The organism is Lysinibacillus sp. NPDC056959, from assembly GCF_042674095.1.
In the GTDB taxonomy this organism is placed as follows: domain Bacteria; phylum Bacillota; class Bacilli; order Bacillales_A; family Planococcaceae; genus Lysinibacillus; species Lysinibacillus zambalensis.
Map to the genome: position 1 here is coordinate 1 of NZ_JBHURE010000022.1, position 57,671 is coordinate 57,671.

A 57,671-nucleotide genomic window follows, 5' to 3' on the forward strand; every position below is an offset into this window, starting at 1 on the left:
CCACGAGCAGTTACGTTCTACCCTGGCTACTGCTATAATAAAACCATTTGAAAAATGTTCAACCAGAAATATCTGGCTGACCTTATAATACGAAGAGTAGTACAGAACATCGAATTTTTAATTGAATATGAGGAGAGATAGAAAATGCTTCATAATGGATTAAAACATGTTGGAATATTAATCATGTTAATTTTCGGTGGAGTCTTTTTGCTAAAATGGTTTTTCATGATGAATTATTATTGGATCAATAAATTGCCTTTGCAATAGGTCTACATTACTTCTTTATTCGTTAATGCAAGGTGAGGTAATTATAATCACATAAAAAGCTCTCCTACACAAAAGATGTAAGAGAGCTATTGGATGGCGTTTTCAAATAATAGTCAAGTTGTTTGAGTATGGCCATTGCTTATAGTTGGTTATTAGTCATTGGTCATACAGTAACAGGTAACTTGTCATAGGTTTCGTTTGAGTTAGCTCCAAAAAGCTAGTTTTGAAAACAGCACATCCAATTCGATATGAAGTCTCAACGACTTCATAAACTTATTGTATACATTTCCAAATGATATGAAAAGCTCTGATTCATCAGTATGTATGTACTGTAGGATATTACCGATAAATTACATACGTTTTGGCATTCAAATGACGAGCAAAAATTCATATTTGTTACAAATTTTCGAAGGACTCTCAGTGACATGTTGTAGATAAATGTCAAAGTTATTTCATGTTTGAATTCATTTATTCTGTACACACTTTTCCTATTTTTTATAGTTTTAACCTTGATATAAAAGGCTTTATTGATTTTTAATAGATGTTTCCTTCGGTGCAATCGAGCGTATAGAATACTTGCTTTAGCTATTTCAATGTACAATATAAAGTTTTTATTTTAACAAAATGTCGAAAAATGGCGAATGATAATTATGGTAATATAATCCTAGTTTTGTCAGAATTGTAATAGGAAGAAATGAAATATTAATTTAGGGACTTTTTGTAATGTAATTCTATTTCATTGAATCTAGAAAAGTATATTTTTTATTGATATGCATTCGGAGGGAATAAAGGTAATGAAGAAAGCTTTATTATTACTTCTAGCAATTATGCTAGTTGGATGTTCTGGAGAGGGAACAGAGAAGAAAAAAGAGGCAAATGTAAAAAAAGATGAGGTAACAAAAGAAGAGGTCGTAAAGGAAGAGAAAGTCGTTCCAGTAAAATTTGAAGAGGTTGATCCTGAATCTAAGGCTGCGATAGAAAAGTTTGTTAAAAAATACAATGTCAGAGTTGATATATATAAACAGGATCCAGAAGAAGGAATTGAAATAGCGAAAATTCCAGAACCAATAACTAGTGAACTGAATAAAGAGGAAAAAATTCTCTCACAAACCTTATTGGATACTGATTTTAAAAAACATAAGGGTCATTATAAGATAGACGCTAAATATAATGAGGATAAAAAAATAATTGGATATAATATTTCTATAGAAGGAATCCCCGCAACCGAATTAAGTGAAAATGGAGAAGAATGGGCAGAAGGAATCACATCCACTATGACAATTGCTGATGCATTAGGGTTGAATATAGATAAATACGACGAAGAAAGTGATATAGCTTTTGACGAGGAGAATTATACATATACTGATCCTAACACTAAGACTAATGTAACTTTTCTTTATGCTGATTGGGATTTAGGGAAATTTGAAATTAAATATGATTTAAGTATGTAGAACAAAAAGCGTTCCAAAGCTGCACTCCAATTGTTAAACACAATTGGAGGTGCAGTTCAAAAAGGATGCTTTTTTTGTTTCTGTATTTCTATTTTAGAAAAAATAGCCTTGGCGCTCGAGATTAGAAATAACGAGAATCATCAAAATTAATTTCAACACTATAATTCTTTGCATTGATAAGATTCGATAATTTATGGGCATCTTTCTCTAGTTTTATAGCAAGTTCGCGGTAATCATCTGGCTCGTACATAGCAATTTCATAAAGCATTGTAGTTTCACCATAACCCATGCGTACACTTTCTTTTTCATGCATACTAAACGATCTAATGTACGAACATCAAGACGTACTTGAGCTAATTCAGCTTCAATTACTTTCATTGCGCGATTACTTGTTTTGGGTGCTTGTCCCTTTTCAACAGTTACAAAAGCACTGCGATGTAATTCACTAACAAGCTCCTGAACTTTTTTTGCTAAAATACTTTTTAGCTTAACGGCTTCTGCAAGATTAATCATGAAAACACGTCCTTTTACAGTGTAGTAGATGGTGCTGCGTTTGTTAATAGGGCCATTTTATAATCGCCGCCATGAATTTGATTAAACATCTTACCAGCAGATGCTAGAAGCTCTTCCGCACGTTCTTCTGACAATGATGGACGGAGGTAGAAGATATGTAAAGCCTCGGTTGTTTCCTCTGAAACAGACGTACGTTTAGAATCGACAAATGGTGACCCAAATGCTCCTTCAGCATCATAGCTATAAAGGATATTTTTTAATGAATTAAAACGACCATTTAGGCCTTCATAGCTCGTTTCCTCGTTGCCAAGTGCGATTTCTATATTTTCTTTTAGTGTAGCTACATCATATAAGCCTACTGGAATCTCATACTGGAGGGAGAAGAAATTATTTAAATCAACACCTGAGTGAAGTGGTGTTAAATAATTTTCCTTACTAATTCGGCGCATTAAGCTTTCTGCTGAGTGACGATAGCGGTTTGGATCTGCACCAAGCTTTTTCCACAATTGTCGCCATTCTGCGATACCCTCTCGTTGCGTTACAGGAATATCTTGCAGTTCTAAAAAAAGGTTTTCCTGATACAATTGCATGCGGCCTTTAATCATTTGAGGCGATTCTGCAACGACAATTTTGGTATAATGAATAATGCCGATTTTAAGCTCGGGATGTTGTGTCAATAGAGATCGATTAATTGAAATTTCCATAAAACATCACCTACTTTATCTATTTTTATTATTGTACCATGTAAGGAGTTGGGAATAAAATGAACATACATGACCTACAACGTGAATTTGTAGCGTATGCAATGTCCATTGGTGTAGACAAGATTGGCTTTACAACAGCAGCTCCTTTTACTGAAATGAAAAATAGACTGCGCCGTCAGCAAGAACTTGGCTATCAGTCTGGGTTTGAAGAAATCGATATAGAAAAACGTACCGAACCCCTACAATTGTTAGAAGGAGCAGAGAGCATTGTGGCGATAGCTGTAGCATATCCGTCGCGTATGCAAGATGCACCTGTAGGCAAAAAGGGATCAAGACGCGGAATTTTTTGTCGTGCTTCTTGGGGCGTCGATTATCATACAGCATTACGTGAGCGCTTGAAATTATTATCAGCCTGGCTTGAGGAACGCATAGAAGGTGCACGTATTGAATCAATGGTTGATACGGGTGCACTTGTGGATAGGGCAGTGGCAGAGCGTGCAGGGATAGGCTGGAGCGGGAAAAACTGCTCGGTTATTACTCCTGAGTTCGGCTCTTATGTATATTTAGGAGAGCTTATTACGAATATCCCTTTTGCTCCTGATAAGCCTATGGAGGATGAATGCGGTGATTGCCGTTTATGTTTAGATGTTTGTCCAACAGGCGCGTTAATCGAGGGAGGACAGTTAGACTCTCAGCGTTGTATAGCCTTTTTAACGCAAACTAAGGGAATGCTACCTGATGAGTTTCGTACCCATATTGGAAACCGTTTGTATGGCTGTGATACATGCCAGACCGTATGCCCAAAGAATAAGGGGAAGATTAACTGGATACATGAGGAATTTAAACCTGACCCAGAGCTTGCAAAGCCATTACTTGTACCACTTTTAACGATTTCGAATCGTGACTTTAAAGAAAAATTTGGACATGTTTCTGGTTCATGGCGGGGGAAAAAGCCAATTCAACGCAATGCTATTTTGGCACTTGCGCACTTTAAAGAGGAAGCTGCAGTACCGGATTTAGTAGCACTTCTTGAAAAGGACGAACGACCAGTAATTCGAGGGACAGCAGCATGGGCTTTAGGTAAAATAGGCGGGGAGCAGTCTCAATCTGCATTACTTAAGGCAAAAGGAATAGAACAAGACGAGGAAGTACTCGTTGAAATTAATAAAGGTTTACAATTTTTTAATTAAGGAAGTGTACCGTTATGCCATTGCATATCGTTTTATATCAACCAGAAATTCCAGCAAATACAGGAAATATTGCACGCACATGTGCTGGCACAAATACCTCACTACATTTAATTCGTCCTCTTGGTTTTTCAACAGACGATAAGATGCTAAAACGTGCCGGCTTAGATTATTGGCATAGTGTAAATGTCGTGTACCACGATTCGCTAGAGGATTTTTTAGAGGCATCCAAAAATGGCGACGTTTATTTAATTGAGACATATAGTGAAGAGCCATTTACGACACATGATTTTAGTGATAAAGATCGTGATATTTACTTTATGTTTGGAAAAGAAACGACTGGCCTGCCAAAGGATTTTGCGTCTGAGCGTAAAGATATGTGCTTACGAATTCCACAAAGTGAGCATGTTCGTTCACTCAATTTATCGAATACAGCAGCAATTGTTATTTATGAGGCATTGCGTCAACAAGGATATCCTGGGTTACATTAAAAAGAAACTGATCAAAACATTAAAAAGCGCGAGAAATCAATTTAGAAATGTTGATTTCTCGCGCTTTTTTGATGTGAAAATTATTGATTTTATTTCTGCGAGTGACGGAAAGAACCCGTCAAGCGACGGAAAGCCCACCGCAAGCGACGGATACAATCCTCAAACCGCCGGATAGACCGTCACATCACTCTTAAAATTTCATTAAAACAACGATACCTGATGGGTCTTCTGTTTGGAAACCTCCATCTATATCATTAACAGGTGCACCAATTGCAAGAAGATTTTCTTTCATTGTTGCTGCTTGCTTTTCATTATCTAGACGCAGTGAAAATGTTTTTAAGCCAACCTGATGTTCACCAAGCTTTGGTGCGTTTTCAGAGTGCCAAGTGTTTAAACCGATATGATGGTGATAGCGGCCAGTTGAGATGAATAAAGCTTGTGCTCCATAGCGAGTGACAATCTCAAATCCTAATCCTTTTGTATAAAATTCCTCTGCGGCAGCTAAATTAGAAACTGATAGATGAATATGCCCCATTACCGTATCAGCTGGTAGGCCAGCCCATCTACCATCGCCTTCCTCTAATATAGAATGGATTTTAAGAGGTTCCGTAACCATATGCACTTGGTCGAAATGCCACGTCCATTCATTTTCAGGGCGATCCGCATAAACCTCAATACCATTATTATCAGGATCATTTAAATAAAGTGCTTCACTTACATCATGGTCAGATGCTCCGAAGTAGACGCCATTGTTATGGAAATGAGTAATAATATTTGCTAAATCACGACGAGTAGGCAATAAAATTGCAAAGTGATAAAGTCCAGTTGTTAAGCTCGTTTTTTCTTCTACTGTTTCAGGTTGGACGATTGTCAGTAAAGCTGTTTTACCATCAGCTGTTAGAGTTGCTCTATCAGATTCCTGATGTAAAACTTTAAAGCCAATGACCTCCTGATAATAAGTTAATGAACGTTGTAAATCGCTCACTTTAATTTCAACATTCGTGACATATGTGTTAGGTTTTTCATGAAAATGCATAGTTAATTACCTCCAAATATAAGTTATAATTAATTATCAAGTTACTTTATGTAAGTAAGTTTATTTTATAAAGTACAAAATGTCAAGTAATTATATTGTTCCAAAAATTAAGAGAAGTAACCGAAGCGACAGCAACAATGTTTTATTTGCGCGAAAGCGAAGCGTCAGCGACAATGTTTTAACTGTGCGAAAGCGAAGCGACAGCAACAAAGCGCCCATTTGGAACGGAAATCAACTCCTCGCTTTGCCAAAGACCCAACTTTATTTAATTATGACACTTATTCTTTACCATATATTTTTTCAACAACAAAAAAATCACTAAGCATCTATTTATGCTTAGTGATTTTCTTGGGGTATTACTTTTCTGATCTGTAGTTGCCTTCGTAACCAGCAGTGAAAATAGCAGTTAAGAACGCAACAGTTACACCAATAATTAAAATTAAACTCATGGAAGAACCCTCCTCATGTTTATAAAGAAATCTCTTTTTAGTATAGCCTATCCACTATAAAAATGAAACGACATAGAGGAATAAAATATGTCAGAAATGGTTCAGAAATAACTATTTCGGGAAAACTATAAGAGAGGTGATAATAATGGAAAAAAAGGTTCCAAATATCGAAAACGGTACAATGGCTAGAAATTTTAAGGATTTACAGGATTTAGGAAAGCAGATGGAGCATTTACGTGATGGTCAAGAGCTTATAGAAGACGATCGAATTCCAGACCCTATCCAAGTGGATGATTATGAAGAGAAGGCAGAAGAACAATAAGTAATTCCCCCGGAAACTTTCCTTATGTTTCTTAAAACCAATTTTTTGTATAATGGAACTAGGAAAAGAAAGGGGTTGTTATTCTTGAATTTACAATCAACAAAAACATTAGCAAACGGTGCGGAAATGCCTCGCTTTGGCTTAGGCGTTTACAAAATGACAGAGCGTGATGAGACTTTACAGGCTATTGATAAAGCTCTTAAATTTGGCTACCGAGCTATCGATACGGCTTCTCTTTATGGTAATGAGGCTGAGGTGGGCGAAGCTATTCGTCATTCAGGCGTAAAACGTGAGGATATTTTTGTGACGACAAAGGTTTGGAATAATGACCAAGGTTATGATGAAACATTACGAGCTTTTGAAGTATCTTTGAAAAAGTTAAATATGGACTATTTAGATTTATATTTAGCACATTGGGCAGTTCCAGAAACATTTGAAGAGACGTATAGAGCAATTGAGCGTTTATATGATGAAAAACTAATTCGTGCAACAGGAGTCTCAAATCACCATGAGCACCATTTACAAAAGCTGTTAGCTAAAGCAAACATTGCACCAATGGTCAATCAAGTAGAGGTGCATCCATATTTACAGCAAGATGCATTAAGAGCATATTGTAGCGAGCATGGAATTGCTGTTACAGCATGGTCTCCATTAGGTCGCGGTGGTGTGCTTGATAATCCAATGATTATGGAAGTTGGTCGCGAAATAGGGAAGACAGCTGCTCAAGTAGTGCTTCGCTGGCATTTACAAAATGATACACTTATTATTCCAAAGTCTGTGACACCAAGTCGTATTGAGGAAAACGCACAGATTTTTGATTTTGAATTAACATTAGCACAAATGGATAAAATAGCTACAGTAAATCGCAATGAACGATTTGGGCAAGACCCAGATAACTTTAAATTTAATTTTTAGTGCAATAGAAATCCCGCTCTCTAATTTGAGATGCGGGATCTTCTAATGTATTATTTTGATTCTTTTACAAAAGGAACGTAGTTAGAAAGCATTTTTGCCATATGTGCACGTGTAGCGTTGTTACCAGGCATAAATTTGCCGTTTGCGCCGCTAACAATCTTTAAGTCTTTCAGAAGTGCGATAGCATCTTGTGTTTCAGCATCGTATTTAGAAATATCACTGAAATCAGCTTTTAAACCTGTTTTTGCGTCATGTTGTAAGTTATAAGCACGAGCGAACATTAATGCAAGTTGAGCACGAGTTACTTTTGCATTAGGATTGAATTTACTACCATTCACACCTTTTACAATTCCAGCCTCAGCAAGTGCTATAATTTCTTTTTGTGTTTCAGCATTTACATTAGCAATATCCGAGAATGTTGCTTGACCCTTAGCTTCAAGCTTTAAGGCACGTGAGATAAATGATGCAGCTTGAGCACGAGTTAAGTTCGCGTTTGGTGAATAAATTGTTGCAGAAGTACCGTTTGTTAAATCACGGTAATAAAGGTCGCGAACATAGCCTTCTGTTTCTGATCCTTTTACGATATCTGTAAATGGAATTGATGCAATAATACGTCCTTCTACTTTTGCATCAACTTTTTTCAGTGTATTTAAGTGTTCGATAAACATTTCATAGTCAATTGTACCAGGTTCACTTACACGGCCGTCTTCATAAACTTTTTTCAGTGTATCATAGCCGTCTCCACCTTTAGCAGTGAAAGTGTTTGTTGCAGCTTTATAATAGGCTGCTTTATCTAGTTCTTTACCATTTAATTTAATAGATTTTATACGTTTATCAGCAGGTGCTTTTCCATCAAATTCTACTTGTAAACCTGAGAAGTGTAAGAAGCCACCAAATTCTTTAGGGAACTCTTTCACACTATGTTCAGCAATTTCATAGATTTCAGCACCTTTTAATTTTACGATGCCAAGTGCATTACCGAATGGCATTACTGTCATAACTTCGCCAACAGTGATATCTCCTGCATCAATACTTGCGCGGATACCACCACCATTTTGGAAAGCAAATTGTACTTCAGGGTCAATTTTTTTAGCACCAGCAAGCATACCATCAGTAATTAAGTTACCAAGGTTTGTTTCTCCAGCACGAACACCCCAAAGATTACGACCGCCATTTAGCGGTGAAACAGCTGTATTACCTGTTGATTGATTTAATATTTTCGAGATCTTCTCTTTATATGGAGCTAAAAGTGCTGTAGCTTCAGCGTCAGCTTCTACAGGCTTTTCTTTATCATTTAGAGCATGTAATTGACCGAAGTAGTCAACAACAGCACCGTTATTGTCGAATGTTAAGTCTAATTCACCTAAATTTTCGCTATATTGACCTGTTTGAACGATAATTGTAGGGTTCTTAAACGATGTTTCAGCTTTCACAGGCTTGTCTAATTTTGTATGTGTATGACCACCTACGATTACATCAATGCCTTCTACAGCTTTCGCTAGTAATTGATCATTATCCCATTCTACGGAGTCATCGAAGCCTATGTGAGTTAATGCAACAATTTTGTTAACACCTTGTTTTTCAAATTCTGCTACTGCTTTTTTCGCAGAATCGATATAGTTCGCAAATTTCACGTTAGCAACGCTTGAAATCGAAGGTGTTTCTTCTGTTGTTAAACTGAAAATACCTACTTTTTCTCCGGCGATTTCTTTAATAATACCGTCGTAAATTTTACCGTTTTCAAAGTCTTTAGTGACTGTTTTGAATTGTAAGCCGTCGAATAAAGAATCCTTTGAAAAGTCTAGGTTACTCCCCAATAATGGGAAATCAGCACCCTTAACGAATTTAGCAAGTGCAGCATGTCCTTCTGGGCTTGATCCTAAGTCGAACTCATGGTTACCAAAAGTCATGGCATCATAACCCATTAAGTTCATTAACTTCATATCAGCTTCTCCAGCAAATTCGTTAAAGTATAAAGTACCAGAGAAAACGTCACCAGCATCTAAAAGAAGTGAATTTGCATTTGCAGCACGAAGTTCTTTTACTTTTGTTGCACGCTTTGGAGCATCCTCAGCGTGTGCATGCGTGTCATTTGAGTGTAGAACTGTTAATTTGAAACCATCTTTCGTAGCAATTGGTGTTGTTTCCGCTGCATGTGCGGCAAAACCGGGTGTAGCTAGCAAACTCGCAACTAGAGTTGTTGCTGCAATACTTTTAACCCATTTCATCAATAAATTCCCCCTTATATTATCAGATGACTGATATTTCACTCTAATTCTATCATGAAAGAAATCCAACGTCATTACCAATAATGGAAATGTATATTAAAATTGCTGTAAAAAATAGATGAAAGAAATGTAAAGTAATATATTTATACTTTTTTAGAATAATTAGTAAATAGATTTGAAATAAAGGCTCATTTTCATAACGGAAAGAGGCATAAAAAAACTGCACCTCCTCTACAATAGGAAGTGCAGTACAACAATTATTTCTCGTCCTTTACAACGATCTGCTTATTTAAAAATGGATGCTCGAATTCCAATTGAATAGCATGAAGCTCGTAATCATCACTTGCCGTTTCCCTTGCTCCATACATTGTATCGCCAATAATCGGATGACCGAGATGTGCTAAATGTACGCGAATTTGATGTGTTCTTCCTGTTTCAAGAATTAGATGAACAACACAAGAGCTTTTATAGCGAGCTACAACTTCATAGTGTGTAACTGCATGTTGTCCAGTTTTAGAAACGACACGTCTTGTTGCATGATGTCGGTCTTTCCCGATTGCTTCAGAAATTGTGCCAGATGAAGAACGTAAATTTCCTTGCACTTCTGCAGCGTATGTTCGAATAATTGATTTTTCCTCAATCATACGGTCAAAGATTGATTTTGCTAAGGGATGTTTTGCTACAAGTAACAAACCTTGTGTCCCTCTATCTAAACGATGCACATGCTCCGCATAAGTGCCGCCTTGCTGTTTAATATGGGCCATAACATGATTCATACAAGTATGAGTATCACGCTCATCATTTGGATGTGTCGACATGCCTTTTGGTTTAGAAACGATCAAACAATGGTCATCCTCATAGACGACATCAATTGCACAAACTGGTGTCGGTTGATAATTGGATGTCGGAATCGGGAATGTAAATTTTATGATTGTTCCTACTTGTAGTGGATCTTTCCACTGAATAGGCTCTCCGTCAACAGTTGTGATAGCCTTCGCCATTCTTAGTTCATGGACTAGCTTTTTGCCGAGTCGCCAATTATTGCGCAATAGGTCCTCGACTGTCAAATCATTCGTATTTATTTCATAGTGAAACATATATCTTCCTCCGTAGAAAAGACCGTATTCCAATTGTAGAACACGGTCTAGAAATTAATTTGCTGCTTTAGCAGCCTTCATTACATAGAAGCTTGCCCCTGCAATTAAAATAAATGCAGTTAACGCTAAAAATGGGATTGTGATAAAACCTAACCAGTTGATATATTGACCAGTACATGAAACAGGACCACAAGAAGGTGCAGTTTCAGCTAAAAAACTAAGCTTTTGAATACCATAATGATAAAGTGATATACTGCCTCCCATAATGGCAAAAACAGCAGTTGTTACAGCAATACGTGCATTTTTTTGGATAAAGGCAATCGTTGTCATAATGACAATTGGATACATGAAAATTCGTTGGTACCAGCACAATTTGCAAGGTTCATAATGACGGATTTCTGAAAAGTATAAGGAACCCAATGTTGCAACGACAGAGACAATCCAAATAAATAATAAGCCATTCTCTACTTTTTTAGACATATAAGTTCTCTCCTTAGTATAACCATGTACTTGTTCGATTATAGTTGTTCTAGTTTTATATGTAAATTAACTTACCCAAAATAAGGTATATTCTTATAAAAAATTTCAGTCTAAAGTATGAATGGCTTAGGCAGACGTTCCAGACTTTGAAATGTTATCATTAAATTAGCAATGCCAAAGAAGAGGTGTTTTTGTGAGGGAGAATGATCATTCCAATATTGGTATTTTAAAAGAGATTGCAGAGTTATTAAACGAAGAAACTGAAATTGTGTCGATGTTAAAAGGAGCGCTTGTGAAATTTTTAAATGGCACAAATTTTGAAACAGGCTGGATTTTTTTTATCGATGAAAAAGGGCGATCAGAGCTTGTTGTCCATGTCAATTTACCAGAGGCTTTGGAGTATAAAAATTGTCATTATTTAAAAAAGGGAGGCTGCTGGTGTGTTTCCCGCTATCGTAATGAGGAATTAAAGAAAGCCTCTAATATTATTGAATGTCAACGTATTGAAAGTGCAATTGATGCAAATGTTGGTGATCATGAAGGCATCACACATCATGCAACGGTTCCGCTTCAATCAGGGCAAGAGCGTTTTGGTGTTTTAAATGTTGCATCGAAGGATACCGTGCGTTTTTCAGAGGAAGAGCTAGCATTACTTGAATCGGTTGCTTTTCAGATGGGATCGGCCATTAAGCGTATTTTACTGACAAAGCAGGAGCAGGAAATGGCACTTGTGAAGGAGCGCAATCGTCTAGCCCGTGATTTACACGATTCTGTCAATCAGCTACTTTTTTCGGTTACATTAACGGCGAGAGCTGGTATTGAAATGACAAACGAGTGTGATGTGAAGGAAACGTTTAAGGAAATTCAGCACTTAACACAAGATGCCTTAACAGAAATGCGTGCTCTCATTTGGCAGCTCCGTCCAAAAGGATTAGAAAATGGTTTACTTGAAGCGATCAAAGTGTATGCTGAAATGCTTGGCTTAAAGCTTCATGTAACGGTCTCAGGTGTACTGCAATTCCCATCGCGTATCGAAGAAACATTATTTCGGGTAGCCCAAGAAGCACTTAATAATGTTCGTCGTCATGCTGGGGTTCTGGAGGCTGCACTTTATATTACGGTTACTTCTACAGATATTTTACTTGTTATTCGTGATGAAGGACGAGGCTTCGTCATCGATCATAACACGAAGCTACTTTCGATAGGCTTGCAATCCATAAAGGATCGTGCAAAATCAGTTGGTGGGAAAGCTGACTGGGTTAGTGAAATTGGCAAAGGAACTGAGCTGTTAATCCGCTTGCCATATTAGGGGGGAAGAGTATGATACGTGTTTTAATCGCAGATGATCATCATGTAGTACGTCGGGGATTATTGTTTTTCTTAAAAACACAGAAAGATATTGAAGTTGTAGGAGAAGCAAAAAATGGACTAGAGGCAGTAGCATTAGCGGAAAGTATACAGCCAGATATTATACTCATGGACTTGGTAATGCCTGAAATGGATGGTATTCAGGCAACAAAGCGCATTAAAGCTAAGTTTCCGCATATAGAAATTCTAATGCTGACAAGCTTTTCAGATCGTGATCATGTGGTACCAGCTATGGAGGCAGGAGCTGCAGGCTATCAGTTGAAAGATATTGAGCCTGATGAGTTGGTATTGTCCATTTGTCGTATTATGCGAGGAGAAAATACATTACATCCAGAAGCAACAACGACTCTAGAAATGGATCGTCAAGAATCGAAAAATGCACCGCATGTTTTAAATCCGCTAACACCTCGTGAACAGGATGTGCTTGCAGAGCTTACTAAAGGGAAAAGTAATCGAGAGATTGCGTCCTCTTTATTCGTTACAGAAAAAACAGTGAAAACTCATATTTCTAATATTTTTACGAAGCTACAGGTACAGGATCGTACTCAGGCGGCTCTTTATGCTGTGAAGCACGGACTGACAGAGGGTAGCGGTGTTTAAAAGATAATAAATGTAAACGGCGTGTTTCTACAAATTGTAGCAACTCGCCTTTTTTGTATAGGAAGGTGTGGAATGTGACTCGGGAAGGTCCGATGAAAAGTACTTAGGTTGTTTTTTCTTATATTGTAAATATAATTGAGTAAGGATTTGGAAGTTAAACGATGTAATTAGCAATGGGGGAAATAGGGTTTAGAGTAAAGGAGTACAAATATGAAATTAGAGCGGCTTTTAACGATGACGATGATTTTAATAAATCGTAAAAAGGTGACAGCCCAGGAGCTTGCCGATTTATTTAATGTGTCAGTGCGTACTATTTATCGAGATATTGAAACATTGAGCTGTGCAGGGGTTCCTGTTATTAGCCAGCAAGGTGTTCATGGTGGAATTAGTTTAATCGATGGCTATCGTGTTGATAAGCAAGTGTTGACGAAGGAGGAGCTTACATCACTTTCTATTGCCATTAAAAGTGCACTAACAACATACGAGGATTCACATGCCGAAGCAGTACTTGAAAAATTAACAGGTGTTGCGGATGAGGAAGTAAAGCAATCGATTGATCAACTATTTATTGACCTTAGTCCTTGGGGACCAAATGTTATTTTCAAGGAACAAATTACTTTATTAAAGAAAGCAATTGAATGCGAGCATTGTGTAAGCTTTACGTATTCTACTACACATGGTCATATAACAAGACGATTATTAGAGCCGCATACTATAGTACAAAAGGGAAAAGTTTGGTATGTTTATGGCTATTGCACATTGAGAGAAGATTTTCGCTTATTTAAAATTTCAAGAATGAAGGATATACAAGAAGAGATGACGACTTTCCGGCGCAGGGAAGTCAACTTATCTGAACTCCCATGGGATAAAGAGTGGCACCATCCTCAAAATGTAGTAAACCTTACGTTATATTTCGATTGTGCCATAACGACATTAGTAGAAGAATCATTTGGCGCTGAGCATGTAGATAGTGAAAGTTCTACTATCAACATTGCATTGCCTGAGGATGAATGGCTATACGGATTTCTTCTTAGCTTTGGCCATCGCCTAAAAGTTTTAGAACCACCTCATATACGTGAAATTGTATTAATGCGAGCAAAAGAAATTGTAGCGTTGTATAAATAAAATGAATTGATGACATACAGTTGTCAGGTTTCCTTTGTTATAGTCATTACAAACAAGACGAAGGGTGGATGTAATGATGCAAAGTTATTGTCAAAGCTGTGGAATGCCATTAGTGGATGAGGCATTATTTGGTACGGAAAAAGAAGGGAATAAAAGTGAGGACTATTGCACTTATTGTTATGAAGTAGGAGAGTTCAAACAGTCAAATTTAACAGTTGAAGAAATGATCGAAATTTGTGTCCCACATTTAAAGGAAGATTGTATGGCGGAAGAGGATGCACGCCAAATGTTGACGTCATTTTTACCAAGCTTAAAGAGATGGAGAAAGCATGATCTACAAGAACCAGTTATGATGAATAAAGAATCATTTCAAATTGTAGGAATTTCAGCGCGAACAAGCAATGCAAATGAAATTACCGATCAAGCAAAAATCCCACAATTATGGTCGGATTTTTATCAGCAAAATGTTGTAGGGCAGGTAGCTAATGCAGTAAATCAAGTAACGTATGGCTTGTATTCTGACTATGAAACGGATGTTAACGGAGAATATTCCATTACACTTGGGCTGGAAGTAGTTGCTGCCGACGAAATTCCTGAAGATATGGTTGTAAAAACAGTGCCAGCTGCTAAATACTTAGTTTTCACTTCTGATAAAGGCCCATTTGAAGAAGTTGTCGTAAAAGCATGGCAGGATGTCTGGGCTTGGTTTGCAAGCTCAGATGTAGAGCGAACATACACAGGTGACTTTGAAATGTACGATGAACGATGTGCCAACCCTAAAGAAGCTCAGGTCGATATTTATATTGCCATTAAATAATATAAACAAATTAAACCTCCTATCAATGATAAATAGGAGGTTTCTTTGTTTATATAGTCTCCAACCAATCAATTGGTAGGAGACTTGTCGTCATTTGCTAGAGGATTTACTTCTATTTCAGGCTCAATATGCACGAGTACCTGACAGAAGGGATTTTCAGAAGTAACGGTTTTTTCAATCTCTTCTGTGATTCGATGACTTTCAAAGACATTTAAGTAAGGATCAACAGTCACTGTTACGTCTATAAAATACATATTGCCGTGAGCCCGGCCCTTAAAGTCCAAGAGCTCGATTACTCCGTCAACATTACGAATTAAAATGGATAATGTTTCAACTTCTTCAACATCAAAGGCATCTGTGAGGCTTTGAACTGCCTCCCAAAAGATTTCTACAGCTGTTTTAATAATAAGAAGTGCGACGAGTAGAGCTGTTATTGTATCGATAATGGGGAAGCCAAAAATAGCGCCAAAAATCCCAATTGCTGTACCGATACTAACAAGGGCATCTGAGCGATTATCATAGGCTGCAGCCTTAACAGCAGCGCTTTTTATTTTTTTGGATAGTTCCAAATTATAGCGATACACGATATACATCACAACTGCACTGCCGATTGCCACAAAGGCTGTTAATAATGATGGTGCTGTGCCAGTTGGCTCCCATAGACTTTTTAGCGAATTGATGAGTACTTGTAAGCCAACAATTAGCATAATAAACGAAGCAACAAGTGAAGCAACGGTTTCAGCACGTAAATGTCCGTATTGGTGATTAGAGTCAGGTGGCATTTGAGCAATCCGTAATCCAATTAATACCGCAATGGATGCGATAATATCAGTGGTATTGTTAAGTCCATCTGCTTTTAGTGCTTCTGATGTTCCGATGTAGCCAATCGTCAGTTTTAAAGAGCTTAATATTAGATACGTACCAATAGATAACCAGGCACCTTTTTCCCCTTGACGTAAATTTGTATAGAGCTCCATTTTGTTTCCTCCTAGCAAAACTTTATGGCATTATAAAACGACTCCCTTCTCGTGTAAGGGAGTCGTTTTTTGCGTAAATATTTATTTTACTTCAGTAGAAGCTCTTGCCATTATAGGCTGTGAGCAAAATATTAGTTTTATACTTGATTAAACAATCGCGACATCAATCATACCACTGCAATTAACCTCTTTCAGCGGTTGTCCAAACATCTGCTGAAAGAGTGGAATTCAGGTTTTGTGTATGTACAAAGCCGAATCCAATGCAATTATGCCAAGGCGTAATTGATTTTTAGTCATTTACTTCACCGTTGTCATTTGATAAATCACGTTCAGGTAATTTCAGAACTTCTAAGTATAAAATGTGGTGACCATCTAATTCTTTTGCGATAAATTCATAACCTTGTTCTTCAATACTGTCTCCTTCGACCGCATCAAAGCGTTTCGTCATGAACCAACCACCGATTGTATCAATATCATCATCTTCTATGTCAGTACCTAGCATATCATTAACACTTTCAACTAGCATCTTCGCATCTAAAATAAAGTGATTTTCTGCAATTTCCTGAACCTCTGGAATTTCATCTTCATCGAACTCATCTTGAATGTCGCCGACAATTTCCTCAATAATATCCTCAATCGTAACTAGACCAGATGTTCCGCCATATTCATCCATTAAAATGGCCATATGAATGCGTTCACGCTGTATTTTTAGTAATAATTCGTTAATTTGCGTTGTTTCCATTACGCGAATAATTGGCTGCATATAGTCAATCACTGGTTTATCGCCATTTGCTGGGTCTTTAATGTAGGCGGTTAATAAGTGCTTCATATTGACTAAGCCGATAATATGGTCTTTGTCACCATCGATAATTGGGTAACGGGTATATTGCTCAACGCCCATTAAATCGAAAACTTCTCTAATCGTAAGTTCTTTTTCAATGCCGACGATTTCAGTACGTGGGACCATGATTTCTTTTGCAAGACGATCAGAGAACTCAAAAATACTATTTACATATTCATATTCTGAAGTATTAATTTCTCCACCTTTTAAACTATCCGACAAAATCATACGTAACTCTTCTTCTGTATGGGCCACTTCTGATTCTGACATCATTTTCAAGCCGAAAAGGCCAGTTAAGCCACGTGCAGATCCGTTTAAAAGCTTAATGATTGGATACGTAATATTGTGGAATAATACTAATGGGCCAGCAAGGTTTAATGTTACAAATTCTGCTTTTTGGATGGCAAGTGTTTTTGGCGCCAATTCCCCTATTACTACATGCATAAACGTTACAATTGAGAATGCAAGTATAAATGAAAGGACAGTAGTAATACTTTCACTCAAATTTAGAAATTCAAACACTGGATTCAAGATAATTTTAAATGTAGGTTCACCAAGCCAACCTAGACCTAAAGCAGTGATCGTTATACCTAATTGACATGCAGATAAGTATTCATCTAAATCTGAAACTACACGTTTTGCATTTTTTGCTTTTTTATTGCCTTCTGCAAGCAATTGATCAATACGCGTAGTCCTTACTTTAACGATTGCAAATTCTGTTGCAACGAAAAATCCTGTCATTATTATTAGTAGGGCAAATGCCACCAACCTTATGGTTATTTCCATTATGTCTCCGTCCAAATAATTCCTTTGTTCCCGCCCGAATGAGGGAAGGAAGCAAAGTGTACACCTCCTATGATTTAAAAAATTGTTGAATGATTTAATCATAAAATATTTACATGCAAAACACAAATATTGACAACAACTTTTTTTAGTTAATTTTCTCATGATATATAAAAAATATATAATTTCAAACACCAAAAGATTGAAAATAAAAATTTGTTATGCTAACTTTAAATGTAGCAAAGAAGATAGTTTGTTTAGAGAAAGAAGCATTTACATCTCATATAAAACGACACGTCAAAAATCTCAAGAGTGCATACTTGCGGATTTTTTTAAATGAATTATTTTTAATAGCAACAAAAACGAAGCCATCTCATGCAAATGAGGTGGCTTCTTTGTATTGTAGAAAAATAAAATAGACGGTGTCATAGTATCACTTTTCGGCAAAGCAAGGGTTGATTTCCGTTCCGACTGGGCGCTTTGTTGCTGCCGCTACGCTTTCGCACAGTTAAAACATTTGTTGTTGCTGCCGCTACGCTTTCGCACAGTTAAAACATTTGTTGTTGCTGCCGCTACGCTTTCGCACAGTTAAAACATTTGTTGTTGCTGTCGCTACGCTTTCGCACAGAGCAAAGCTTCCTGGGGGCGTCGGGGCAACAGGATGTTGGTCACGAAGGTGTTATCACAGGACGTGATGCTTTTAGCCTTCGTTCCTCTATATCGCTGATCTCCAAGGAGTCGCCCAGTCTGAACGAAGATCAACCATTCTGCATAATATATGTGCTGGCAGGTTACTCTCATTTGTAGTGATAAAACAAAACTTCAGAATATGTTATTTGTGCGAAAGAGTAGCTACGGCTAATTTCAAAATAGTTTTCAATAAAAAAGGAGCCATTTTCGTATGAGATGGCTCCTTCTTCATTATTTAATTATTGTTGAAAGCGTAATTCAAGCACGCTTTTTCCACATCGTGTAGCGTTTCTTTTGCTGGTATTTCGCCTAGGTAAAGTGAAATTGTAACAGGTGCTTTTTCTGCTATACCTTGTTTTGTCAAAATATAATTATTGCCCTTATATGTTAAAAACATATTTTTTACAGGTCTTTTTCCGAAAGTACTAGCAGAAGAATTGAAAAATCCTTTTAATTGACTACAGTATTCCGTGTAGAAATCACTTTTAAAGCCAGTCAGAGTTTCGAATTTTTTACTATCAATAACTTCAGCCTCATTCGCTAGCTCGAAAATTTTAGCTGAAAATTCGGAAAAAACTTCTTTTACTTTTGCACGAATTAATGGTTTTGAATTATAACTGTTTATGTCATCAGAAAGAGTGACTTTACTCATAGAAATAGCCTCCTGCATAAAATCCCTTTAATACATGATAACATAAATGTATAAGAAGGATAAGGGAATTTCAACATATTTAAACAATTATAAGATAATAGCAGTGCTAGAAATAGTGGAAAATAGGTATATTTATACAGTTTGGGTGTTGAAAAGTATTACTTTTATTAGTCGTAAACATGGTACAACATGAGCTCATGAATCATTTTTTTTACTTCCTCTTCGTTAGGAGGGATAGAGCCATTCCATTGTATAACGCCATCTTTTAAGTACTCCGCTGAATAACGTTCGCGTTGATAAAAGAACGAAATGGACCAACCTGGAAGCTGAGAATTTTCAAATAAAGGCTTAAAGCTAAAATGCTGAATCATAACCAAACCCCATTTCTTATATATGTAGTTAATATTATTCAAGGATAGTGGTAATTTTGCAACTCCAAATGTCCTTCTTATCGTAATGAGCTGATAAAAGGATTTGTTTGTTAATAGTTTGCTCCTATGTACGTCCATTTTTTAACTGATTGAAGCTCCTAGCGGAAATCAGTATCTGCAAATTAATGAAGAAGGATAAAAATAGTGAATCATCATACTTTAAGAGGGGGTATTTCTTTCGTAGAAAATCATTGCTCTGCTATAATGAGTGCAGCAGGCGACAAAAAACGCCAATAGTGAATACAATTGAAATGAGAGGATACTAATGGATAATTTTCTAGTGACATTAATATTTATGGCAGTCATTGGAGCTGCAATTGGTGGTGTAACGAATCACTTAGCCATCAAAATGCTTTTTCGACCACACAACGCTATATATATTAAAAATTGGCGAGTACCTTTTACTCCAGGCCTTATTCCAAAACGACGTGACGAATTAGCGAAGCAACTTGGGCTAACGGTTGTAAATTATTTATTAACACCTGAAACTTTTAGAAAGAAATTTTTCTCAAAGGATATTCAGGAAAAGGTAGAACAGTTTGTACAAACAAAAGTAGAAGAAACGATTTTTACAAATGATAAAACAATTCAGGATTGGCTATCATTAGCTGGATTTTCCAATATGCCAGCAACAATTGAACAGAAGGTAGAAGCAATTGTTGAGGGACAATTTGAATCAGTTAAGAATACACTATCTACGAAATCAATTCGTACACTCTTATCAGCAGACATTCAACAAACGATTGATGCAAAGATACCAGTAGCGGTTGATCATATTTTAGAAAAGGGTGAGGATTATTTTTTATCACCCGAGGGCGAACTGACAATTAAGGCGATGATTGATGATTTCTTATCGTCAAAAGGATCACTTGGTGGAATGATTAATATGTTTTTAGGTGATTCTTCATCGCTAGTGGCAAAGGTTCAGCGTGAGCTTGTGAAATTTTTACAGGCGCCAGGAACTTCAACATTACTAACGAAAATTTTTACGCAGGAATTGGAGAAATTAAAAGATCGCCCAGCAATGGATTTCTTACAAGATATTCGCTTTGAAGCTATATTATCGAAATTACAAACTTACGTAAAAGAACAATTAGCAATTGAAGAACGCTTGAATTATCCTATTTCGCATTACTGGCCAGAAGGGAATTCGTGGATGAAGGAAACAGTAATTCCCCAAGTTATTGAAAAAGCTTTTGTAAAAGCTGAAGACAAATTAGAAGATGTATTAAAGCGCTTAAATTTACAAGAAGTAGTACGTGAGCAGGTTGATTCTTTCCCTGTGGAGAAATTAGAGGAGCTTGTACTAGGTATTTCAAAGCGTGAGTTTAAAATGATTACAGTACTTGGTGCAGTTCTTGGTGGATTGATTGGGATTGTGCAAGGATTAATTGTTTACTTTATTTAAAAAGGAGAATTATGTTGATGATTAATATTTACAATGAAATTAATTCGTTAGAGGTAGCTTTTCGTAAAACACCTGAATTTGAAGCTTTGGAAGCAGCAGTGAAAGTTGTTAAGGAAGATGAAGAGGCATTAAATCTATTCAAAAATTTCCGTAAAGTTCAAATTGACCTACAGAAAAAGCAATTAAATGGTGAAGATATTCTTGAAGATGAACTTGTTTATGCACAGAAAGCTGCGCAGCTTGCACAGCAAAATACAAAAATTTCTGCAATGCTTCAGGCAGAAATGAATTTAAGTAAGATCATCGAAGAGGTAAACCGAATTTTAATAAAACCTATTCAAACATTGTATGAAGAATTTTAACAGCCAAGTTCAGAGTCCTGAAAAAGCGTAGGCATAAAAATACTATTAGTTGCACATATAACAAGTAAGAAGAAAACGTGTTTCCGCAAGTCGGAGCACGTTTTCAATTTATGGCTCACTATCATTGGAGGTTATACTATGCATGTCATCATTGAATGGACTTATAAAGCGAAAAAGGGTGCGGAAACTGTTTTGCGTTCAGAAGAAATGCCAGCAGCTCAAGCATTACTACTTGCAGAGGACATGGAGCGAACAGGGAGAGTAAAATCGCTGCATTGTTTCGATCGACAGGATACAAGTTGGTCTTTAAAAGAACTCAAGGCATATTTAAAGGAAATTGACACTGAGCCACACAATATTACAGTTTATTTTGATGGTGGTTTTGATCGTGCAACATATCAATCGGGGCTGGGCTGTGTGATTTATTATGAACAAAATGGCAAGCCATATCGATTAAGACAAAATTCTTTTTCTTCCGAGCTTAAATCTAACAATGAAGCAGAATATGCAGCGCTTTACTTAGGGTTAGTTGAACTTGAGCTATTGAACGTTCACCATTTGCCCGTTTGTTTCACTGGTGATTCCCAAGTAGTGATCAATCAATTGAGTGGGGAATGGCCAGCGCTAGAAAAGAATTTATCTAGCTGGGCAGATAAAATCGATGCAAAGCTAGAGGAGCTTAGTATTCAGCCAGAGTACAAGCTGATAGCACGTAAAGAAAATTCTGAAGCCGACCGCCTTGCAACTCAAGCATTAAACGGTATCGATATTACAGGATTAAAGGAAATTGTAAAGGAGTAAATATTAGAAACTCCAAAAGAGAACCACCAGTATTTTGAAATGCAAACTCAATTGTTAGATGGTGTGTCTAACAATTGGGCGCAGTTCAGTGACAAGGTGGTTTTTTAATATTCTAAAGCATTAATCCCCAATGCAAGATTAGTTAGCTCAGCGTTATTTTGATCATGATTAAATTCAGCTTGGAAATAAACATTATTAAATTCAAAATTTGCATAATATACGATATCATCAGGATCTCCATACCTCTCATAGGAAGAAATTTGAATAGCTTGGCCTATGACTTCCTCTAATGATTCTTTTGTAACATTTTTGAAATTTGAAAGATAATAATGACTAACAGGTATCTCATCCTCAGCTAGACAGAAAAAGTAATTATCATAAAAAGAACAAAGCCCCCCCCTCGTAATAATCCTCCCCTTTCGGCAAGCCGGCTTTCCCCTTAGCGATCGGATATGTATCACCAAAAATAATATCAGTTTTAAAGAAATCATGATTTAATAATTTTAGCAGTTTTGAATTATGAATGATTGGCAACCCAGAATATAAGTTTATTGTACTATTTTCACTAGTTATAGCATGGTCACGAAGTGTAAAACGCTCTGAAGAATCTCCTGTTTGAATAGTAAAAGTATTTTTAGAGGTATCAACTTTTAACTCACTACCCTCATAGAGCCTATAGGATTGACCGCTAATAATGTTACTACCATCGTCTGCTACTTTAAGTAAATGAAAAACTTCTAAATTGCCTGAAGCACCAGCTTCAAAATGGGTTATTAATGCAATATCTTTTTTGTCTTCGTCCTTGAAGATACCTTTAAAACGGAAATCTCCATGAATTGTCGTTTCATATTGTTGAGAATTCCATTGTTCCCAAGCTTCACTGTTCTTATTATAATGACCGATTATATAACCGTATTTAGTACCGTTATAACTAAAGAAGAGTTCTGGTACTTCATCTCCTTCAAAGTCAATCATTTCTACAAAAACTTCTTCACTTGGGATCGTTAAATTTTTGTACCATGTACTATCTAAAGCCTGTTGCTTCCACTCTTCTGTCGTGTAAGGTAATTTGTCATTCTTTGTTAACTCGTTAGAAACATCAGTTTCTTTTGATGGTTGATCCTCACAAGCAAATAACAAACAACTTAGAAACAATAGTGGAATTATCCGTTTTTTCAACATAGTATCTCCTTACTTCCATAAAATTAGTAGTTTCATCACCAAAAGTCGGGGACGAAATTTGTTAAAAGGGAACAGAAATCAACACTACGCTTTGGCGATAGGCCAATTATCCCATTCTTTATTGCTAATTATAATAGATATTGACTAAAAAACGGTTATTATCATAAATTCTCCATTTTTAATGAAACTTTTACCATACTAAAACTACTACTACTATGAACCTAATAATAAGGAGAGATTTTATGAACATGAAAAAAATTGCACCTGTAGCAATGACAGCATTATTATTTGGAAGTGTAGTAATACCAGTCGCTTCAGCAAATGAAAATCAGGCAGACGTACAACAACAAGTACCACAAATCCAAATTGATCCTGTACACATATTCAACAATACCTATGGAACGGTTGAAAAAGTGAATTCAAGTGAAAATATTACATACTTCACAGTACAAGATGGTGACCAAACAAACATTTTAGAAATCTCAAAGGATACACTTGTTTTCGATAATACAGGTAAAAAAGTAGAACTTAAAAAAGGGGATAAAATAGTAGCTTATACATTTGCGAACAAGCCACAAAAATTAATTTATCCACCACAATTCAATCCTGATGTTGTCATTGTTGAAACTGAGGAAGCAGGATTTGTTGAAGTTGATTACTTCTTTGAAAACTTAACGAATACTTATGATATGTTGCAGTTAACCATTGGTGAAAACACAGAGCTTATCAATTCAAAGGGAGAGAAAGTTGCAGCTAAAGACTTAATTGAGAAGAATTTAGTAGTTTTCTATACAGCTTCAACCAAAAGTATCCCAGCTCAGACAACACCTTCGAAAGTAATTGTTCTTGATGACGAGTCTGAAAATCCAACAGAAAATACTGTAGAAGCGGAAATAGCACAAATTATCGCGAAAGATTACTATGAAGTCGATGGAACAAAGATGGTTCCGTTGCGTTTGATTGCCGAAAAGCTTGGCTATAAAGTAGAGTCAACAAGTAAAGGTGCAATTGTATCAAAAGGTAATCTATCTTACACAATTACACGTGGAGAAAAAATGTTTGGTTATAACAAAGCATTACGCCCACTTAATGCAGCACCTGCTTTTCTAGAAGCATATAAAACATATGTACCAGTTGAATTTGTAGAGGAATATTTAAAATAATTTAGAGACCCATATTAAGGTGCCACCTTTGTATGGGTTTTTTGCGCCTTAAAATGCTGAATTCACTCTCTTTAGTTGTTATTTTAAAGGCTCATCACCAAAAGTTATGGATGACATTTGTTAAAACATATGCCATGTATATAAGTTGATTGGAGTGGAGTCTGGGCGACTCCTTGGGGATCAGCGATAGAGGAACGAAGGCTAAAAGCATCACATCCTGTGATAACGCCTTCGTGACCAACATCGTGCTGTTGCTGTCGCTGCGCTTTCGCACAATCAAAATCCTCTGCTGTCGCTACGTTAGCACTACGCTTTCGCGCAAAAAACATCTGTTGGCCCGAGACCCTGGAGCGAAGCGAAGCGGCTCATCGGACGCCCCCAGGAAAGCGCCCAGCGTAACGGAAATCAACCACATGTTTTGGTGATGATCCATTTTAAATAAATATTTGATTATATTCCCAAACATAATCATTGTAGGAAACTTGTGAGAGCATTTATCGTCTTAATCAATGAAGAGGGTGACTTTAACAGAAGAGAGGATTTTGTGTGGAAAGAAAATTAAGAAGGTCTAAAAAAGCGAAACCTAAAAATAAAATAATAAAAATAACTTTAATAGTAATCGTAATTTTACTATTAACCGTAACTAGTTATGGAGCTTATGCGTTTGTTAAATTTAAAAATGCCTATGATAGTTCAAAGGTCGATTTAAAAAGAGATGGAAATAAATCAGAGCTAAGGGAAGAGGATGTTTCATTTAAAAAAGATCCTATCTCCATTTTTTTATTAGGTGTTGAAGATTACTCTAGTGAAGCGGAGAATGGTCGAGCAGACACTCAAATGGTCATTACTTTGGACCCAGATACATCTGAAATTAGCTTAATTACAGTGCCTCGGGATGCAAGAGTTAACATAGAAAATGCAGGGGAATATACAGGTGTACATAAAATCAATGCCGCGTATAATTATGGATCGATTACAGGCTATGGGGCAATTAAACTTCAATTAGAGACAGTTGAAAAATTCCTTAATATACCGATAGATAACTTTATTGCGGTAAACTTTGATGGCTTTAGAGATATTGTCAATGCTTTAGGTGGAGTAACAGTAGATGTTAAAGAGGATTTTTGGGAAGATAATATTTACGATAAAAAACGGATAGACTTTCATAAAGGAGAGTCGCATTTAAACGGGGAAGAGGCACTTGCATTTGTAAGAATGAGATACAGACCTATAAATGCTTCATACTCTCGTGAAGAAAGACAAAGACAATTTTTGACTGCAACAATTGATCAAGCGAAATCTACGAATACAATATTTAAAATTGGTCAAATTGCAGATATTTTAGGAGAAAACGTAGAAACAGATTTAAACCCTAAAGAGATCTACGCACTTCAAAAGCAATATTTGAATGCTAAAAACATATCTACGAAAACGATAGAAATAAAAGGCGAAGATCAGTATATCGACAATGTATCTTATTTTATTCCTGATATGGAAAGCTTGGAGAAAGTAAGCATGGAATTAAGAAGAATTCTTAAACTAAAAGAAGAACGTTTCAAAACAAACGCGGCTATTGAAAGATAAAAGATAAGAATCCATTTTGAAAAAATTTTTCAAAATGGATTTTTTATATTAATAAACGGAATGTTCTGTTATTAATTGTAACTTTGCTTAACGTGATAAAAATTTGTTAAACTATTGGTGCTGTAATTTTTGAGAGAAAAGAGCGAAGACAATGAAAATTATTCACATAGATCAAAAATACCCTGAGGATTGGATTCGCGTATTAAATCATATTGCGAATTTATTTTTTGAGGATTCCAAGTTAAAAGTAGAAGCTGAAGGAACAGATATGACAGTGTTATTCGAATATAACATTGGTGATGATTTTTCCATTTCTACAAAAGCAGTGCTTGAGGTAGATGGTAAGCGTTATACGAATGATTACCGTATTCAATACGAATCTGGGGCTGAAGGACGTGAGCTAAATATTCGTATGAAGCGTGCTTTATCACACGTATTTTTAGATGTGCTAGAGCAACATACGGGCATGCAACAACAGTGGGGGATTTTAACAGGCGTACGTCCGACTAAGTTGTACCATAAATTTCGAAAGGCTGGAAAAAGCGATGAAGAAATTGCTGATATCCTAATTCGTGATTTCCGTCTGTCAGAAGAAAAGGTATCGCTACTAAAAGAAATAGTTGAACGTCAGTTAGTGACAATTCCTGATATAGATGAAATAGGTAAAGAAATAAGTATTTATATTGGCATTCCTTTTTGCCCGACTAAATGTGCTTATTGTACTTTCCCAGCGTATGCAATTGGCAGCAATCGTAAGCAAGGGCGAGTGGCAACATTTTTAGATGGATTGCATATTGAATTACGTGAAATGGGTAAATGGCTGAAGGACAATAATATGAAAATCACATCTATTTATTGGGGTGGTGGTACACCGACATCTATCGAAGCGGATGAAATGGATGCATTGTATCAGACGATGTATGACTCCTTCCCAAATCCTGAAACAATCCGTGAAGTAACTGTTGAAGCGGGCAGACCTGATACGATTACGCCTGAAAAACTAGAAGTGTTAAAAAAATGGGGCATTGACCGAATAAGTGTTAATCCACAATCGTACACAGATGAGACCCTTAAAGCAATTGGTCGCCATCATACGGTACAAGAAACAATTGATAAGTTCTGGTTAGCGCGTGAATCAGGCATGAATAATATTAATATGGATTTAATTATTGGATTGCCCAATGAAGGGATTGAAGAGTTCCAAAATTCATTAGATGAATCTGCAAAAATGCAGCCAGAATCGCTAACAGTACACACATTATCATTTAAACGTGCATCAGAAATGACACGTAATAAGGATAAGTACAAGGTAGCAGACCGTGATACTGTTGCAGAAATGATGCATATGGCGCAAGTATGGACGAAGGAAAATGAATATGTACCGTACTATTTATATCGCCAAAAAAATATTTTAGGTAATTTAGAAAATGTCGGCTACAGTAAAGCTGGCGAAGAAAGTATCTATAATATTGTCATCATGGAAGAAGTACAGACTATTCTAGGGATTGGCTGTGGAGCCTCCTCTAAATTTGTTCATCCTGAGACGGGAAAGATTACACAGTTCCATAATCCAAAAGATCCTGCTGCCTACATCATGACGTTTGAAGAGGCAATCGGTAAAAAAATTGAGTTTTTAGATGAATTATATAAGGCATAAACAAGATGGCAATCTGATGTTTTTCAGGTTGCCTTTTTTTATTCCGATAAATCAGCATAATGTTCCGATAAAACTGGAAAATGTTCCGATAAATCCACGAAACATTCCGATAAAACTCAAAAGTATTCCGATAAAAACTCAGGAATGTTTTTAGTCTGAATTATAATGGTGATAGGCATTTAACTAAAATGAGCGGAGGTATAACATGAAAGTTGTTATTAGTCCAGATTCCTATAAGGGGACTTTGTCGGCCATCGAGGTAGCTAGTGCCATGCAAGCAGGAATATTGGATGTTGATCCATCGATTGAAACAGTCATTTTACCAGTTGCAGACGGTGGAGAAGGTACACTAGAAGCACTTGTTACTGCAACAGAAGGTCAATATTTTTCGCACCGTGTGCTTGATCCATTGGGAAGAGAAATTAAAGCGAGATATGGTGTGCTTGGTGATAATGAAACATGTGTTATTGAAATGGCTCAGGCATCTGGAATTATGCTGTTGCAGGATGAAGAAAAAAATCCTGAGCTTGCATCGACGTATGGGACGGGGCAGCTAATCAAAGCTGCTCTTGATAAAGGGTTTAGAAAATTTATTGTCGGAATCGGCGGTAGTGCGACAAATGATGCTGGTATGGGCATGTTAAAGGCATTTGGATTGCAACTGAAAAAAGAAGATGGCACTTTAATTGCGAATGGAATATCGGCACTATTAGATTTAGCTTCAATTGATATCAGTCGGTTAGACCCCCGATTAGCTGAAGCAAAATTTATTATTGCCTGTGATGTTGATAATCCACTGATTGGAGAGCGAGGGGCAACAGCTATTTTTGGGCCTCAAAAAGGTGTTAAAGAGCATCAAATTGCTTATTTTGATAGCTGCTTAAAGCAGTTTGCGGACATTGTTGAAAAGCATGTTGGTATTCGATTACACGACTACAAAGGGGCAGGCGCTGCAGGTGGAATGGGAGCCGCGTTAATCGCCTTTTTAAACGGCAGTTTTCATGCAGGTATTGAGATTGTGATGAATGCAGTACAGTTAAAAAAGCATTTAGAAGGTGCCGAGTTTGTAATGACAGGTGAAGGAAAATCAGATCGCCAAACATTACATGGAAAAGCGCCATTAGGGGTGGCGAAGACTGCAACATTATCGAATGTACACGCTGTCTTATTGTCGGGGGCGATAGATGAAAATGATAAACCCGCATTACTTGAATCTTTTACTGTAGTTGAATCATTAGTAGATGAGACTATTAGTGTTCAGCAGGCAATGCAAGAGCCTTATTATGTTATTCGCATGAAAACAAAGAAAATAGTTGAGTATTATATACAAAATGGATATAAGTTTTGTTGAAACGAGCAATTTAAATAAGTTAATCTTCGTTACGGCTGGGTGACTCCTTGGGGATCAGTGATAGAAGAGTATAGGCTAATAGCACCACATCCTGTGTTAACGCCTCCGTGACTAACATCGTGCTGCTGTTGCTGCCGCTTCGCTTTCGCACAGTCCAAAATCTTTTGCTGTCGCTGCGCTTTCGCACAAACAAAACCCTCTGCTGCCGCTACGTTGCACTCACGCTTTCACGCAAAAGACATCTGTTGGCTCGAGACCCTGCAGCGAAGCGGATGTTTTCTATGCGAAAGCGAAGCGTCAGCTACAAAGCACCCAGCCAGAACGGAAATCAACCCTATGTTATGGATTTTAGATTATTTGAAATAGGGAGCAACCATCTCTTTTTTGTATAATAGAAAAGTAGAAAGGAAGTTAGAGATGAAAAAATTAATAGTAATGCTCCTTTGCGTTTTTTTATTAGCAGGCTGTACGGGGACTTCAAATACGAAAAAAGTATCTGTCACTGCGGGACATGAAATGCGCGTACATTTTATTGATGTAGGACAAGGAGATTCGATTTTTATTGAATCGCCAAACGGTAAAACAATGCTTGTTGATGGAGGCGTAAAAGGAGCCGGTCAAAAGATTGTTTCGTATTTGAAGGAGCTCGGTGTAAACAAGCTTGATATAGTGGTCGCAACCCATCCTGATGCAGACCATATTGGTGGTTTAATTCCTGTGTTAAATTCGATAGATATTGGGCAATTTTATGATTCAGGGAAGGTACATACATCTCAAACCTTTGAAGAGATGCTGACACTTATTGATACGAAGAATATTCCTTATGATATTCCGAAAACAGGCGATCATATTGCGTTTGATGATGATATAAACGTGAAGGTGTTAAACGCCAATGAAAATGCAACAGATAATAATGATGCTTCCGTTGTCTTAAAACTTGCATATGGTAATGTATCATTTTTATTAACAGCCGACGCGGGAATAGCGTTAGAAAAAGAGATGATGCAGGGCGATGTGAAAGCCATGATCTTAAAGGCTGGCCACCATGGCTCTAATACGAGTAGTTCTGCAGAGTTTATTCAGACAGTGCATCCTGAAGTAACAATTTTAAGCTATGGTGAGGGCAATAAGTATGGTCATCCTCATGCTGAAGTCGTCGAGCGTTTACAAGCAATTGGCAGTGAAATTTACGCAACTGCAGAAGCGGGCACTGTTATCGTATCAACGGATGGGGTAAACTATGACGTGAATTCGAAAGAATGGTCTGGAACCATTACCTCAGCACCACCAACGACGAGTGCAAATGTTGAAATTGTCAGTAAGGATTTAATAGAAGAAATTGTAGGCATTAAAAATAAAAGTAATGAAGCAGTGTCCTTAAAAGATTGGCAGCTTATATCAATTGAAGGTGCTCAAGTTTTTAATTTTCCGAATGTGACCTTGCAGCCAGGGAAAACGTTTTATGTCACTAGTGGCTCAAATGCACGAGAAGGTCAAAACTATTTAAAATGGACAAAGAAACAAATTTGGCTGAATGATGGAGATGCTGCGCAATTACGTAATGCGAAAGGGGATATCGTTAGTGAACTCGACTAAATACACCTTAGACCGTATTGAAGATGGATATGCAGTTTTTTTGAAGTACCCAGCGGAAGAGGAACAGCTAATCATTTTACAGTCTGCTATAAATAAGCCAGTGCAAGTAGGCGATCGTGTGCTAATTGAAGAAATGGACGGCATCTACCAGATTGAAATTCTAAAAGAAGAAACAGAACAAAAAAAGGCAGACATACAAAGTTTAATGGATAGATTGCGTAGGAAAAATCAATAGTAGAAGCGGTTAGGATTAGGCTCATCACCTAAAGTTGGGGATAGCATTTTTAAAATGGATACTATGTAATATGTTGATTGGAGTGGAGGCAGGGCGACTCCTTGGGGATCAGCGTCACAGATGAGACCCTGCAGCGAAGCGAAGCGGCTCATCGGACGCCCCCAGGAAAGCGTCCGGCCGGAACGGAAATCAACCTTACGTTTTGGCGATGGAAAAAACCTAAAACACTATGCTAAATATTTCGAAAATATGCTAAAATAATTATACTAATAGGAAGCTAGGAGCTGACACAATGTCAATTAACACAATTATTTTTGATTTAGATGATACGCTATTATGGGATAAAAAATCCGTCAAAACAGCATTTGAAAAAACGTGTGAGTACGTAGCAACAATACATAATGTGAATCCTGCTGAGCTTGAGGAAGCTGTGCGTAAAGAAGCACATGCACTTTACGAAGGCTATGAAACATATGATTATACGGTGTTAATCGGCATTAACCCATTTGAGGGACTTTGGGGAACATTCGATGATCCAACAGACTATTTCCAAAAAATGAAAAATATCGTACCAGGCTATCGTGCAGAGGCATGGACAAAAGGCTTAGCAGCTCTTGGCATTGATGATGCACAACTAGGGGCGGAGCTAGGGGAGCGCTTTGTGGCAGAGCGTAAAGTGTCACCATTCTTATATGAAGATACTTTTGATGTCCTAGATAAGCTGAAAGGAAAGTATCAACTCGTATTACTGACAAATGGAGCACCAAGTTTGCAAAATTTAAAGCTGGAAATAACACCAGAAATCGCGCCATATTTTGACCATATCATTATTTCTGGGGACTTTGGCAAAGGGAAACCGGATGCCTCTATTTTCGAACATGTAATGGAAAAAGCAAGTATTACAGCAGACGATGCAATCATGGTTGGCGATAACTTAAACACGGATATTTTAGGCTCATCTCGTGTTGGTATGCGTAACGTTTGGATCAATCGTGAAAACAATGCACCAAATGGCGTTGTCACTCCAACATATGAAGTAGATTCTTTAACTGCATTATTAGAACTTGTAAATAAGCTCTAAGCTAAAAATGAATGGATTTAAGGTGCATCCATAAACAAAGGTTGATCTTCACTCTTTGTGAAAATCAACGGCTCCTTATCATTGGTATGAGAAGTTAAGGCATTCGGTGAAGAGCGTTTAATTAAATTAACCCTATGGACCTTAAAAAGATCAAATAGAAAAAGCGTATTTTGAAAAAAGATTGATCAAAATACGCTTTTTCTAGATTCAATTGATTAAAAATCCTTGCTCAATTAAAACGCCTGATTGAGTAATATCTCAAAATTTCTACTGAATGCCAATTTCTTATCTTTTACTTAATTATTCACATAAAAACAAACATGATTTCTCAAATCTATCAACATCACTTGATACGAAATACCAGTGATTATCTATTTTCTTGTAATCACTATAATAATCAAACTCTTTTGGGGTTGGAAATTCACCTGTGGATGAAAAAATAAATCCTTCCTGTAAACCCTGCATGTCCATAAAGGGTTGTTCAGCTGATTGGAAATAGACAAAAAAATGATCTTTCGAATGCATACCTACTCTGATCGTCTCATCTTTAACCGCATCTATATATTGCGGGGGAGTGTAATACGAGTAAAAACCTTTACTTCCAAATCTATTTGCTTCTTTTTTTATTTCTCCATTGACTAACATGCTAATGATTTCTTCTCTATCTTCTTTATAAAAATAAAAATTCACTTCTGTTCTAATCAATGGAGGCAATACAATCACTATGAGTAATGTTATTAATTGAATAATAATTGGAACCCATATCTTTTGAAATAAATAAATGATTGAATAAATAAAGATGACCGTAAATAACCCATATGTTATTAATGCCAACTTAGAAGATTCATTCCCGATAAGCTTTAACATTGTATAAAACAATAATAGAATACTACTTCCTATTGCAAAGTAGATTATATGTTTTTTCATAATTATTACTCTCCTATAACGATATAAACTTTTAAAAGCAACCAATGGTTTCAAAATCCTTGCTTCATATTATTTTTTTATAAAAACATATATTTCGCACAGACAAACTCAAGTTGTTGCTGTCGCTACGCTTTCGCACAGACAAACTCAAGTTGTTGCTGTCGTTACGCTTTCGCACAGACAAACTCAAGTTGTTGCTGTCGCTACGCTTTCGCACAGACAAACTCAAGTTGTTGCTGTCGCTACGCTTTCGCACAGACAAACCCAAGTTGTTGCTGTCGCTACGCTTTCGCACAGACAAACCCAAGTTGTTGCTGTCACTCTTCTTTCTCTGCTCACTGTCCGCTCTCCCTCCTGAGGAAAGCACCCAGCGGAACGGACATCAACCTAGGACATGATGATGAGCCCCAAAATAAAAAAGCAGAGAGCAACTACTCTCTGCTTATCAACAATCTATTATAGGTTAATCGCTTTTACTTCATCAATATTTTCAAGCTGTGCAACGAATGTTAGATCTTCTTCTGATACAGCATTATCGACTGTTAGCATCATGACAGCTGTTCCACCAACTTGTGCACGACCAACTTGCATTGTTGCGATGTTCACATCTTTTTCTGCTAGCTTTGTTGCTACGCGGCCGATTGCACCTGGTTTGTCTGTGTTTTTAATGTAAAGAAGGTGACCTTGTGGAATAACGTCAACAACGTAGTCTTCTACTTTAACAATACGTGCACCTAAACCATTTAATAATGTACCAGCAACTGTGTGTGTTTCGTTAACTGTTTTAATTTCAATCGTAATTAAGCTAGTGAAGCCTTTAGCAGTTGTTGTTTTATGCTCATTTATTTTCATGCCGATACGTTCAGATAGGTAACGAGCATTTACGTCATTAACATGATTACCATGGTTTTTAGCTAATAAGCCTTTTAACGCGTTTGACGTTAATGGACGAACATCATAATTTGCTACTTCACCAGCATAAGATAAGTTGATTTCTTTCACAGGCTCAGTTGTAAGTTGAGATAAGAATGAACCAAGTTTTTCAGCTAATTCAAAGAATGGCTCAACTTGTGCAAGCAACTCTTTCGGAATAGATGGCATGTTCACTGGGTTAGTTACAGTACCTGTTTTATAAAATTTAATGATGTCGTTTGATACGTCAACAGCTACAGACTCTTGTGCCTCGATTGTAGATGCACCTAAGTGAGGTGTTGCGATTACTTGTGGTAAAGTAAGTAGCTTGTGATCTGTTGCTGGCTCAGTTACGAATACGTCAAGAGCAGCACCAGCTACTTTACCGTCTACGATTGCATCATATAAATCATCCTCGTTGATAATACCGCCACGTGCACAGTTAATGATACGCACGCCATCTTTCATCATAGCGAATTTCTCTTTGTTAATAAGGTTACGTGTTTCAGGAAGAAGAGGTGTGTGTACTGTAATGAAATCTGCTGCTGCACAAATTTCTTCAACTGTTGATTTTGTTACGCCTAACTCTTTAGCGCGTTCATCAGTTAAAAATGGATCATATGCCATAACGTTCATACGTTGACCTTTTGCACGATAAGCTACTTCCACACCGATACGACCGAAGCCTACAACACCTAAAGTTTTATTTTTAAGCTCAACCCCAACATAAGATTTACGATCCCATTTACCATTTTTAAGTGTATTGAATGCTTGTGGGATGTGACGAGCAAGTGAAGTCATCATGGCAATAGTGTGCTCAGCAGCAGAGTTAGTGTTACCGTCTGGTGCATTTACAACGATAATCCCATGTTCAGTTGCAGCAGTTAGATCGATGTTGTCTACACCTACTCCAGCACGTCCGATAAGTTTTAAGTTTTTAGCCGCTTCAATTACTTCGCGTGTTACCGTTGTTTGAGAACGTACTAGTAAAACATCTACATCTGCAATTTTTGCGATTAATTCTTCTGGTGCAAGACCAGTATCAACGATGATATTTAAGTCTAGATCTTGTTCTTGGCGTAGTGGGAAAATACCATCTTCACTTAGTGGATCAGCGATAAATACGTTAATTGCCTTTGTTGCAGTAGTCATTTGTAATGTAGTCATTTGTAATTAGCTCCTTTTAATTAAAAAATGTTAGTGTTCTTTATAGACGAAACAGTCTGAATTTTGTAGAGATAGTACATTTTACAGCGTACAAATCTCCTTTGTAGATATGAGAACAATAAAAAAGCCCTCCGCGCCTTACAAACACAGATATTGTGTTGTAAGGGGCGAAAGGCATAATAAACATTGGTTCGCGGTACCACCCTTAATCACTGCTTAAAAATTTCTAGCAGTCTTAGCTATATGCGTAACGTGCATGTGACGGATAAGCTTACTTTGGAGATGTTCGGCTTATCTATTCAGGAGTGGAACTATTATCGTAGAAATCACTGATTTACACCAACCATCAGCTCTCTTTGGATTTTCTTGCGACTAGCGTGTCTCCGTCGTTATATTTCCGTGTGATTTAATTGTTATCATCATAATCCTTATTGTTCACCTTTGTCAACAATATTTCTGAAAAAGATTAAAATTCACGACTAAGTACGTTGGTTAATCAACTAAAAACGAACATTCTTTTATTTATTTATTAATATTGTTCGTGTTTTAGGGAAGGACAATGAAAGCGCTACCGATATATGTCAAGTCAGATCACATGGGCGTTTAACAAATATTTGAGGTCGAAAATTATATGGCAGAAACTTTCTTTGTTTAGTGGAGGAAAGCGAACGTTTTTTTCTTGTCACATTTCTGTCAAAATTACGATGTGTAGAAGGTAAACCGTCAATTAGAGAAGAATGTAAGTAAAGGAAGATTGATTTTTAGGGGGTGCAGAATGATGTATGATGTAGCAATTGTCGGTGCAGGACTGGCAGGGTTAGTAGCTGCCTGTGAGTTAGCAGATGCAAAGAAAAAAATTCTATTAGTAGATCAAGAACCTGAAAATTCAATGGGGGGACAGGCATTTTGGTCCTTTGGGGGTATTTTTTTAGTGAATTCACCCGAGCAAAGAAGGCTTGGTATTAAGGATAGTAAAGAGCTTGCGTGGCAGGATTGGCAAGGAACGGCTGGCTTCGATCGCTTGGAGGATGAAGATTCGTGGGCATACAAATGGGCTAGAGCTTATGTAGATTTTGCAGCTGGTGAAAAATATAGCTGGTTAAAGTCTATGGGGATTAAGTTTTTTCCAGTCGTCGGTTGGGCGGAACGAGGGGGATCCTTAGCAGGTGGCCACGGTAATTCAGTACCTAGATTCCATATCGTTTGGGGAACCGGACCAGGTATTGTAAAGCCTTTTGCTGAAAAAGTGAAAAAGGCCATAAAGAATGGTTTTATAGATTTTAAACCAAGACATCGTGTAGACGAATTTATGCAACAAGATGGAAGGATAACGGGGATTAGTGGAACAGTTTTGGCGCAAAGCTATGCAAATCGTGGTGAAAAAAGCTCTAGATTGGGTATAGGTGAATTTTCTTATGAAGCTGGGGCTGTTATTGTGGCCAGCGGTGGAATAGGTGCAAATTTTGATTTAGTTAGAAAAAGTTGGCCAGCACGACTTGGAACACCACCAAAAAATATGGTTAGTGGTGTACCTGCCTATGTAGATGGAAGAATGTTAGAAATTACGGAGCATGCCGGTGGACGTATCGTTAATCGAGACCGCATGTGGCATTATACGGAAGGCTTGAAAAATTGGGACCCAATTTGGCCCAATCACGGTATTCGAATTTTGCCGGGCCCTTCATCATTATGGTTTGATGCGGAGGGCAATCGATTTAGAGCACCTAATTTCCCTGGTTTTGATACGTTAAGCACATTAGAAGCCATTCAAAAAACTGGCTATGATTACTCGTGGTTTATTTTAACAGAAAAAATTATTGAAAAAGAATTTGCCTTATCGGGCTCTGAGCAAAATCCTGATTTAACAAATAAAAGTATTACTGATGTTCTGAAACGAGTTTTGCCAGGACCACCTGCTCCCATTCAAGCATTTAAAAATTATGGTGAAGATTTTGTTATTGCTAATGATTTAAAGGAATTAGTTGATGGAATGAACAAATTGGCTGGTAATGACCTTCTCGATTTTATTAAAATAAAAGAGCAAATTTTAGCAAGGGATCGTGAAATGGACAATAAATTTTCAAAGGACTTACAGGTTAATGCTATTCATGGTGCAAGAAACTATGTAGGTGATAAATTTGTGCGCGTTGCGAAGCCCCATAAAATATTAGATCCTAACAATTGGCCACTTATTGCGGTTCGTTTAAATATTTTAACGCGTAAAACATTAGGGGGCTTACAGACGAATTTAAATGGTGCTGTGTTAGGTGCGGAGGGTCAGCCTGTACCAGGTTTATTTGCAGCTGGAGAAGTTAGTGGTTTTGGTGGTGGCGGTGTACATGGGTACCGTGCATTAGAGGGGACGTTTGTTGGAGGTTGTTTATTTAGTGGTCGTCAGGTAGGGCGTTACTTAGCAAAAGGAGAATGAAGGAAATTTAAGTGTGGAAAATCGCTTGGGTATGGCGAGGAAATGTAGTCCTTTGCAGAAATGAAGAAATCCTCAAAAAAGAGCATCACCACAAAATGGATGATGCTCTTTTTTCTTATAAAGACGAATTTTGAACTTGAGCGATTTCAGCGATTTGTTCCTCAATCTGCTCTTTTGTCCAACCATTCTCTTCAACGAAGAAGTTACGTTCTGCGCGGCGGCATTCGTCTGAACAGCTACGCATATAAAAGGCCTCATGCTTTTCCTCGCAAAGCATTAATTTATGGCATTCAGGATTTGCACAGTTTGTATAACGTTCTGTCAGTTCTCCAGTAAAGAAATCCTTACCGACAATCACATGCTCAACCTGATTAATAGGTACACTGCGACGACGATCAAAGACGAACATTTGTCCATCCCATAGTTGACCTTTTACTTCAGGGTCTTTAGCATATGTGGCAATACCACCATGTAATTGGCCAACACTTTCTCCATAGCCTTCACGTTTTAACCAGCCAGAGAATTTTTCGCAGCGGATACCACCTGTGCAGTAAGTTAAAACTTTCTTGCCTTCAAAATCTTCTTTATGGGCCTCCATCCAAGCTGGTAGGTCGCGGAAGTTTTCAATATCTGGACGAATAGCGTCACGGAAATGTCCGAGGTCGTATTCATAATCATTGCGTGCATCAATAACTACTGTATTATCTTCCTGCATACGTTCCATAAATTCCTTTGGTGTTAAATAATCTCCTGTTATTTCTAAAGGATTAATATCATCTTCTAAACCAAGGTGCACAATTTCTCGACGAGGGCGCACATGCATTTTTTTAAAGGTATGTCCTTCAACTTCATCAATTTTCCACATAATGTCGCTAAAACGTGGATCTGCCTTCATATGATTCATGTAAGCATCAGTTTGCTCGACTGTACCTGAAACGGTTCCGTTAATGCCTTCATAGCCAACTAAAATACGACCAAGAAGCCCGAAATCTTTACAAAGTGCTAAATGTTCCTCTGCGAATGCCACAGGGTCTTCAATAGCTATATATTTATAATAAAGTAATACACGATAGTCTTTCTGTGTCACAATTATTAACCACCTTTAAATCAATATTCGTCATTAAATATAGCATATCAAGTGCAATTTTGCGTAGGATAGAAGGAGTTTTCTAAAAAAACACGAATAGTACATAGTGAATGACTATTCATATTTGGGGGTGTTGGGATGGAATTTTCAACGATTACATTAGAGAAATTAGAACGCCGTGCAACATTAACATTAAATCGTCCACATGCCATGAATGCTATGGACGATGTGATGATGCGCGAACTAGCAGAATGCTTTGAGGCACTACAGCAAGAACAAGAAATACAAATTCTCGTTATTCGCGGAGAAGGAAAAGTCTTTTCAGCAGGTGGCGATATTAAAGCGATGCTAGATCCGGATAAGCCACTTAATATTAATGAGGCAATGGTTTATTTAACACGTATTGTCAAAGCATATTACCAGCTACCGATGATCGTCATTGCAGCGGTTCATGGAGCGTCAGCTGGATTAGGCTTTAGTCTAGCTCTAGGGGCAGACATAGTGGTGGCATGTGAAAATAGTAAGCTCGCTATGAACTTCATCGGCATAGGGCTCATCCCTGATGGTGGCGGCCATTTCTTTATGAAGGAACGTGTTGGTACTGTCAAAGCTAAACAAATGATTTGGGAAGGAAAGGTGCTAACTGCATCTGAAGCACATGATGAAGGGTTAATTGACTACGTTGCACCAGATGGGACTGTTTTTGCAATTACTGACCAACTAGTAGGAAAAATGCTTGCTTCTCCAATTGCATCGATGATTACGACTAAAAAAATTTTACATGCTCAAAATTTACCGCAATTAGAGAGTATTTTATCTATGGAAGCAGCGGGGCAAGAAGCGATGCGTAAAACGACGGATCATTTAGAGGGAATTCATGCATTTGTAGAAAAAAGAGCACCGGCTTTTGTAGGAAAATAGATTTAACTTCTTTCAAAGGGTGTCAAAACACCCTTTAAAATAGAGGAACTCAGTCTAAAAACGTCACGTCCTGTGGCGATTTGTCTGTGCGAAAGCGAAGCGATAACAACACAACAATACACGACTGAGTGGCAACATGTTGGCCTAAAAGGCGCGTAGTAAAGTGTACTACGTGCCTTTTACTAGCCATTTTTAGACATGAAATAAGATTAATTTACCCGAAGAGTTAACAAGACGATGAGTTTTGTTCGTAACACCTTTTTCTTCGATCTGCTGTAAACCACCGATTTTTGCAGCCTCATCGTTTTCGAAAGTCCAAGTTTCATCAAATAATGTTTCCCCAGTTTTTTCAAAAGCCGTAAAGCGATAATTCTCCATACAAATCCCACCCTTTACTTAAATATATATCTATTATACATAGAAGATTTATAAACTTCACGGTAAAACTAGCGGATATTTCGATAAATTATGAAAGTTGTGGAAAGTTTAAGGCAGTACTAATAATGAATATTTGTTGAATACATTTCTCATCTAGTGTGAAGTATGATAATATAGAACGAATATTCGGTTTCGGCGTGATTCACGAATGTCTCATTATAAAAATGAGATATGTAAAAATTGATAAATTATAAAATCGGCGATTCCGATGTACTCAATAATTTACTGCGTTGCGAGTGAAAAAGAATGAAGTTAAGGTATAGATTATTTAATACTTGAGGTGGTTGGATGTCAGCAATTCGTTTTTTCCATATGGCGGATTTACATTTAGATAGTCCATTTAAGGGCTTATTTGGTTTACCCGAACAAAATTTCAAAAAGATTCGAACAAGTACTTTCGAAGCTTTTGATAAAATTATTCAGAAAGCTATTCAGGAGAAACCTGATTTCTTACTGATTGTCGGTGATATATATGATGGTGAAAATCGAAGCTTACAGGCACAAAGACGATTTCAAGAGGATATGGAAAAACTCTTTCAGCATAATATCCCTGTCATTTTAAGTTATGGGAATCATGATCACTTAAATGGTGCTTGGACGCGTTTTGCTTTACCGAGCAATGTTTATGAGTTACCAGCTGAAACTAGTGTTGTGCAATTGAACATACGTGGTCAACAAGTCAATATTTATGGCTTCAGCTATAGTGACCGTCATATAACGAAATCAATGATCGATAGTTATCCTGTTGCACAGGACCAGCATGTTATTCATATTGGTATGCTTCACGGTAGTGAGGCTAGCGATACTTCACATGCTGTTTACGCCCCTTTCACAAAAGATCAACTTCTTGAAAAAAACTATCATTACTGGGCTTTAGGGCATATTCATAAACGACAATTTTTACATCAAAATCCACCGATTGTTTATCCAGGCAATATTCAAAGCCGACATCGGAAAGAGCAAGGGATAAAGGGCTTCTATGACGTAACTTTGTCACAAACCTCTACAGATTTGGAATTTGTACCGACATCTGCTGTTGTTTATAACACGGTAGAAGTGGATTGCACGAAAGTGTTTCATGCAAATGAACTACTAAAAAAATGTGAAGAAGCCCTGATGCTTAATCGCGGGGAGTTTGGGGCGTCTGTGGTTGAACTTCATTTGAAAAATATAGATGAACAATCACAATCTTTATTTGAACATGCTACAGTTGATGCATGGCTAGAAACTATTCGAGAAGCCGAGGATGGAATTGAACCGATGTGCTGGGTACAAAAGCTCGTGTTACACCAAGCGTCCATATTGTATGAGCATACTGCTGCGACTGAATCCGTGATGAATTTAATGGAGGAATGGAATATTTCAGAATGGAAGGATATTTTAAAGGAACTATACCAACATGCTGGCGGTGCAAGGCTGATTGAACCTTTAACAGAGCAGGACATTAAAAATTTAATGCACGACGCACAAGAATTATTAGCAGAAGAAATTCAAAGGGCGTGAATAACATGCTAACGATACAAAAAATCCAAATTTATGGCTTTGGCAAGCATGAAAATATCACCATTACTTTACGCGAAGGGGTTACCATTTTTTATGGTATGAATGAAGCGGGGAAAACGACCATTCAACAGTTTATTTTACAAATGCTTTTTGGATTTCCTACGAGGCAGCAGGCACAACGTAAATATGAGCCGAAAGCATCGACTAAATTCGGTGGTCAGCTGACGTTTTGGCATCCAACGTATGGGCAATGCACGATCGAACGTATGAAAGGAAAGGCAGCTGGAGATGTTACAGTTTATTTAGAAGACGGAACAATGGGGCATGAGGAGCTTTTAGCAAAGCTCTTATATGGTTATTCAAAAGCCTCCTTTGAGTCTATTTTCTCCTTTTCATTACACGAGCTACAGGGCATTGAAAAAATGTCAGAGGAAGAGTTAACACATTTGTTACTTGCCTCTGGAACAACTGGGATCCAACAACTGTCATCTTTAGAAAAGAAGTTGGACAAAGATGCTAGTGAGCTTTTTAAAAAAGCAGGCAAAGTGCCACTCATTAATCAAAAATTGGAGCATTTAAAAAAGCTAGAACGTACGATTAAACAAGAGCAAGGTAATATTCAAACCTTTGAGGATAAATTATTACAATTACAGCAGCTCGATTTAAGGCTAGAAGGCTTATATAGTCAGCAAAAAACAGAGCAGCAAAATTGGCAGCAACTCACAATTCTGAAGCAGGCTATGCCACTTCTAAAGCAGCAAAAAGCTTTCGAAAAGACGCAAAAAAGCTATGAACATGTGCAGTTTCCTCCAGAAGGGATCCGACGCTATGAGCAATTAAAGGATCGACTTATGCATGAAACACTGCAGATGGAGCAGCTGAAGGAGCAGTATGAGGGACTGCAACGTAAGCTACAATTAACATTGGACGAGCAAGTTATTACTGAAATGTCTCATCTTGTGAACAAGGAAGCAACATGGAATCAGTTAGTTGTAAAGGAACAGAGCTTAATGGATGAGCTGTATTTAATCGAGCAAGAAATAGAAGCTCAGTTTCGTTTATTAGGTGTTCAGGAAAAAACAGAGCAGGATATTTTGCTTGAAGAAACCGTATCATTACAGCAAGAGGAACAATTTCAACAACAGTTAAGCCTATTGGAAGAAGCAGAAGAAGAGCTGAAATTTCATTTGCGTTCGTTAGAGCAACTACATGCAGAATTAGATACAATTGCTCAACTGCAACAACAGCTTCACCAGGAGTCATTAACTACGGAGGAAGAACATATTTTAGCACAGTGGCCACAGCGTAAACGAAAGCTTGAACAATTGCGTTATGGAAGGTCACAACGCTCGAAACAACAACAACCAAGTATTTTTATATTTATTGTATTAGCCATAAGTGTACTGTCGTGTATCTATGGTGTTATGGAAAAAAATATGGCTGTTATCGTTGTAGGAGCGGTTATGTCACTCGTCATTATTTTATATTTGAAATTTGCTAGACAAGCTCATGAAGCGCCGAGTAAACAACAAAGTCAGCAAATGCGTGAGTTAGAGCAGGAGGAAAATATTGCTCAGACTATCCTACTAAAAAAACAAAAATTTGAGGATCGCTTGTTGCATGCAAATGAGCAACAGCAAGAAAAAGAACGTCAATATGTGAAACTTGAATATAAAATTCAACGGGCTGAGCAGATAAGTGAAGAGGCCACTCAGTCACTTCACCATTTTTTAGGGCGCTATCGGTTAGAGGGAAATATACCGAAAACATTATTACCAGAACTGTTTATGCGCATTCGTGGTGCTCAAGAGTTAGCAGCGAAAAAGAAGAGTACATTTACGCTTTTACAAACGGTACAAGCGGAGAAAAACGAGTTACTAGAACAGATACAGCGAGTCTTAAAGACAGAGTATAGTGAGCAAGAAATCTTTATGCATTTACGTACTACATTCCTTATTTTACAGCAGGAGCAACAAATATCCCAACAAGCAAAAGAGCAGTTGACTAGTCTGCAGACTAAAATGCAAGGAGTGCAATCACGTATAAACAGCTATGAGTCTGAAATTACTCAGTTATTTAATGCTGCGAATGTACAAACAGAGAAGGGCTATTATGAAGCACATGAACAATTTGAGCAACAACAACAAATAAAAACAGAACTTCAAGCCATCCAGAGTCAGCTAGCCTCGCTAAATGTAGACAACAAACAGTCACTGCTAGAAGAGGAACAGCTAAATGAAAAACTGCTTACTTTAGAAGAAGAGCGAGGAACAATGCAGGTAGCGATCGATCATTGCTTAGAACAACGAGCGACACTGCAAATCCAAAAAGAGAATCTTCTAAATGACGAGAAATATGGCCAGTTGCTTCAACAGTTTGAGGAAGAGAAAGCAGTGTTGCAACAGCTGATAGGACAATGGGCTTCAAAAAAAGCATTGGCTACTGCAATCCATGAAACATTGTTCCGCCTAAGAGAAGAAAAACTACCGCATGTTTTGACAGAAGTTAATGCAATATTTAATTTGTTTACAGGTGGGCGTTACGATAAGCTTTTAATTAACGATGAAGGCTATTTTGTTGCACAGGATGTTTCTGGATTACGTTATCAAATGGCAGAATTATCACAGGCTACAAAGGAGCAAGCTTATATTTCGTTGCGTATGGCACTAGCAAAAACGCTAACAACCTCTGCTCCATTTCCATTTATTATGGACGATCCTTTTGTCCATTTTGATCGAAACCGTACAGACAAAATGGTACAATTAATGAAAGAAGTAGGATATGAACGTCAAATTTTATATTTTACTTGCCATGACGCGATGCTCGAGCATTGGCAGAAAGACCAAATTGTCGATGTAGGAGCACTAGCAAATGAAAGGGGAGTGGCGTCAACATGAAGGGTATTACGACGCTCCAGGTTGGAGAATCAGTCGATCAATTTTTATTAATTAAACAGGCGATAAAAGGGGTTACCACAGTCGGAAAGCCATTTATGTCACTGTTATTACAAGATAAAAGTGGAGATATTGAAGCAAAGCTATGGGATACAAATGAAGATCATGAAAAAATGTATCACGCTGAAGCAATTGTCCGTGTAGGTGGAGAAATTCATGACTATCGTGGCAAAAATCAATTACGTATCAAGGCAATCCGTGTTGCAAAACCAGAGGATGGAATTGCTATTAATGATTTAGTTCCTTCCTCGGCAACTCCGAAAGAAGAACTATATGAAGAACTGACGCAATTTTTCTTTGATATTAAAAATCCGAATATATCACGAATTACACGTGCAGCTATTAAAAAACATCAGGATGCTATTTTAGTCTATCCAGCTGCTACGAAAAATCATCATGATTATGCATCTGGTCTATTAGATCATATGGTGTCCATGTTGAGACTAGGAAAAGCAATTGCTGATTTATATCCTACATTAAATCGAGATCTGTTATATGCAGGAATTATTCTACATGATATTGGTAAAGTAGTTGAATTATCAGGACCTGTTGCAACAATGTATACGATTGAAGGGAATTTACTTGGTCATATTACCATTATGGTTAATGAAATCGCTAAGGTTGCTAGTGAACTAGAAATCGAGGGCGAGGAAGTCATGCTATTGCAACATATGGTACTATCTCACCACGGTAAAGAAGAATGGGGTAGCCCGAAAAAACCGATGATTCAAGAAGCGGAAATCTTACATTATATTGATAATATTGATGCGAAGATGAACATGCTAACACGAGCATTAGGCAAAACAGCGCCAGGCGAATTTACGGAAAGACTATTTCCACTTGATAATCGATCGTTTTATAAACCGACTATATAGTAAATTCAAAGGTTGGGGATTACATTCTTTTTCATTTAGCAGACAATTTTGTATAAAAAGGGTTACGCCTGTATCGGCGTAACCCTTTTTCATATAGTAAAGTAACAACTAGTAAGATTATTTTTCAGAATCTTTTTCTTTGTCGTCTTTACTTTCTTTTTGAGTTTTTTCTTCAGCTTTTTTAGCTGCTTCTTCAGCAGCTTTAGCTTGCTCCTCACTTGTTGTTGTAAGGGCTTCAATAGCAGATTTTAATTCTTTATCAGATGTTTTTACATCAGCATCTTTTGCCATTTTTGCAACGATGTCTTTAAGAATTTGTTGATCTTCACCTGTTTGCTTTAATTTAGCTAGCATTTGTGTACGGATGTTTTTCTCTTCATCTTTGAATGAGCCAACACCTTTTACATCACGCTTTTCCGTAACTTCAATAACGTGGAAACCAAAGCTTGATTGAACTGGTTCACTTAATGTTTTTAAAGGAAGGGCATAAGCCGCGTTATTAAATTCATCTACCATTGCACCAACAGAGAACCAACCTAGCTCTCCACCTTTTTCAGCAGAGCCAGTATCAGTTGAGTATTCTTTTGCTACATCTGCAAAAGAAGCGCCACCTTTAATTTTAGCAATTGCTTCTTTAGCTGTTTTCTCATCTGCTACTAAAATATGGCGAGCATTTAACTCTGTTTTCATTTGCTCATAATGTTTTTTTACATCTTCTTCTTTAAACGCTTTATCTTGCATAGCCTTTTCTGAAAGAAGCTCGATACGTAAAGCATCTTTATAGCCTTCCTCAGTTAAGCCACTCTGAGCAAGTGCATCGGCAAAACTATCACCGAATTGTGAAGCAGTTGCGTCATACGCCTCTTTGATTTCTTTATCTGATACTTTGTATTTATCAGCTAATACTTTTTCAGTCATCATCTGTTGAATTATATGAGAACCTGCTAAAGTTTTTGATGTTTTGTTAAAGTCAGAAACTGTAATGTCACCTACTTTTGAAGTTGCGATTGTTTTGTTGTCGTCTCCGCTACAAGCACCAAGTGCTAATACCGAAGCAGCTAATGTTAAAGATAAAACTGTCTTTTTCATAGTGGATATTCTCTCCTTATATGGTTTCGTCCCATTTTTTACTATAACATAAACGTTTTAAAAACAAAATGGTTCCCCCTTGAGTATAGCCTATATTTCAGATTTGCAAGCGCATAGGATATAGAAAAGAAAGGGGGTGAAGTTATGGGCAGCGGAGGATACGGTGGCGGCGGTGGCTACGGCTCAGGCTCTGGCTTTGCTTTATTAGTTGTGTTATTTATTTTATTAATTATTGTTGGTGCAGCGTTCCTATACTAATTAATAAAAATGACGAAAAGCTAAGGGTTTAATATCCTTAGCTTTTTTAACATGTAAAGGCATTCGCACAGCCCGCTTGAAGTTACGTTCTCGTTAATCAGATCGCGTGGTCACATAAGGTGTTCAATTTACCTCTGAACGTTGACTTGCGAGGATCACTTTTCTTTTTAACTATACTGCATATAAAACTTCAATATAAAATGAGACAAGTAAAATTGTAATAAGTATATTTATAGTTCGGAATACTTTTGGTTGGTTTTCTTCGGGAATTTCACGTCGCATGCACAGCGCATAAGTCATGCGGTTTATTTGAAATAAATAGAATACCGAGAATAGAACTACAATCATTAACAGCAAGTCTATTCCTCCCCTCTTTCAATATTAATAGCATAACAAAAAACGTTCATAAAACACAAGTACAAGCAATTTAGTGAATAATAGGTGGCACTAAAATTTCATAGCCCTTAGGCGTCTCCTCAATCTGGGAGTCTTTAGGTGAATTCAATAAGTATTTTACATATAGAATATCTATTACACATAGACTACAGTGGTAAGCTAAAAGTAATGTACCATAATGAGTATACGCAGGGAATAGTAGTGTACCCAATAAAATGCTTGTATTTAGTATAATAAATGGTGAAAGTAAAGCTAAAATATAACGGTTTTTCGATAAAGGTTCACGGATACGCATGTGAAGAACAGGAATAACATAAAATTGGGTACGCACACGTAATTTTAAATGTTGGCGTAAATCATATAATGCTAGAAAGTGTAAGCATTTATGGATTGGATAGATTGCAAATATAGCAATAACAAAAAGCCAAAACAAACGATCGGTATAGTGCTCATCATTAAATAAATTAAAGGTCACATAGGAAAGCGAAAAGACAGTAAAAAAAACAAGTACAGACATGATCATAATACGCGTTGTTCCGTAATGATGTTCCAGATTTAATATTTTCCAACAATGCATGATTATCAACTCCGTAATATGAATGGTCTATTTAATTTAAATTGATTTATATTAGAATGCAAGAAAAAGGAGGTATCTCAGAAATATTTCTGAAATACCTCTTTAAATATAAGTTTTTACGGCCATTAGGTTTAGATTACGAACAATTAACGCTAAAAGCCTAGTAGTTTCACTTTCATCCTTTTACAGTTGAACGTTCTTCAATAGTGTCAAAGGATTCACGGAAGTGCTGGAAGGAGCGCTCAAAAATGTCGATGAAGTCCTCTCCGTATATATTGCGAATAACAGCCATAACATCTAAAAATTCTGGGAAGCGACCGTATAAGTCTTTTAAAGCTAATGAACCTTCTAACACAGAATGATACGTATTATGATAATTGCTATTCATTTCAATAATAAGTTCTGTACCTGCTTCTGTTAACTCAACATACGTATTACGCTTGTCGTCATCACGCTTTGAAAACTTAAGGAATCCACGCTCTTCTAATTTTTTTGAAAAATTAAATGCAGTGGAAACGTGCATTACCCCAAATTTCGCCACATCAGAAATTGAAGCCCCTTTTAAATGATACGAAATCCATAAAATATGATGTTCATTAATATTTAAATCGTAGGGTTTAATCCATTGCTGCCAATCTTTTTCAACTGCTTTCCATAAGGCTTTTGATATTTGCGCAATTCTTTGACTATAAAGCATCGCTTCTTTTTGAGTGTACAATTCCTCTGACAAAGCCATCACCTACTGCTTTCTTTAACATTTTAAAAATATTATAGCAATAAAGGAAAAAAGTTTAAAGTTAGAAAAATTAAAAAATTGAAAAGTGGTTAAAAAATAACATTTTACCAATAGAAACTAATAAATATATATAATTTTCGTTAGTTACAAAGGACTTTAGTCGCTAACTTTTTCTTGCGGTTTTTTCTTTTTTTCTGTAAATTGTGCAACGTTTTTCTCGATTTCGCTTATTGAATTCTGTAATGCTTCTATTTCTTGTTGTAAGTTGTTTTTTGAAGGTTCTATTTCTTCAGTGAATGTAGTAATAGTTTGTTTTAAATCATTTATTATTAGTGGTATATTATTTTTTAGTTCATTAGTAAGCGAATGAACAGATTGTTTTACTGTGCCTGCTTGCTGTTTTACATCTAAAAGTTTGTCCTTTGTGCTTTCAGTATTTGCTCGCAAATTAGCACGTAATTGTTGCCCTGATTGAGGAGTTGAAAGAAGTACAGCGATTGTACCACCGACGATCCCAGCTCCAAGTCCAAATAAAAATGGTTTTGCTTTCATATCGATTACCTCATTCCTGTAATTATCATGTGTTACCTACTATTAAACCATGAAATGCACATATACAAAAATAAAAAAGAAACTAAACGAGTGATTTTGAATCACGGTTTAGTTTCTTTTGAAGATAAAGGTGTATTTAATCAATTATGCCTCGGCATAATTGTGTCCGGAATCGGCTTTGTGCTTAGGCCTGCACGAGGGCCGACACGATGTCGGTCATTTCGGTAATGCCACAGGACGAAAAGTAAATTAAACCCGCATTCATCTCAACACCTATAGAGGTGGGAGACTTCTGTACCTGTCGCTACGCTTTCGGTACAAAAAACATTTGCTGAAAAAAGTTAAATTGAAATAGCTGTTTGGAATTTAGAGCGCTTTACTAATTTTGCAATTATAGGATAAATAATAGCAAAAGCAATGACATTAAATACTACAGCAGGTAATACAACCCCTACAAACAGTACAGCGAATGTTGCACCAACATTTGCATTGAATACGAAAAGTGCTACTGCTAAAAAGACAGTTCCAGATAAAATTGTTCCTAAGCCAACTAAGCTAGCAGATACTATAAAATTGCTGGCCAATTTTTTTAGCACAACTAAGATCGCTAAAAAGACAAAGCCTGTTACTGCTTTATCGATAATGTTTGGAACAAGACCAGCTGGAAACGTTGTAAATAAACCTGACAGTACACCGGTTGCTAAAGAAAGTAAGAACGTTTCTTTAACAGTAGGGAACAATAAAATGCCAATAAACATCATTGTTAACATAAAATCAGGCTTCATGCCGTTTACCATACCTGGTGTGACCACATAAAGTGTAGCGCCAACACCGACTAAAAGGGCCATTAATACTAAATTTTTTGTATTCATTTCTAATCTCTCCTCGACTATGCTAATCTTTTTTGTCTCCTAACGTGTCCTCATGACCGTTAGCGAAACTTATTTGTGAGTGTACGATATAAATCTTTAAATTGCAATAAGAAATTCTGACAATTCGAGTGTGTCAGAAATTATTTAAGGTTAGCTTTAATGCTTTCCGCAACGTCAGATAATTGCTCTGGTGTATATTTTTGTGTTTGCCAATTTAAGCCCAAGCCTTCTTTTTCATCGTAACGAGGAATAAAATGTAAGTGGTAGTGGAAAACAGTTTGTCCAGCTGCAGCACCATTATTATTAATCGTATTAAGTCCAATCGGGTTAAAAGCAGCTTTTATAGCATTCGCAATTTTGGGTGCAGCTGCATATAAATTACGAGCCACTTCCTCAGGCATCTCAAATAGATCCTTACAGTGATGCTTTGGAATTAAAAGGGTATGCCCCTTTGCTACAGGTGAAATGTCAGTAAATGCATAGACATGTTCGTCTTCATAAATTTTTGTACTTGGGATGGATCCATCAATGATCTTGCAAAATAGGCAATCGCTCATTCGAAAATTCCTCCTTATTTTATATGTACATATATTCTATCATACTCATAACTGTATCATTTGCTAATTTTTGATAAAATATAAACGAGAAGAGGAGTGATGGCATGACGGTATTAGAGGTACAACATGTGACAGGTGGTTATACAAGAAAGCCGGTTATTAAAGATTTATCATTTTCGATTGAAAAAGGGGAGCTTGTTGGCTTAATTGGCTTAAATGGAGCTGGTAAAAGTACAACGATTAAGCATATCATCGGAACGATGCTTCCAAAAGAAGGAGACATACGTTTAAATGGTGTGACGTTAAAGGAAAATACGGACAAGTATCGTACAGCATTTTCTTATATCCCTGAAACACCTGTTTTATATGATGAGCTAACATTACGTGAACATTTAGAATTAACGGCGATGGCTTATGGACTAGATGAAGCAACACTTGAAGCTCGTTCGCAATTATTATTAAAGGAATTTCGAATGGAAAAACGACTGAATTGGTTCCCATCGCATTTCTCAAAGGGTATGCGCCAAAAGGTTATGATTATGTGCGCCTTTTTAGTCAATCCAAGTCTTTACATTATTGATGAACCTTTTGTGGGACTCGACCCGCTTGGGATTCAATCCTTGCTTGATCAGATGGATGAAAAGAAAAAAGAAGGTGCTTCTATTTTAATGTCTACGCACATTTTATCTACCGCTGAAAAGCATTGTGACCGTATCATTTTATTGCATGAAGGACGCGTGCGAGCACAAGGATCAATGGAGGATTTACGCAAGGCATTTGCGATGCCACATGCGACATTGGATGATTTATATATTGCAATGACAAAGGAGCGCGACCATGAAGAACTTGCGTGATGTATGGTCCTCTCGCTTTATGCACTATATAGGTGAAGTGCAAAAATATATGCGATTTATTTTTACGGGGCATATAGCGATCGTACTAGTATTTCTTATTGGAGCAGGGGGCTATCAATATAGTGAATGGCTGAAAATTGTACAGTCTGATTTTCCAGCAGAGGTTTTAATTGCTGTGGCAGTGGGGATTTTACTAGCATTTAGTCGTCCAACTTCACTTTTGAGAGAGCCAGACCAAGTGTATTTATTACCTTTAGAATCGAAAATGTCACATTATTTTAAAAAGGCGTTAGCGTGGACGTTTTGGTCACAGGTTTGGATTGTGGCAATTGTTTATATCATAAGCATCCCTTTACTAAAGGCTGTTACTGAATTAACAACATCTGAAATTTGGTCAGTATTTCTACTTATTATTATATTGAAGTTTTTGAGCGTACAAGGTGAATTTAGTTATCGTTATAGTGAACGTGGTCAAATGATTTGGGTGGATAGGCTAATTCGAGCTGTTATCTTTGGTGTTACTGTGTACATGGCGCTTCAAATGCAGCTTATTTTAGCTATTGTTGCTGCTGCAGTTGGATGTGTGTATATTGTAATATTTAGAAAAAAATGTGCAGGCGAGCCTATTCCGTACGAGCATTTTGTAAAGCTGGAACAAAATCGCATGATGAGTTTCTATCGCTTTGCTAATTATTTCACGGACGTTCCACATTTACGAGGTAGTATCCGTCGTCGTGGTTGGCTTGATTGGCTTTATAAATTTGTGGCATACAAGAAGGACAATGCCCAAAAGTACTTAGTGTTCCGTACATTCGTCCGAACAGATGATCATTTTTATTTATGGCTCCGATTAACAGTGATTTCAGCTGTTATTGCAGCCTTTGTAGATATCCCAGTCGTTACATGGGTTATTGCAGGTGCATTGAGCTTTGCTACAACTATTCAATTAAAATCAGCTTTATTATCAAGCGGTGAATTTCGTATGGACATGCTTTATCCTTTACCGGATGAAGCACGTACGGTAGCAGTCAATCAAATTGTGCGTCTTGCAATGATAACGCAAGCAATTATAGTGGGTCTATGTGGTATCACACAGCCAATGTTTTATGTTACTTTTATAATCATTTTGGTTGTTAGTGAATTGACTTCTAAAGTATCTAAATCTTGAACTTTAAACATATCACCAAAGGGTAGATGAATTTAGTTAAACATATGCCATTGATATATTGATTGTAGTGGAGACTGGGGCGTCTCTTTAGGAATTAACGTCACAAGGCTAAAAGAATCACGTCCTGTGATAATCAACAGCCTTGTAGCTCAAGCGGATTAATGGACGTCCCCAGAAGAGCGCTCGGTCGCAACGAAAATCAACCATACGTAATGGTGATAAGCTTTTGGTTATTTAAATTTAAAATTATAAAGCTCATTTTTCCAATAATAGAATTGGAAAAATGAGCTTATTTTTGTTAAAGAGAGTTTTAAGTGGAGGAACGCTTACTTTTGCTTCGGGCTCTCCAGTGCATTTGTCTTCTATTCTACTAATTGATAATCTAGTGCTGCTGAAACTAATACCTTTGCAGCAATGAGCATCCCTTTTTCATCTATATCGAATTTAGGGTGATGATGTGGTGCATATTTAGCAGGGCGGGCTCCCGTGAAGAAGAATGTACCTGGCTTTTCCTCTAAGTAATAAGCGAAATCTTCAGCCCCCATAGTTGCTTCGATCTCAGTAACATCGCAAATATCCTGAGCGATATTACGCACAAAGAGTGTTTCCTTCTCATGATTTATAACCGCAGGGTAGCCATGACGATAATTCAGTTCAATTGTACAATCATGCGCAATTTCTGTGCCTTGGATAACCCGTTTAAATTCACGTTCCATCGTTTCACGAACATCTTTATTGAACGTTCGAATTGTGCCGTTTAAGTAGGCTGTATCGGCAATAATATTGTCGGCATTAGATGCCACGAATGAACCAACCGACAAAACAGCCGATTCGGTTGGGGCAACACGACGTGCGACAAGCTGTTGTAAATTTATAACAAGCTGAGAGCCAATAACAATCGAATCCTTTGTTTGATCCGGATGAGCGCCATGACCGCCTTGACCTTGAATCTTTATTTCAAAACTATCAACAGCGGCCATCGTCGGCCCTACGCGGTAGCCAATTATCCCTGTAGGATGGTTAGAAGAAAGATGTGTACCAAAAATAGCATCAACGCCATCCAAGGCCCCAGCCTGTACCATCCCAATTGCTCCACCTGGATCAACCTCTTCTGCATGTTGATGAATTAGTACATATTCACCTACTAGCTCATCGCGCATTTCCCACAATAGCTTACCGATAATTAACAAAGTAGCTGTATGACCATCATGCCCGCAAGCATGCATAACACCAGACACAGTTGATTTGTATGGTACATCTTTTTCATCTTGTATAGGAAGAGCATCAAAGTCTGCCCGTAAGGCAATCGTTTTACCAGGCTTGCTCCCTTTAATCCGCGCAATTAAACCGTGACCACTGACATTAGCTTCAACCGGTACGCCGAGTTTCTTATAATATTGAATAATATAATTAGCAGTTTCTTGCTCCTGAAAGCTTAACTCTGGGTGCATATGCAGATGACGGCGAATCGCCACCATTTCATCAAAATGAGCATCGATTTTTTCAAGTAGATGTTGGTTCATAGTAAACCTCCTTAAACGGATTATCCTAGATTTTTATTAATAACATAATAGTTTTACAAACTGGATAAATAGGGGTAAACGTTTCTCATAAAGAATATCCTTGGAAAAAGTAATGAATACCCGCGCGCCCGATGGAAATACCCGCGGAAGAACAGAGAATACCCGCGCTACCGGGGAAAATACTCGCGGAAGATCAGCAAACACCCGCGCCCCTCAACTAATCTTCGTTGTCTTCTTTTGGAGCAGCACTATAGGTTGTAACATAGGAAGCTGCTGAGAAAATGTTTTGTTGATTCACACCTGTTGGTTCTTTGCGTTCGGCATGTGCTGATGCAAAGGCCTTTGAGCTTTTCCATGCTTCAAATGAATGAGGACCGTTCCATTGTGTCATGACAATGTATGTTTCACTATTTAATGGACGAAGTAGTCGAAATGCTACAAAGCCTGGTTCATCTTCTATAGCACGTGCTCGATTTAAAAAGCGATGTTCAAAAACTGGTCGACCTTCATCTGTCACAGGAATATTGTTGAAAACAAAGAAGCCTCGTTCTTCTAGAGCATTTACTGCATCTAGCACTTCAAACTTACGAGGTGTGGCAAATATAGATTTTCCATTGGTTTCATGTATAAGCACAGAGTTTCCTTCTCCGTGTATTAAAATCAACGCCTCGTTTGGATGTTTATTCTTTAACTGCTCTAAAAAATCACCTGTACCAGAAGTTAAGTAAATATACATAACTATTGCCCTCCTTATGAATGTTCATCTTTTAAAAGGAATGAATGGTGCTTGTGCACCGTACTACTTAGACCCGCTGTTATCTACGCGAAAGCAGCCAGTACGCTAAGGCGGAAATGATAACATAGCGTGATTATCTCCATTTAAATGGAAGTATATAGCTTTGTCAAAAAAGAAAACCTATAGAAAGAACAATTTTATGACATTTCCCTATGAAAACTATACAATAACAGAGGAAGCGTTTACTATTGAAAACGGATATCAATAATAACGAATTAAATCAGAGAATTTTACTATATGAATTTTATTGAGGGGAAGGAACTATTCATGACAACTTTTAATGATACTCTTCTACGTGCTGCACGGGGAGAAAGAACAGAACATACACCAGTGTGGTATATGCGACAAGCAGGACGCTCTCAGCCAGAATATCGTGCGATTAAAGAAAAGTATTCTTTAGAGGAAATTACACTTCAACCTGAACTTTGTGCATATGTAACGCGGTTACCAGTAGAAAATTACAATGTTGATGCAGCGATTTTATACAAAGACATAGTAACACCACTCCCTGGGATTGGAGTAGATGTAAAAATCAAAGCAGGCGTAGGTCCTGTAATTTCAAATCCAATTCGCTCAATCGCGGATATAGAAAAACTAGGCGAATTTAATGCGAAAGAACATACACCATTCGTTTTAGAAACGATAAAAATGTTAACAGAGGAACAACTGAATGTACCTTTAATCTGTTTTGCAGGTGCGCCATTCACTCTAGCAAGCTATATGATTGAAGGAGGTCCTTCAAGAAATTATAATAAAACAAAGTCATTTATGGTATCAGAGCCTCAAGCTTGGTTTGCATTAATGGATAAATTAGCTGACATGATTATTTCTGATGTTTCAGCCCAAGTAGAAGCGGGAGCGAAAGCTATCCAAATATTTGACTCATGGGTTGGTGCTTTAAATGTTGAAGACTATCGTGTGTTCATTAAACCAGTTATGACACGTATTTTTGCAGAGTTGCAAAAAGAAAATGTGCCACTTATTCAGTTTGGTGTCGGTGCAAGTCATTTAGCGAAAGAGTGGAATGATTTACCGATCGATGTTGTTGGCTTAGATTGGCGTTTGCCAATTAGAGAAGCTCGTGCTAACGGTATAACTAAGCCTGTCCAAGGGAATTTAGATCCATCACTATTACTTGCTGATTGGTCAATTATTGAAAAACGCACGAAAGATATTATCGATCAAGGCTTAGAAATGCCAGGGCACATCTTTAACTTAGGTCATGGTGTATTCCCAGAGGTAGATCCAGAAGTGTTAAAACGTTTAACAGCTCTTATTCATGAGTATAGTGCTCAACAAATTCAAGCACGCTCTTAATATAGATGTGAACAAGATATTAACTTTCATATTTCTTTTCTATGAATGATATCTCGATTTCATCGTAGAAAGGGTGCTGTCCAACCTAATGAATTGGACAGCTTCTTTTTGTCACATACTGTACGATAAAGATATACTTAACTATTATTTAGAGGTGAAAAGGTAATGAAAGAAGTTAAAGGCTTATTAGTTATGGCATACGGAACACCCTATAAAGAAGAAGACATCGAACCTTACTATACGCATATTCGCCACGGTCGCAAACCATCAGAAGAGCATTTAGAAGATTTACGCGGTCGTTATGAGGCTATCGGTGGTTTATCACCACTTGCTGCTGCTACAAAGGCGCAGGCTGAAGCTTTATGTGCACGTTTAAATGAAGTGCAAGATGAAGTGGAATATAAATTATTTATTGGTTTAAAGCATATCCACCCATTCATTGAAGATGCGGTAGAAGGAATGGTAGCAGAAGGTATTAAAGAAGCGGTTTCTATCGTATTAGCTCCTCACTTCTCAACGTTCTCTATTAAGTCATATAATGGTCGCGCAGTAGAAACAGCTGGAGATCGATTAACAATTACTTCTGTAGAATCTTGGTATGATGAACCTAAGTTCATTGAGTATTGGAAAAACAAAGTGAATGAAACATTTAATGCAATGTCTAGTGAAGAACGTGAAAAAGCATGTCTAATCGTGTCTGCACACTCACTTCCTGAGAAAATTAAAGAGTTGGGCGATCCGTATGAAGATCAATTAATTGAGACAGCTCGACTAATTAAAGAAGCTACGGGTGTCAATAATGTAGAAGTTGGCTGGCAATCAGCAGGACAAACACCTGAGCCGTGGATCGGTCCAGATGTTCAGGACTTAACACGTGAACTTTACGAGCAAAAAGGCTTCCGCTCATTCGTTTATACGCCAGTTGGCTTTGTAACAGAACATTTAGAAGTTTTATATGACAACGATTATGAATGTAAAGTTGTTTGTGATGAACTTGGCGCGAAATATTATCGTCCAGCCATGCCAAATACACACCCATTATTTATTGATGCAATGGTTGATGCCATTCATAAAAAATTAAGCTAAGCGAAAAGAAAGTGATGATGTTGGTGACTCAGAAAAGACGAAAGGTAGTTGTTGTAGGCGGTGGCATTACTGGCCTCACAGCTGCGTTCTATTTGCAAAAAGAAGCAAGCGCAAAAGATTTGCCGTTAGATATCGTACTTGTCGAGTCGTCATTACGTCTTGGCGGAAAAATACAAACACTGAGAAAAGATGGCTGTATTATCGAGCGCGGGCCAGAATCTTTTTTTGATCGCGAGAACTATGTATATGCTTTGGCAAAGGATTTAGGCATTGAACAAGAAATGATTACAAGCAATACAGGGCCGACTTACATTGCTGTTGGTAGTCAATTGTATCCAATCCCTAGTAATCTTTTGTCTGGGGCAACACCACATGTTTCGTCATTTATTACATCAGGTTTGTTTTCACTTAGCGGGAAAGTTCGTGCAGCGGGGGATTTTTTCATCCCGCGCTCTGCACAGGATGATGACCAACCATTAGGGCAATTTTTTAGAAGAAGATTCGGTGCTGAAATTGTAGAAAATTTAGTAGAGCCATTACTTGCTGGAACGTTTGCTGGTGATATTGAGCAGTTAAGTATGCGTTCAACATTTCCGCAGCTCTATGGATTAGAGCAAAAATATCGTAGCTTACTTATTGGTATGAAAAAGTCTGGTACAAATTTTTTAAATAACGATCTTATTACGAAAGATAAGGGCATTTTTCAATCATTTAATAATGGTCTTGAGACACTTATCGAAAAACTGGAAGAATCACTACTACCTGGTACAGTTATGAAGGGTGTTAAAGTCGAGGAAATTGAGCATGGTAAGGATGGTACTGTCCAAGTTGTGT

Annotated in this window: 54 protein-coding genes and 1 other annotated feature (1 of these 55 running past the window's edge); of the genes, 30 read left to right on the top strand and 24 right to left on the bottom strand. The window is 37.3% G+C overall.

Annotation, left to right across the window (positions count from 1 at the left end; translation table 11 throughout):
• The first annotated feature begins 1,061 nt into the window (after nt 1–1,061).
• Nucleotides 1,062–1,718 (top strand): hypothetical protein, encoded by a 657-nt coding sequence (locus ACFTQ7_RS19440; RefSeq protein ID WP_386830453.1) that lies wholly within the window; start codon nt 1,062–1,064, stop codon nt 1,716–1,718.
• A 213-nt stretch (nt 1,719–1,931) separates the two neighbouring features.
• On the opposite strand, the gene ACFTQ7_RS19445 is transcribed toward ACFTQ7_RS19440, so the two are convergent.
• Nucleotides 1,932–2,231, bottom strand: a complete 300-nt coding sequence (locus ACFTQ7_RS19445; protein ID WP_386830454.1) for a hypothetical protein — start codon at nt 2,229–2,231, stop codon at nt 1,932–1,934.
• 14 nt (nt 2,232–2,245) lie between these two features.
• Nucleotides 2,246–2,935, bottom strand: a complete 690-nt coding sequence (locus ACFTQ7_RS19450; protein ID WP_386830455.1) for a B3/B4 domain-containing protein — start codon at nt 2,933–2,935, stop codon at nt 2,246–2,248.
• Between the two features lie 59 nt (nt 2,936–2,994).
• On the opposite strand from ACFTQ7_RS19450, the gene queG reads away from it, so the two are divergent.
• Both queG and trmL read left to right on the top strand, forming a co-directional pair.
• Nucleotides 2,995–4,125: a tRNA epoxyqueuosine(34) reductase QueG gene (gene queG, locus ACFTQ7_RS19455; RefSeq protein WP_386830456.1), complete on the top strand. Its 1,131-nt coding sequence runs from the start codon at nt 2,995–2,997 to the stop codon at nt 4,123–4,125.
• Between the two features lie 14 nt (nt 4,126–4,139).
• Nucleotides 4,140–4,613: a tRNA (uridine(34)/cytosine(34)/5-carboxymethylaminomethyluridine(34)-2'-O)-methyltransferase TrmL gene (gene trmL, locus ACFTQ7_RS19460; protein ID WP_386830457.1), complete on the top strand. Its 474-nt coding sequence runs from the start codon at nt 4,140–4,142 to the stop codon at nt 4,611–4,613.
• Nucleotides 4,614–4,803: 190 nt separating this feature from the next.
• On the opposite strand, the gene ACFTQ7_RS19465 is transcribed toward trmL, so the two are convergent.
• Nucleotides 4,804–5,649: a VOC family protein gene (locus tag ACFTQ7_RS19465; RefSeq protein ID WP_386830458.1), complete on the bottom strand. Its 846-nt coding sequence runs from the start codon at nt 5,647–5,649 to the stop codon at nt 4,804–4,806.
• Between the two features lie 594 nt (nt 5,650–6,243).
• Between ACFTQ7_RS19465 and ACFTQ7_RS19470 the strand changes: the two genes are divergently transcribed.
• Nucleotides 6,244–6,420, top strand: coding sequence for a hypothetical protein (locus ACFTQ7_RS19470; RefSeq protein ID WP_170939047.1), 177 nt, complete (start codon nt 6,244–6,246; stop codon nt 6,418–6,420).
• 84 nt (nt 6,421–6,504) lie between these two features.
• Complete coding sequence (locus ACFTQ7_RS19475) at nt 6,505–7,335, top strand: aldo/keto reductase (RefSeq protein ID WP_386830459.1); 831 nt, start codon at nt 6,505–6,507, stop codon at nt 7,333–7,335.
• Nucleotides 7,336–7,385: 50 nt separating this feature from the next.
• On the opposite strand, the gene ACFTQ7_RS19480 is transcribed toward ACFTQ7_RS19475, so the two are convergent.
• From ACFTQ7_RS19480 to ACFTQ7_RS19490, 3 genes are all read right to left on the bottom strand, one after another.
• Nucleotides 7,386–9,563: a 5'-nucleotidase C-terminal domain-containing protein gene (locus ACFTQ7_RS19480; protein WP_386830460.1), complete on the bottom strand. Its 2,178-nt coding sequence runs from the start codon at nt 9,561–9,563 to the stop codon at nt 7,386–7,388.
• A gap of 257 nt (nt 9,564–9,820) precedes the next feature.
• Nucleotides 9,821–10,660 carry an RluA family pseudouridine synthase gene (locus ACFTQ7_RS19485; protein WP_386830461.1) on the bottom strand — a complete coding sequence of 280 codons (840 nt, stop codon included), beginning with the start codon at nt 10,658–10,660 and terminating at the stop codon, nt 9,821–9,823.
• A 54-nt stretch (nt 10,661–10,714) separates the two neighbouring features.
• The gene (locus ACFTQ7_RS19490) at nt 10,715–11,140 is read right to left on the bottom strand and encodes a disulfide formation protein C (RefSeq protein ID WP_349662143.1); all 426 of its coding nucleotides are present in this window, start codon (nt 11,138–11,140) and stop codon (nt 10,715–10,717) included.
• Nucleotides 11,141–11,333: 193 nt separating this feature from the next.
• Between ACFTQ7_RS19490 and ACFTQ7_RS19495 the strand changes: the two genes are divergently transcribed.
• From ACFTQ7_RS19495 to ACFTQ7_RS19510, 4 genes are all read left to right on the top strand, one after another.
• Nucleotides 11,334–12,449 (top strand): GAF domain-containing sensor histidine kinase, encoded by a 1,116-nt coding sequence (locus tag ACFTQ7_RS19495; RefSeq protein WP_349662142.1) that lies wholly within the window; start codon nt 11,334–11,336, stop codon nt 12,447–12,449.
• Nucleotides 12,450–12,460: 11 nt separating this feature from the next.
• Nucleotides 12,461–13,108 carry a response regulator gene (locus ACFTQ7_RS19500; protein ID WP_386830462.1) on the top strand — a complete coding sequence of 216 codons (648 nt, stop codon included), beginning with the start codon at nt 12,461–12,463 and terminating at the stop codon, nt 13,106–13,108.
• 210 nt (nt 13,109–13,318) lie between these two features.
• A complete protein-coding gene (locus ACFTQ7_RS19505) occupies nt 13,319–14,233 on the top strand; it encodes a helix-turn-helix transcriptional regulator (RefSeq protein ID WP_386830463.1) in 915 nt (304 codons plus the stop codon).
• 73 nt (nt 14,234–14,306) lie between these two features.
• Nucleotides 14,307–15,050 carry an effector binding domain-containing protein gene (locus ACFTQ7_RS19510; RefSeq protein ID WP_386830464.1) on the top strand — a complete coding sequence of 248 codons (744 nt, stop codon included), beginning with the start codon at nt 14,307–14,309 and terminating at the stop codon, nt 15,048–15,050.
• Between the two features lie 68 nt (nt 15,051–15,118).
• On the opposite strand, the gene ACFTQ7_RS19515 is transcribed toward ACFTQ7_RS19510, so the two are convergent.
• The 4 genes from ACFTQ7_RS19515 to ACFTQ7_RS19530 form a co-directional block, all read right to left on the bottom strand.
• Complete coding sequence (locus ACFTQ7_RS19515) at nt 15,119–16,027, bottom strand: cation diffusion facilitator family transporter (protein WP_386830465.1); 909 nt, start codon at nt 16,025–16,027, stop codon at nt 15,119–15,121.
• 289 nt (nt 16,028–16,316) lie between these two features.
• Nucleotides 16,317–17,654 (bottom strand): hemolysin family protein, encoded by a 1,338-nt coding sequence (locus tag ACFTQ7_RS19520; protein ID WP_349662137.1) that lies wholly within the window; start codon nt 17,652–17,654, stop codon nt 16,317–16,319.
• A gap of 922 nt (nt 17,655–18,576) precedes the next feature.
• Nucleotides 18,577–18,993, bottom strand: a complete 417-nt coding sequence (locus tag ACFTQ7_RS19525) for a hypothetical protein (RefSeq protein WP_386830466.1) — start codon at nt 18,991–18,993, stop codon at nt 18,577–18,579.
• A 167-nt stretch (nt 18,994–19,160) separates the two neighbouring features.
• Entirely contained in the window at nt 19,161–19,364 is a 204-nt protein-coding gene (locus tag ACFTQ7_RS19530; RefSeq protein ID WP_349661977.1) for a YheE family protein, read from the bottom strand.
• A gap of 325 nt (nt 19,365–19,689) precedes the next feature.
• Between ACFTQ7_RS19530 and ACFTQ7_RS19535 the strand changes: the two genes are divergently transcribed.
• The 3 genes from ACFTQ7_RS19535 to ACFTQ7_RS19545 all read left to right on the top strand — a co-directional run bounded on the left by ACFTQ7_RS19535 (nt 19,690) and on the right by ACFTQ7_RS19545 (nt 21,995).
• The gene (locus ACFTQ7_RS19535; protein ID WP_197140499.1) at nt 19,690–20,832 is read left to right on the top strand and encodes a DUF445 domain-containing protein; all 1,143 of its coding nucleotides are present in this window, start codon (nt 19,690–19,692) and stop codon (nt 20,830–20,832) included.
• A gap of 17 nt (nt 20,833–20,849) precedes the next feature.
• Complete coding sequence (locus tag ACFTQ7_RS19540) at nt 20,850–21,194, top strand: YlbF family regulator (protein WP_386830467.1); 345 nt, start codon at nt 20,850–20,852, stop codon at nt 21,192–21,194.
• Nucleotides 21,195–21,332: 138 nt separating this feature from the next.
• Nucleotides 21,333–21,995, top strand: coding sequence for a ribonuclease H family protein (locus ACFTQ7_RS19545; protein ID WP_386830468.1), 663 nt, complete (start codon nt 21,333–21,335; stop codon nt 21,993–21,995).
• 375 nt (nt 21,996–22,370) lie between these two features.
• Here the strand turns inward: ACFTQ7_RS19545 and ACFTQ7_RS19550 are convergent, their stop codons facing one another.
• Nucleotides 22,371–23,174 carry a hypothetical protein gene (locus ACFTQ7_RS19550; protein WP_386830469.1) on the bottom strand — a complete coding sequence of 268 codons (804 nt, stop codon included), beginning with the start codon at nt 23,172–23,174 and terminating at the stop codon, nt 22,371–22,373.
• A 245-nt stretch (nt 23,175–23,419) separates the two neighbouring features.
• Between ACFTQ7_RS19550 and ACFTQ7_RS19555 the strand changes: the two genes are divergently transcribed.
• From ACFTQ7_RS19555 to ACFTQ7_RS19585, 7 genes are all read left to right on the top strand, one after another.
• Nucleotides 23,420–24,340 carry a stalk domain-containing protein gene (locus tag ACFTQ7_RS19555; RefSeq protein ID WP_386830470.1) on the top strand — a complete coding sequence of 307 codons (921 nt, stop codon included), beginning with the start codon at nt 23,420–23,422 and terminating at the stop codon, nt 24,338–24,340.
• A 546-nt stretch (nt 24,341–24,886) separates the two neighbouring features.
• The gene (locus ACFTQ7_RS19560; RefSeq protein WP_386830471.1) at nt 24,887–25,924 is read left to right on the top strand and encodes an LCP family protein; all 1,038 of its coding nucleotides are present in this window, start codon (nt 24,887–24,889) and stop codon (nt 25,922–25,924) included.
• Nucleotides 25,925–26,075: 151 nt separating this feature from the next.
• Nucleotides 26,076–27,581 (top strand): coproporphyrinogen III oxidase, encoded by a 1,506-nt coding sequence (locus ACFTQ7_RS19565; RefSeq protein ID WP_386830472.1) that lies wholly within the window; start codon nt 26,076–26,078, stop codon nt 27,579–27,581.
• Nucleotides 27,582–27,786: 205 nt separating this feature from the next.
• Complete coding sequence (locus tag ACFTQ7_RS19570; protein ID WP_386830473.1) at nt 27,787–28,932, top strand: glycerate kinase; 1,146 nt, start codon at nt 27,787–27,789, stop codon at nt 28,930–28,932.
• Between the two features lie 417 nt (nt 28,933–29,349).
• Nucleotides 29,350–30,528 (top strand): MBL fold metallo-hydrolase, encoded by a 1,179-nt coding sequence (locus tag ACFTQ7_RS19575; RefSeq protein WP_386830474.1) that lies wholly within the window; start codon nt 29,350–29,352, stop codon nt 30,526–30,528.
• On the top strand, nt 30,515–30,763 hold the full coding sequence (locus ACFTQ7_RS19580; RefSeq protein ID WP_386830475.1) for a DUF3006 domain-containing protein: 249 nt from the start codon (nt 30,515–30,517) through the stop codon (nt 30,761–30,763). The genes ACFTQ7_RS19575 and ACFTQ7_RS19580 overlap by 14 nt, the downstream gene beginning before the upstream one ends.
• Before the next feature lie 292 nt (nt 30,764–31,055).
• Nucleotides 31,056–31,844 (top strand): HAD family hydrolase, encoded by a 789-nt coding sequence (locus ACFTQ7_RS19585; protein ID WP_386830476.1) that lies wholly within the window; start codon nt 31,056–31,058, stop codon nt 31,842–31,844.
• Nucleotides 31,845–32,144: 300 nt separating this feature from the next.
• Here ACFTQ7_RS19585 and ACFTQ7_RS19590 read toward each other — a convergent pair whose 3' ends face one another.
• Both ACFTQ7_RS19590 and serA read right to left on the bottom strand, forming a co-directional pair.
• Complete coding sequence (locus ACFTQ7_RS19590) at nt 32,145–32,771, bottom strand: hypothetical protein (RefSeq protein WP_386830477.1); 627 nt, start codon at nt 32,769–32,771, stop codon at nt 32,145–32,147.
• A gap of 456 nt (nt 32,772–33,227) precedes the next feature.
• Nucleotides 33,228–34,835, bottom strand: a complete 1,608-nt coding sequence (gene serA / locus ACFTQ7_RS19595; RefSeq protein WP_386830507.1) for a phosphoglycerate dehydrogenase — start codon at nt 34,833–34,835, stop codon at nt 33,228–33,230.
• Nucleotides 34,836–35,010: 175 nt separating this feature from the next.
• Nucleotides 35,011–35,249 (bottom strand) — a binding site (T-box leader).
• A gap of 376 nt (nt 35,250–35,625) precedes the next feature.
• Here serA and ACFTQ7_RS19600 point away from each other — a divergent pair.
• A complete protein-coding gene (locus ACFTQ7_RS19600; protein ID WP_386830478.1) occupies nt 35,626–37,278 on the top strand; it encodes an FAD-binding dehydrogenase in 1,653 nt (550 codons plus the stop codon).
• Between the two features lie 115 nt (nt 37,279–37,393).
• Here the strand turns inward: ACFTQ7_RS19600 and trhO are convergent, their stop codons facing one another.
• The gene (gene trhO / locus ACFTQ7_RS19605; RefSeq protein ID WP_386830479.1) at nt 37,394–38,365 is read right to left on the bottom strand and encodes an oxygen-dependent tRNA uridine(34) hydroxylase TrhO; all 972 of its coding nucleotides are present in this window, start codon (nt 38,363–38,365) and stop codon (nt 37,394–37,396) included.
• A 138-nt stretch (nt 38,366–38,503) separates the two neighbouring features.
• Between trhO and ACFTQ7_RS19610 the strand changes: the two genes are divergently transcribed.
• Nucleotides 38,504–39,286, top strand: coding sequence for an enoyl-CoA hydratase (locus tag ACFTQ7_RS19610; RefSeq protein WP_079563324.1), 783 nt, complete (start codon nt 38,504–38,506; stop codon nt 39,284–39,286).
• 192 nt (nt 39,287–39,478) lie between these two features.
• Here ACFTQ7_RS19610 and ACFTQ7_RS19615 read toward each other — a convergent pair whose 3' ends face one another.
• A complete protein-coding gene (locus ACFTQ7_RS19615; protein ID WP_349661963.1) occupies nt 39,479–39,664 on the bottom strand; it encodes a YhzD family protein in 186 nt (61 codons plus the stop codon).
• Between the two features lie 348 nt (nt 39,665–40,012).
• Between ACFTQ7_RS19615 and ACFTQ7_RS19620 the strand changes: the two genes are divergently transcribed.
• Genes ACFTQ7_RS19620 through yhaM form a run of 3 tightly spaced genes read left to right on the top strand, consistent with a single transcriptional unit; the run spans nt 40,013 to nt 45,056 of the window.
• The gene (locus tag ACFTQ7_RS19620; RefSeq protein WP_386830480.1) at nt 40,013–41,227 is read left to right on the top strand and encodes a metallophosphoesterase family protein; all 1,215 of its coding nucleotides are present in this window, start codon (nt 40,013–40,015) and stop codon (nt 41,225–41,227) included.
• A 5-nt stretch (nt 41,228–41,232) separates the two neighbouring features.
• Entirely contained in the window at nt 41,233–44,124 is a 2,892-nt protein-coding gene (locus ACFTQ7_RS19625) for an ATP-binding protein (RefSeq protein WP_386830481.1), read from the top strand.
• Nucleotides 44,121–45,056 (top strand): 3'-5' exoribonuclease YhaM, encoded by a 936-nt coding sequence (gene yhaM, locus ACFTQ7_RS19630; protein ID WP_386830482.1) that lies wholly within the window; start codon nt 44,121–44,123, stop codon nt 45,054–45,056. Before ACFTQ7_RS19625 ends, yhaM begins: the two co-directional genes overlap by 4 nt.
• Nucleotides 45,057–45,173: 117 nt before the next feature.
• Here yhaM and ACFTQ7_RS19635 read toward each other — a convergent pair whose 3' ends face one another.
• Nucleotides 45,174–46,145, bottom strand: a complete 972-nt coding sequence (locus ACFTQ7_RS19635; RefSeq protein ID WP_386830483.1) for a peptidylprolyl isomerase — start codon at nt 46,143–46,145, stop codon at nt 45,174–45,176.
• Nucleotides 46,146–46,289: 144 nt separating this feature from the next.
• On the opposite strand from ACFTQ7_RS19635, the gene ACFTQ7_RS19640 reads away from it, so the two are divergent.
• Complete coding sequence (locus tag ACFTQ7_RS19640) at nt 46,290–46,403, top strand: YjcZ family sporulation protein (RefSeq protein ID WP_079563330.1); 114 nt, start codon at nt 46,290–46,292, stop codon at nt 46,401–46,403.
• Between the two features lie 171 nt (nt 46,404–46,574).
• On the opposite strand, the gene ACFTQ7_RS19645 is transcribed toward ACFTQ7_RS19640, so the two are convergent.
• The 6 genes from ACFTQ7_RS19645 to ACFTQ7_RS19670 form a co-directional block, all read right to left on the bottom strand.
• Entirely contained in the window at nt 46,575–46,760 is a 186-nt protein-coding gene (locus ACFTQ7_RS19645; RefSeq protein WP_079563331.1) for a hypothetical protein, read from the bottom strand.
• Nucleotides 46,761–46,830: 70 nt separating this feature from the next.
• Nucleotides 46,831–47,376 carry a DUF3267 domain-containing protein gene (locus ACFTQ7_RS19650; protein WP_386830484.1) on the bottom strand — a complete coding sequence of 182 codons (546 nt, stop codon included), beginning with the start codon at nt 47,374–47,376 and terminating at the stop codon, nt 46,831–46,833.
• A 175-nt stretch (nt 47,377–47,551) separates the two neighbouring features.
• Complete coding sequence (locus ACFTQ7_RS19655; protein ID WP_386830508.1) at nt 47,552–48,112, bottom strand: HTH-type transcriptional regulator Hpr; 561 nt, start codon at nt 48,110–48,112, stop codon at nt 47,552–47,554.
• Between the two features lie 156 nt (nt 48,113–48,268).
• Nucleotides 48,269–48,664, bottom strand: coding sequence for a YtxH domain-containing protein (locus ACFTQ7_RS19660; protein ID WP_386830485.1), 396 nt, complete (start codon nt 48,662–48,664; stop codon nt 48,269–48,271).
• A gap of 341 nt (nt 48,665–49,005) precedes the next feature.
• Nucleotides 49,006–49,536 (bottom strand): tryptophan transporter, encoded by a 531-nt coding sequence (locus ACFTQ7_RS19665; RefSeq protein ID WP_386830486.1) that lies wholly within the window; start codon nt 49,534–49,536, stop codon nt 49,006–49,008.
• A 140-nt stretch (nt 49,537–49,676) separates the two neighbouring features.
• Complete coding sequence (locus ACFTQ7_RS19670) at nt 49,677–50,093, bottom strand: HIT family protein (protein WP_079563336.1); 417 nt, start codon at nt 50,091–50,093, stop codon at nt 49,677–49,679.
• Nucleotides 50,094–50,197: 104 nt separating this feature from the next.
• On the opposite strand from ACFTQ7_RS19670, the gene ACFTQ7_RS19675 reads away from it, so the two are divergent.
• A complete protein-coding gene (locus tag ACFTQ7_RS19675) occupies nt 50,198–50,947 on the top strand; it encodes an ABC transporter ATP-binding protein (protein WP_349661955.1) in 750 nt (249 codons plus the stop codon).
• Nucleotides 50,931–52,115 carry an ABC transporter permease gene (locus tag ACFTQ7_RS19680; protein ID WP_386830487.1) on the top strand — a complete coding sequence of 395 codons (1,185 nt, stop codon included), beginning with the start codon at nt 50,931–50,933 and terminating at the stop codon, nt 52,113–52,115. Before ACFTQ7_RS19675 ends, ACFTQ7_RS19680 begins: the two co-directional genes overlap by 17 nt.
• Before the next feature lie 362 nt (nt 52,116–52,477).
• On the opposite strand, the gene ACFTQ7_RS19685 is transcribed toward ACFTQ7_RS19680, so the two are convergent.
• Together ACFTQ7_RS19685 and ACFTQ7_RS19690 are read right to left on the bottom strand one after the other, a co-directional pair.
• On the bottom strand, nt 52,478–53,638 hold the full coding sequence (locus tag ACFTQ7_RS19685) for an amidohydrolase (protein WP_386830488.1): 1,161 nt from the start codon (nt 53,636–53,638) through the stop codon (nt 52,478–52,480).
• Nucleotides 53,639–53,855: 217 nt separating this feature from the next.
• Nucleotides 53,856–54,374 carry an antibiotic biosynthesis monooxygenase family protein gene (locus tag ACFTQ7_RS19690; protein ID WP_386830489.1) on the bottom strand — a complete coding sequence of 173 codons (519 nt, stop codon included), beginning with the start codon at nt 54,372–54,374 and terminating at the stop codon, nt 53,856–53,858.
• Nucleotides 54,375–54,701: 327 nt separating this feature from the next.
• On the opposite strand from ACFTQ7_RS19690, the gene hemE reads away from it, so the two are divergent.
• From hemE to hemY, 3 genes are all read left to right on the top strand, one after another.
• Entirely contained in the window at nt 54,702–55,751 is a 1,050-nt protein-coding gene (gene hemE / locus ACFTQ7_RS19695; protein WP_386830490.1) for a uroporphyrinogen decarboxylase, read from the top strand.
• Nucleotides 55,752–55,916: 165 nt separating this feature from the next.
• Nucleotides 55,917–56,837 carry a ferrochelatase gene (hemH, locus tag ACFTQ7_RS19700; protein WP_386830491.1) on the top strand — a complete coding sequence of 307 codons (921 nt, stop codon included), beginning with the start codon at nt 55,917–55,919 and terminating at the stop codon, nt 56,835–56,837.
• Between the two features lie 14 nt (nt 56,838–56,851).
• Nucleotides 56,852–57,671, top strand: the 5' portion of a protein-coding gene (gene hemY, locus ACFTQ7_RS19705) for a protoporphyrinogen oxidase (RefSeq protein ID WP_386830492.1). Its footprint extends 605 nt past the window's final position; 820 of the gene's 1,425 nt are visible here — the first part of the coding sequence; it begins with the start codon at nt 56,852–56,854; the stop codon falls past the right edge of the window.

Bases quoted from the DNA above. Each gene is read 5' to 3' on its own strand.
- ACFTQ7_RS19480 (WP_386830460.1), bottom strand. From the start codon at position 9,563: ATGAAATGGGTTAAAAGTATTGCAGCAACAACTCTAGTTGCGAGTTTG.
- queG (WP_386830456.1), top strand. From the start codon at position 2,995: ATGAACATACATGACCTACAACGTGAATTTGTAGCGTATGCAATGTCC.
- ACFTQ7_RS19655 (WP_386830508.1), bottom strand. From the start codon at position 48,112: ATGGCTTTGTCAGAGGAATTGTACACTCAAAAAGAAGCGATGCTTTAT.
- ACFTQ7_RS19590 (WP_386830477.1), bottom strand. From the start codon at position 32,771: ATGAAAAAACATATAATCTACTTTGCAATAGGAAGTAGTATTCTATTA.
- yhaM (WP_386830482.1), top strand. From the start codon at position 44,121: ATGAAGGGTATTACGACGCTCCAGGTTGGAGAATCAGTCGATCAATTT.
- ACFTQ7_RS19585 (WP_386830476.1), top strand. From the start codon at position 31,056: ATGTCAATTAACACAATTATTTTTGATTTAGATGATACGCTATTATGG.
- ACFTQ7_RS19540 (WP_386830467.1), top strand. From the start codon at position 20,850: ATGATTAATATTTACAATGAAATTAATTCGTTAGAGGTAGCTTTTCGT.
- ACFTQ7_RS19670 (WP_079563336.1), bottom strand. From the start codon at position 50,093: ATGAGCGATTGCCTATTTTGCAAGATCATTGATGGATCCATCCCAAGT.
- ACFTQ7_RS19620 (WP_386830480.1), top strand. From the start codon at position 40,013: ATGTCAGCAATTCGTTTTTTCCATATGGCGGATTTACATTTAGATAGT.
- ACFTQ7_RS19445 (WP_386830454.1), bottom strand. From the start codon at position 2,231: ATGATTAATCTTGCAGAAGCCGTTAAGCTAAAAAGTATTTTAGCAAAA.
- ACFTQ7_RS19490 (WP_349662143.1), bottom strand. From the start codon at position 11,140: ATGTCTAAAAAAGTAGAGAATGGCTTATTATTTATTTGGATTGTCTCT.
- ACFTQ7_RS19440 (WP_386830453.1), top strand. From the start codon at position 1,062: ATGAAGAAAGCTTTATTATTACTTCTAGCAATTATGCTAGTTGGATGT.
- ACFTQ7_RS19665 (WP_386830486.1), bottom strand. From the start codon at position 49,536: ATGAATACAAAAAATTTAGTATTAATGGCCCTTTTAGTCGGTGTTGGC.
- ACFTQ7_RS19510 (WP_386830464.1), top strand. From the start codon at position 14,307: ATGATGCAAAGTTATTGTCAAAGCTGTGGAATGCCATTAGTGGATGAG.
- ACFTQ7_RS19505 (WP_386830463.1), top strand. From the start codon at position 13,319: ATGAAATTAGAGCGGCTTTTAACGATGACGATGATTTTAATAAATCGT.
- ACFTQ7_RS19565 (WP_386830472.1), top strand. From the start codon at position 26,076: ATGAAAATTATTCACATAGATCAAAAATACCCTGAGGATTGGATTCGC.
- ACFTQ7_RS19525 (WP_386830466.1), bottom strand. From the start codon at position 18,993: ATGAGTAAAGTCACTCTTTCTGATGACATAAACAGTTATAATTCAAAA.
- ACFTQ7_RS19470 (WP_170939047.1), top strand. From the start codon at position 6,244: ATGGAAAAAAAGGTTCCAAATATCGAAAACGGTACAATGGCTAGAAAT.
- ACFTQ7_RS19500 (WP_386830462.1), top strand. From the start codon at position 12,461: ATGATACGTGTTTTAATCGCAGATGATCATCATGTAGTACGTCGGGGA.
- ACFTQ7_RS19690 (WP_386830489.1), bottom strand. From the start codon at position 54,374: ATGTATATTTACTTAACTTCTGGTACAGGTGATTTTTTAGAGCAGTTA.
- ACFTQ7_RS19570 (WP_386830473.1), top strand. From the start codon at position 27,787: ATGAAAGTTGTTATTAGTCCAGATTCCTATAAGGGGACTTTGTCGGCC.
- ACFTQ7_RS19555 (WP_386830470.1), top strand. From the start codon at position 23,420: ATGAACATGAAAAAAATTGCACCTGTAGCAATGACAGCATTATTATTT.
- ACFTQ7_RS19450 (WP_386830455.1), bottom strand. From the start codon at position 2,935: ATGGAAATTTCAATTAATCGATCTCTATTGACACAACATCCCGAGCTT.
- ACFTQ7_RS19485 (WP_386830461.1), bottom strand. From the start codon at position 10,660: ATGTTTCACTATGAAATAAATACGAATGATTTGACAGTCGAGGACCTA.
- ACFTQ7_RS19545 (WP_386830468.1), top strand. From the start codon at position 21,333: ATGCATGTCATCATTGAATGGACTTATAAAGCGAAAAAGGGTGCGGAA.
- hemE (WP_386830490.1), top strand. From the start codon at position 54,702: ATGACAACTTTTAATGATACTCTTCTACGTGCTGCACGGGGAGAAAGA.
- ACFTQ7_RS19535 (WP_197140499.1), top strand. From the start codon at position 19,690: ATGGATAATTTTCTAGTGACATTAATATTTATGGCAGTCATTGGAGCT.
- ACFTQ7_RS19625 (WP_386830481.1), top strand. From the start codon at position 41,233: ATGCTAACGATACAAAAAATCCAAATTTATGGCTTTGGCAAGCATGAA.
- ACFTQ7_RS19685 (WP_386830488.1), bottom strand. From the start codon at position 53,638: ATGAACCAACATCTACTTGAAAAAATCGATGCTCATTTTGATGAAATG.
- ACFTQ7_RS19515 (WP_386830465.1), bottom strand. From the start codon at position 16,027: ATGGAGCTCTATACAAATTTACGTCAAGGGGAAAAAGGTGCCTGGTTA.
- ACFTQ7_RS19575 (WP_386830474.1), top strand. From the start codon at position 29,350: ATGAAAAAATTAATAGTAATGCTCCTTTGCGTTTTTTTATTAGCAGGC.
- ACFTQ7_RS19610 (WP_079563324.1), top strand. From the start codon at position 38,504: ATGGAATTTTCAACGATTACATTAGAGAAATTAGAACGCCGTGCAACA.
- ACFTQ7_RS19635 (WP_386830483.1), bottom strand. From the start codon at position 46,145: ATGAAAAAGACAGTTTTATCTTTAACATTAGCTGCTTCGGTATTAGCA.
- ACFTQ7_RS19650 (WP_386830484.1), bottom strand. From the start codon at position 47,376: ATGCATTGTTGGAAAATATTAAATCTGGAACATCATTACGGAACAACG.
- ACFTQ7_RS19675 (WP_349661955.1), top strand. From the start codon at position 50,198: ATGACGGTATTAGAGGTACAACATGTGACAGGTGGTTATACAAGAAAG.
- ACFTQ7_RS19660 (WP_386830485.1), bottom strand. From the start codon at position 48,664: ATGAAAGCAAAACCATTTTTATTTGGACTTGGAGCTGGGATCGTCGGT.
- ACFTQ7_RS19640 (WP_079563330.1), top strand. From the start codon at position 46,290: ATGGGCAGCGGAGGATACGGTGGCGGCGGTGGCTACGGCTCAGGCTCT.
- ACFTQ7_RS19615 (WP_349661963.1), bottom strand. From the start codon at position 39,664: ATGGAGAATTATCGCTTTACGGCTTTTGAAAAAACTGGGGAAACATTA.
- hemH (WP_386830491.1), top strand. From the start codon at position 55,917: ATGAAAGAAGTTAAAGGCTTATTAGTTATGGCATACGGAACACCCTAT.
- serA (WP_386830507.1), bottom strand. From the start codon at position 34,835: ATGACTACTGCAACAAAGGCAATTAACGTATTTATCGCTGATCCACTA.
- trmL (WP_386830457.1), top strand. From the start codon at position 4,140: ATGCCATTGCATATCGTTTTATATCAACCAGAAATTCCAGCAAATACA.
- ACFTQ7_RS19530 (WP_349661977.1), bottom strand. From the start codon at position 19,364: ATGATTCAGCATTTTAGCTTTAAGCCTTTATTTGAAAATTCTCAGCTT.
- ACFTQ7_RS19680 (WP_386830487.1), top strand. From the start codon at position 50,931: ATGAAGAACTTGCGTGATGTATGGTCCTCTCGCTTTATGCACTATATA.
- ACFTQ7_RS19465 (WP_386830458.1), bottom strand. From the start codon at position 5,649: ATGCATTTTCATGAAAAACCTAACACATATGTCACGAATGTTGAAATT.
- ACFTQ7_RS19520 (WP_349662137.1), bottom strand. From the start codon at position 17,654: ATGGAAATAACCATAAGGTTGGTGGCATTTGCCCTACTAATAATAATG.
- ACFTQ7_RS19600 (WP_386830478.1), top strand. From the start codon at position 35,626: ATGATGTATGATGTAGCAATTGTCGGTGCAGGACTGGCAGGGTTAGTA.